We start from the raw sequence: 57,671 nt of genomic DNA, 5'->3' as shown, positions 1-57,671 counted from the left end.
CGAGCGCCCCGGGCCGCCCCGGGGCAGGTTGGGATCGGTGAGAAACTCCAGCCGGATGGCGGTGATCGCGCCGAGCGAGGTGGTTGTCGTCATCTTCGGGGCGAATCGGGTGGGGGCGTAGCCTTGCGCCAGGTAGGAGCCGTCGTCGCGCGGCATACACTTCTGGCCGCCGGCGGAGGAGTCGTCGAACTCCAGCGCGAGCACTTCCCACGCCGGTTCCGGCGTCGCCCGCGCCCCCTCGGCCCAGGCCTCCAGCTCCGCGCGCCAGCCCGGCCGATCGCGCTGAATTCCCGACTCAATCTCGCCGATAAGGCCCAGGATCCGCTCGCGCTGCGTTTCTTCCTCGCCGGAATACACCGTCATGCAGGCTTCTTCGCTGTTGTTCAGGAAGGCCATCATCTGGAAGTATTCCGTGTGGGTCAGCGGGTCGTACTTGTGGCTGTGGCACTGCGCGCACGCGACCGTCAGCCCGAGCATCGCGCGCCCCACCAGGTCCATGCGGTTGAACATCGCCTCCATCCGGAACTGCTCCGGGTCGATGCCGCCCTCCTCGTTGATCATGCTGTTGCGCAAGAACCCCGTCGCCACGCGCTGCTGCTGCGTGGCCCCGGGAAGCAGGTCGCCCGCGATCTGTTCCTTCAGAAACGCGTCGTAGGGCTTGTCCTCGTTAAACGCGCGGATGACGTAGTCGCGCCAAGTCCACACCTGCCGCGGCTTGTCCTTTTCGAAGCCGTCGGAATCGGCATACTGCGCGGCGTCCAGCCAGTGCCGCGCCCAGTGTTCGCCGAAATGCGGTGAATCCAGCAGGCGGTCAACCGCCTTCTCATACCAGTCCGGCGAGGTATCCGCCTGAACCCGCGCGACCTCGTCCAGCGACGGCGGCAGCCCCGTCACATCCAGGCTGAGCCGCCGCAGCAGCGTCACCCGGTCCGCCTCCGGCGAAGCCGAAAGTCCCGATGCGTCGACGCCGGCCAGCACGAAATGGTCAATCGGGTTGAGCGGCCACGCCGGGTCGCTCGTTTCGGGGACGGGCGGGCGCGACGGGCGCGCGAAGGCCCAGTGCTCCGTGCGCGGGGCCCCCTGCGCAATCCACGCCCGGATCAGCGCGACCTCCTCCGCCGTCAGCGCTTCGCCCGCGTCCGGCGGCGGCATCCGGTCGGCCGGGTCCGCGCTGGTTACGCGCTGAAGCACCGCGCTGGCGTCCGGATCGCCCGGCACAATCGCCCCCGCGTGATCGGGACCCGGATCCGCCACGTCCAGGCGCAGCCCTGCCTTCCGCGTTGATTCGTCGTTGCCGTGGCACTGAAAACAAGACCCGCTCAGCAGCGGGCGAATGTCCCGGTCATACGAAATCGCGTCCGCCGCCAGCGCGCCGGAAACCGGCGCCACCACAGCCAACACCCACGGGATCAAAGGGCTCTTCACGGGCATAAACACCTCTCCGCGCAATTTACCGCTGCGCCGATTCATAAGTGTAACGAAGCTTCGGGAACGCTGCAAACATGGCTCCCCCCCGTGGCACAGCTCCCAGCGCCCGAGTGCTGCGCCGATATCCATAGACACACTGAATGTGCCACGATCTCATGACAGTATAGTTCGTATCGCCATAGATCGTTTCGCCGCCCGCGAACGTCGGGAGCGAATTCCCGGCTTGCAGTTCACATACGAAGCCTTGGCCAGATACTTGTTCCGGTATTGGCCTGAACTAATCATATTGCTCTGTTATTCCACATACATGACTATGCGTTATTCTTCGGGTTTCGCGCACCGCATCACACACTGCTCGGAAAGCGCCGGGCCCAATTTCGCCGCTGTATTTGCACACAAACGGACGGTAAATAGGGCTCGATTACTATCTCGGGCGCGGCATAGTCCAGTTAGCGGGCTGTCCGCATCATCCTTGAATCGGCGCTGGCGCCTGTTGATATAAAGAGCGAGGAAGTTATTGACAGATCCATTCGTTCATGATAGTATCGCCAATGGGAGTGACGATTGTTTGATGTGCTCGAGGGCCTGTTCCTGATGGCTGACAGGCGACCGGAATTTCGGAGGCTCGAGAGTTAACTTCAAATCGGGAGGGGTGAGAGCGAAATGATAGCGTGAGGCTGTATTGTGGAATCTTGGCCTACTGGCCGTTGTTTTTCTGGGCAGTGGCGCTATTGCCAGGTTGCCCGCCGGATGGTTTCGTGGACGGCGGGGGAGTGCCCGATCTCTCGGGATTGACGCGGGCGGACGCGGAGGAGCAACTGGAGTCTAGCGGCTTTACGATAGGTTCCATCACGGAGGTGTCCAGCGATGCGCCCCTGGGCGAAGTGGTTGGGCAGTCTCCGGCGCCCGGCGCCGTTGAGCCGGAAGGTACGCCTGTCGATCTCGTAATTAGCATGGGACTTCCGGCGCCGGTGCCGCATCTCATCGGCCTGCAACGCGCCGCCGCGGAAACCGCCATTGCCGAGGCCCAATTCACGCTTGGGCGGGTAACCGAGCGGTCATCCACCGCGACCGCCGGGGAAGTCATTGACCAGACGCCGGCGCCCGGCGCGGCTGCGGCTCCGCGCACCCCCGTGAACCTGGTGGTCAGTTCGGGCATTCAGCAGGTCAATGTGCCCAATGTCGTCGGACGGCAGGCGGCGGAAGCTGGCGCCATGATTGCCAGTACGGGGCTTACTTTGGGCGCGATCACCATGGAGGAGGATAGCGCGCCGGCGGGCCAAGTGCTCTCCCAGAGCCCTTCCGCCGGTGCGGCGGTTATGCCTGGGGCAATGGTCGATATCAGCATTAGTGCCGGTGAGGGGCGCCAGTCCGCCGTGGTGCCCAACGTGACGGGTGGCACGCGGGCTGCCTCGGAATCGGCGGTAACGGAAGCGGGCCTGGTTCTGGGCGGCGTTACCGATGTGTTTAGCGACGCGCCGCCCGGCGAGGTGGTCGCCCAGAGCCCACCCGCGGGCGCCATTGTTCCATTGGAATCTCCGGTCTCGATCCAGGTGAGCGCCGGGGTGGAGCCGATCTCCGTTCCCGATGTTGTGGGGCTTCGGTCGCCCGACGCCGGCGCCAGCATTGCCGGCGCGGGGCTCAGCTTGGGCGCGATTACGGAAATCGAGAGCACCGCGCCGCCGGGCGAAGTGCTTTCTCAGATCCCGCCGTCTGGCGAAATAGTCCCGCGGGGTTCGGCTGTCGACATTACGGTGAGCGAATCTGCCGGCGCCGCTGTAGTCCCTGAACTTGCCGGTAGCACCGAGACTTCCGCTGTAGATGTACTTCAGGGCGTGGGATTGGCATTGGGGGCGGTAACGAATGTCTTCAGCGACCGTCCCGTGGGGGAAGTAATCGGGCAACACCCGCTCGCTGGCACACTGATACTACTCGGTTCGGCGGTGGATATCGAGATTAGCGGCGGGCTCGCTTTCGTGGCTGTGCCCGCTGTGACGGGGATGCATTCCGCGACTGCGGGCGCGGCCATCGCTGGTGCGGGGCTGCGTGTTGGAACAGTCGCCCGGGTGGAGAGCAACAATCCGGCGGGTGAGGTGCTTTCGCAGAGCCCCGCGGCCGGTGCTATCGTATCCGCCAATTCCGCGGTAGATTTAACGGTTAGCGAAGGCGCGGCTACGGTCGAGGTTCCGGATATCACGGGCGGCTCGGAAGCGGAGGCGAGCCTTGCTCTCGAAACGGCCGGGTTGGTTTTGGGTGCGGCGGAAGACGTATTCAGCGCCCAACCCGTGGGACGGGTGATCGGCCAATCGCCATCGCCGGGATCCGTGGCGCTGCGTGGAACCGCGGTCATGATCTTGGTGAGCGCGGGCGCCGAACTTATCACGGTGCCCGATCTCCTGGGCCTTCCGCAGGCCCAGGCGGGTGCGCTGATCGCGACAGCGCGCCTGAGCCTCGGCACAGTGACCGAAGTGCTCAGCCCGGAACCAGGCGGGCAAGTGGTCGCGCAGGACCCGGCGGCGGGTAGCAGCGTTGCGCCAGACACACCCGTGGCGCTTGAGGTAAGTTCGTTCGAGGCGATTGTGAGCGTACCCGATTTGTCCTCCATCACTTTGGAGATTGCCCAGTTTCGCCTGGCGCTCGCGGGGCTGCGATTGGGTGAGGTATTGGCGCAGCCCCAGGTGACCGTTCCCGCGGTCATGGTTATCGATCAGGATCCAGGCGCGGGCATGATGATTGCCGAAGGTTCCGATGTTTCGCTGACGATTTCTGTCCCGCCGGATCCCGGCGCATTCCTTACGCTGGTGAACACGCCAGTGCATGAAGATGATATCACGGCAGAGGCCTATTACGCGGCGATTGATCCCTTTGGCGAGAAGACGACGCTCTCGGACTGGTACGCCGCCAACGGTTTTGGGGAGCCGGGCGGAATGGAGGCATCGGCCTATTACTTTAACGAGGCGGATCTCGGGTTCGGCCGGCAGGTGCATATGCGTTCCAATGGCAGCCCGACGGTCTTCGGGACGCCGGCGGACCGGATCGCTTTTGCTACCCTGAACCATCCTACGGTGGACGATACCTGGCAGAATCCTGATGAGCCCATTGCCACTGTCTGCATGGACATGCTGCCGGCGCCGGAAGGCGGCGAGCCCTATATCCGCTTCTATGTCTACGGTTCGGACGGAAACCGGCTCAACAAGATCGATTTGGATGGCCGGGGGGACAAATACGTTCCCGGGATGTGCACGGTTTGCCACGGCGGGCAACCCAGGGCACTCGTAAATGGCGTCTATCCGGATTTCGGAAATATCAATACGCGATTCATACCGTTTGACCTGGAGTCATTCCTCTACTCGGAAACCAACCCGGAATTCAACCGGGCATCGCAGGAGGGGGCGTTCTATGCGATGAACAAGGCCGTCCTGGATTCCTACGCCGCCATTCCGCAGAAACACATTTTTACATACAATGGGCCGAGCATTCCGATTCCCGATTCGCCGGGAGGACCGGTATCCGCGGATCTTGTGGTGTCTGGCCTCAGCGGGGGGATAGTCGATGTGAAATTGGTGATAGGGGGTACGGGGCTCTGTTCGACGGATGTCGGCGACGGTAACAACGGCATTGACCATACCTGGGTTGGCGATCTCCTGATAAACCTCGTTTCACCGTCCGGAATTGTCTGCAACATCATGGCGCGGCGCGGCTCCAGCGGCAACAACATCTGCGGGGCGGTGTTTGATGACGCCGCGGCCGCGTCCGTCGCCACGCTCAGTTTCTCGGACGCGCCATTTACCGGCATTTGGATGCCCGAGGAGGCGCTCAGCAAGTTCGTCGGCAGCGAACCGAATGGCGCTTGGCGTCTATTCGTGGAAGACGAAGCGGGCGCCGACACCGGCAACTTGAACCACTGGTCGCTGCAAATCACCACGGATGCGCCCGATAAGCGGGCGGCCGAGGAGCTGATTGAAGGGTGGTACGGCGGGCCGGCTCTCCCCTTTCCGTTCGATGGCGGTTTTGTTCCGGAAGGGTGGTCGCCGCCTGCGGCGCCGCCGGAGGCCGCGGAGCTATACTCGGCCGTTGTGGCGCGCTCTTGCCGGCTCTGCCACGTGCAGCAGAGCGAACGGTTGCCCTCGCTCGATTTTGACACGTTCGCGGAGTTCGAACTCGCGAAGGACCGGATCCGCCAACTGGTCTTCCAAGACGGAACCATGCCGGCCGCACTACCTACCTATGACCAATTTTGGTTGAGTTCCTTCCCGTATGCCGCGGGCCTCCTCGCAAATTTCGTGGGGCATGGCACATCTGGGCCCGGCAGGCCAGTGGCGAATGCTGGGACCAATCGGACGGCCGCAATCGGTGAAACCGTGGTGCTCAATGGAATTATGAGCAACTTCGCTGACTCCTATACGTGGAGCTTTGTCTCCGTTCCCAGCGGAAGCGCGTCGGCATTGACTGGCGCCGACACGGCCATGCCGTCGTTTCAGCCGGATCTGGCAGGCGCGTACACCATCCAACTGATTGTGACCTCAGGGAGTATTTCGAGTGCTTCCGACGAGGTAACGGTCACCGCAGTGACGGTATCCAGCGGGCCCAGCTTCAGTATGGACGTGCTTCCCATTCTGACGGACCCCGCGCGCTGCGTGTCGTGCCACCAGAGTGGCGGCGTAGCGGCCCCCAGCGGCTTCTTCCTCGACAGCGCCGATTCTAATGTCTTGTACAACGAGGTCGTTACGGAATTCAGCACCGCCGAACCATCGAACACCCGTGTAAACACGGCCTCGCCCGCAATGAGCCTGATATTGAGAAAAGCGTCCAATTCCGACGGCAACCACGGTGGCGGAATGCAGCCCGGATTCAATCTCGGTGGGGATAGAAGCAACTACGATGTTATTCTGGAGTGGATCGATGCTTCCGGCGCAGCGAACAACTGATCCTATACGGATGGCGCTGCAGCGGATGCGAAATTCGATGCGAATCAGGCGTGTCCGGCGCAGGCTCGCCGGTTGCCTCTCCCTACTACTACTACTGCTGTTGCTGCTTTTTTCGCACGGCGACGCCAGGGCGCAGTGCGAAGACGCGACACTGGATTCGGATGGCGACGGCCTCACCGACTGCATGGAAATCGAATTGGGCACGGATCCGAACGTGGTGGATACCGACAACGACGGGATGCCGGATGGTTTCGAAGTCATTCACGGGTTTGACCCCACTGGCCGATCGGAATCCGGACTGGACGCCGATGGGGACGCATTGACCAACCTGGAGGAGTTTCTGCTTAACAGCGATCCGCGCGACCCCAACAGCCCGGCGCCTACCTATTTTGTGTCACCTTCGGGATCTGATAGTGTGGCGGGTGGGGACGAGAGCCGTCCGCTCCGGACGATTGATTTTGCCCAGTCGCTCATCACCGGCTCTGGCGCAACGGCGGCGCGCATCGTCTTGGCGGAGGGGCGCTATACCGAAAGCCTCATCCTCCGCCGCGGGGTAACCATCACGGGCAGGCCGGGCCAGCGCCCCACCATTGTCGGGCGGCAGACCGGCGCCAACGATGCAACCCTCGCCCGTCTCGAACTCCTGACCGAGACGGGCGGCGTCGTGTTGCTCTCGCTACCGAATACGGCCACCACGGTCCGCGACGTGTACTTTACGGACACCTCCAGCGCGGGCGGGACAACGGGCATTCGCGCTTCCGGCCCCAATGCGGCGGATGCCATCATCGAAGACTGCGATTTCACCGGACTAATGACGGGCGTGGAAATTGTTGGTGGCGTACCCATAATTCGCCGCTCAATGTTCGTCGACCAGCGTTACGCGGGTATTCATGTGCTCAATACCGCGGTGCTGGAGCCTGGTGTGGGCCTGAGCACGTCCATCGATTCCGCACGCGGCTTCAATACCATTCTGTACCGCAGCGATATTCCCGATCCGGTCGATCTGCCACTGGGAATAGTCAGTGACACCCCAGAGCTCCTGCTGTGCGAAAATATTGATTGGAGCACCGACGACTTCGATGAAATTCGTACCCTGTTTCAGGGAAACTGCGACTGGCAGCCAATTCTCGCCAAGGGGTCCGCAATCCTGGCCGCCACCCTTGTTTGTACCGTTTGGGCCGCCGCCGATCAGGAATCCTTGTCGAACGCCACCATGTCCCTCTTGGGCAGCGGATTTGCTCCCCTCAAGGGAGGCGTTGACGGCGTGTATACTTTTCCGTCGGTTCCCGCGGGCGAGTACAAACTCGTGTGTGTAGTTGATGGCTATGAGGTGGAATCGCTGGATTTGGGCATCGCGCCTGGCGAGATTAAATCGATTACGATTCCCATGGCTTTGAAGAGTAGCAGTACGAACGGGGGAGATGGTTGTTCCATGGAAACCGGCATGGAACCAGCGGCGAAACGCGGCAATGTTGCGGCATACGCATTCTTGGTGTTCGCCTTTGGCTTTTCCAGATGCCGCGGCGGCGGCGCTCGGCCAGCGCAGGGACTTCCCCGGTGATGGGGCGCTCAGAATGCGTGGTTGTCCCGATCTTGACGCGGATTTCCCTGTGAGTTTCTGGTAAAGGCCAGAATCACATGCTGCGCCCGTGGGCAAGCCTCGGCGCCGCGCTGTCAGGGGTTGAGGCAGGGCTTCGAGTTGTCGGGGAATACCTACTCCGCGCTCACCGCGAGGACATAGTTCTCCATCCGGTCGTAGAAGTCGGCCATGATGGCCTTCCGGTCGAAGTTCTCCCACAGGACCACCTCGCGCGCGTTGCCGGGGCGCTCCACCCACTTGCGATCGGCGAGTGTGGGGGCGGGAATGCGCCGCGACTCCGCCCAGCCGGGGTTCTTGACGATGGCGACGGCCGCCATATCGAAGAGCGCCCGCGAGGGCGGATCCCCATGGAGCCGGATGTTCTCGAAGAGGTTGAGCGCGTAGTCGCCGAAGGTCGCGAACTCGCCGCCGTGACGCCCCGTGATGGGCGTGTCGATCCGGGGCCCCTTGCCGGGCATGATCTCCCGGACCTCCTGGAGTGTAGCCCGCACGGCGTCCGTACCCGACGGCTCGCCGTAACGGACCGTGACGATCTCGAAGGGGACGTCGGCGTCGAGCAGGTAGTTCATGGCGCCCTCGTCGTTGTTCTGGTTGTATTCGCCGGGCTTCGGGTAGTTGGAGCCGAGCCATACGATGCGCACCTTCGCGGCGATGGCGGGCTCCTTTTCGAGGGCGAGCGCGATGTTCGTGAGCTTGCCGATGGGCAACAGCACCAGCGGCCGGTCGTCGGCGGCCAGGGCGCGCTCGATAATCCGGTCCACCGCCTCATGGCCGTCGAAATCGGGCTGATTCAACGCACCCCGGATTTCTTCAAACGACTTCTCCGCTCCGAGATAGACGCTCACCTTGCCATCCAGCCCGCAGAGCTTCACGACCCGCTCGGCCTCGGCGAAATGCTGATGCACGTCGCCCCCGCCGGACGTCCGGTTCACCGTGATGCCCTCGACCTCGAACACATCGCCGTTGAACAGCAGGTAGGCGATCGCATGCTGGTCGTCCAACTCGTTGTTGGCGTCCGTGTCCAGAAGTACACGGATCTTGCCCTCGGCGGCCGACGCGGGTACGCTGAGACACGCGGCCGAAAAGAGAAGGGCGCCAGCGATCATTGCCACTATCAGGGATACGTTTCTCATCATCAGTTTCCTAGTCAGCTGAAAGGTGCGCGGCCCAATTCGGTCCCATGCAACGTCGCCCGCGCGCGGCGGAAGGCCCATTGAAGCGCGCTCCCGCGCAGCCGAAGCGGATGGGCCATGTCGACGCAGGTCCGCCCGCCGCGCCGATTTGTCGTGGGGCCGGTTCACCAGTGTAACGAAGCTTCGCGAAGGCTGCAAATCCGGGGATGGTTACCGGTTGGGTTAGTTGTCGCTCAAGGCACATGAGCGCGTCTCGTGGCGCTGGTGGCGGACGGGGGCGATGGGCAGCTACCATGGCGTCAGGTTTTGGCCCGGTTCCGGGCGAACGCGCGATCGGCGCACGATAAGGCAGACGGCCATGTTCAGAATGTTGCTACTTCTTTCCGTTTCCGCGTCCGTTGCCGCGTTGGAGCTTCCGGAGCAAGGCGGCCTGGCGGCGCACCGCATGGAACCGGCGGCGTTCGAGGAGGGCCCGGCGGCGCACGCCGTGGATCACTTTGTTGGGCGGCTGCGGCACTGGTCGGAAGAGGCCGGCACGGATGCCCCGTTGCGGATTCTGGTGGGGCGTCTGGACGCGGACGAGCGCCTGGCGCGGCATTTCACGCCGGAGAAGCGCGCGGCGCTAACGCGGGACCTCAAGCCCTTCCAGCGCGAACAGGCCTACGCCATCGCGCGGGTGCGCGAGGGCGAGCGCGACGTGATTCTGGCGGGTGGGCTGACGGAGCGGGGTGTGGCGTACGCCGTGTCCGAACTGGAGACGCGCCTCCGCGTTCGCGCGAATGGCGCGGTCTATCTCGACTTTCCGGAATGGGATGGCGACGGGCCGACAGAGCTTTTTGAATACCCGGCGATTGAAGAACGCGGCGAGTACATCAATATCGGGTACAACATACCGGGGATCACGCCCCATGAATGGAACGTGGCGCGGTGGCGCGATTATATTGACCAGCTCGCCCTGGCGCGGCTGAACCGGCTCTATTTTTATATCTGGGTTGACGCCTACAGCATGAATCCGGCCTCGAAGCTGTCGGAGAAGCCGCTGAACAAGACGCTGCACGAAAACGTTCGGGCGATGATCCCCTATGCCCGAAGCCGGGGGCTGGAGGTGGCGTACATGTTCTGCCCGACGTTCTTCCCACGCGACCTGTGGGACGCGAACCCGGACATCCACGCGGAAATCACTTACGTAGACCACGGTTTTCCGGCCGTCTGCGCCAATGCGCCGGGCGCCTGGGATCTCATGCTGGCCAACGCGCGGAGCGAGATGGAATGGTTCCGCGAGGCGGACGCGATCCAGATCTGGTTTTACGACCCGGGCGGCTGCTGGTGCGAGAAGAACGGCTGCGCCGCCGATCAGCCGGGATCCATCGCCCGCCAGCTCCAGGCCTTCGGCGCGCTCTTCCGGGAGTACAACCCCGAGGCGAAACTGGAGTTTAACCTGTGGCCGGTGTGGGTGTGGGAGGACATAAAAAAGCTGGAATACCGCGACGAAATCGGCGCGCGAATCAAGGCGGATTTCCCGGGCCATTTCAGTTCGATTGCCGCGGTGGGCGGCGATCACCCGCAGTTTTCCTTCCCCATTCGCGAGAAGGCGCTCGGGTTTCGCGCATCCAGTTTTCTGTTTGGCACGAACCCGGAAAGCGGTTACGCCTTTCTCATTCCCAGCCTGCGCTGGACGCCGGAACTTGTCCGCGCGGCCCACGCCGCCGGGCTTGACGGCGCCTTCGGCCACCGCCTGGAGGCGTGGACCCGCCTGCCGGCCACGTGGTTCCTGGGGGCCTTTCTCTGGGACCCCGAGATGCCGCCGGGCGACGCGGTCCGCCGCTGGGCCGGCTGGCAGTGCGGCCGTCCGGAGGCGATCGAAGGGATGGCGGGGATCATTGAAGATCTCGAACGCTACACGGACGGTGGCCCCACCGTGGAGCTCGGCAACGCGATGGGTGCGGCCATTGAGCGGATCTGGCCGGGGCTGCCGCCGGCGGCCCGGGCGGACCTCGAATATTTTCCCGCGATGCTGGAGGGGTTGCGGATTATTGGCGAATCATTGGCGACTGAGGACCCGGCGCGCCTGGCGGAACTGGGTGCGGCGTTTGTGAGCGCGCTGGGAGAATCCTCGGCGCTGGCTCCGCTGGCGGCTCAAGGGACTTCGCTGTTTGATCGCTACCGCGGCCTGCTCAAGCCGGGGTGGAGGCAGGCGCCTTTTTGAGGGACGGGGTGGACGGAGTGGACTGGGTGGACAGAGTGGACGGAGTGGACAGAGTGGACGGAGTGGACGGAGTGGACAGAGTGGACAGAGTGGACGGGGTGGGGTGGTGGCGGGTACAGGCACCCGCGAATTTTGGGTTGTATTGGGCGCTTTCGCGGCTGGGGTGGCGTGTGTCGCGGGAGCCAGTCCCCTTGGTGGCGGGTACAGGCACCCGCGAATTTTGGGTTGTATTGGGCGCTTTCGCGGCTGGGGTTGTATTTGTCGCGGTTGCCAGTCCCCCTGGGGCGTTGGGGCCATGGCAAATGGCGGTGGAAATAGCGTAAACTACGGGGATGATCCGGGGCGTGGCCCGCGCTTGGATCCTGTTCCGCACTTGCGCCGATCCGGCGTGTATTTCCGCGTCGGGGAACCTTGCTTACACTTGGGAAAACCATGAGCAGCGTCGTCTACATCTGCTTTACGATCGGGAACCTGCTGGCCCTCGGCAGCGCGGGCGTGGCGCTTGTTTACCTGCGGGAGAACGCGAACCAGCGCCTGCTGACGGCGGCGTACTGGCTGGCGTGCGGCGCGTTTGTGTCGCTGGCGCTGATGCTTGCCTTGCGGTCGGTCCAGTGGGGGCTGGTGCCGCTGACGACGGCCACGGATTCGATATCGCTGATGACGGTGCTGGCGCTGGGGATTCTCGTGATCCAGATGGGGGTAGACCCGATGCAGCGGGGGCTGCTGTGTTTTCATCTTCCGCTGCTGGGGGTGATCAGCGGGCTGAATCTGGCGACGGGCTTACCGGCGCTGGGCGAGGCTCCGCGCCCGCTGAGTTCGATGCTCCTGATTGTGCATGTGGGCCTGGTGTTCCTGGCGTATGCGCTGCTGGCGCTTGCGGGGGTGAACAGCGTGGCGTATGCGCGGCAGGCCCAGCTGTTGAAGCACCGCAAGACGACGGGACTGTTTCAGAAGTTGCCTTCCCTGGAGCTGCTTGACAAGAACCTTTTCCAGCTTATTCGCATTGGCTATCCGACGTATGTGTTTACGCTGATAGCGGGGGGCTTCTGGGTCTGGTACGAGGGCGACACGCTGAGCCCGACGTGGTGGTTTTCGCCGAAGGTGGGCATGGCGCTGGCGATGCTGTTGTTTTACGCGTTTGCGTACCACGCGCGTTCGGCGGGCCGTTTGCGCGGGCCGAAGCTGGCGCATATTGTGTGTTATGGTACCGCGACCCTGATTGCGCTGTATCTTGTTCTCGCCCTGGCCGGCGTCCTGAACTACAATTTCTATGGAGCGGCGGGATGACGATCGCACTCACCGGACTCAGCCACCATACCTGCCCGGTGGAATTGCGCGAGCGTCTGGCCTTTCCCGAGGAGCAGGTTCCGGAGGCGCTCCGGCGGTTGAAACAGGATCTGGCCGAGGGCGGGGCGGTAATTCTCAACACCTGTAACCGCGTCGAAGTCTACGCCCGGGGAGATGCGCCGCCGGAAAGGATCCACGCGAGAATACGCGAATTCATCGCCGAGTCGCGCGGCGTTCCGGTTTCGGAATTCGCCCCGCACCTCTACGAGCACCACAACCGGGCTGCCGTCGCGCACCTTTTCAAGGTCACGTCGAGCCTCGACAGCCTCGTGGTGGGCGAGGACCAGATCCTGGCGCAGGTGCACGACGCGTATCTGGCGTCGCAGTCCGAAGGGGCGACCGACAAGATCCTGCACGCGCTTTTTCAGCGGGCGTTCAAGGTCGCGAAGGAAATTCGCACCAAGACCAATATCAATGTGGGAAAGGTCTCGGTGTCGTCGGTTGCGGTGGAGCTGGCGGCGTCGATCTTCGGGGATCTCACGAGCAAGAGCGTCATGGTGATCGGTTCAGGGGAGATGGGCCAGCTTGCGTTGAAGTGCCTGGTGGAAAAGGGCGTCGGCAGGGTACTGGTCGCCAACCGGACGCTGGCCACGGCGGAGAGCTTGGCGGAGAACTACCGCGGGGAGCCCATCGCGCTCTCCCACCTGGACGCGCACCTGCACCGGGCCGATATCGTGATTACCTCCACGTCCGCCGAGACGCCGGTCCTCGGCGTGAAGGATTTCGAGCACGCGCTGAAGCTGCGCAACAACGCGCCGATGTTCGTGATCGATATTGCCGTGCCGCGGGACGTGGACCGCGCGGTCACCACGTTGGACAACGTCTACTGCTACGATATGGATGATCTGGAGTCGGTGGCGGCGCAGAACCTCGAATCCCGGCGCGCGGAGCTTTCCAAGTGCCTGGAGATGGTCGAGCGGCAGGTGGACCGCTTCATCGACTGGCGCCAGAGCCTGTACGCCGAGCCGACGATTAAATCAATGACGCAGGAGCTGCACGCGATCCGCGAGCGGGAACTGGCCAAGACGCTGGGGAGCCTGCCGGACCTGACCGATCAGGAGCGGGATGAGATCGAGTACCTGACAAAACGGATTGTAAACAACATATTGCAGCGCCCGATGACGCAGATAAAGCAGGAGGTGGTGCACGAAGACCCGCACCGCGTCCTGCACCTGGTCAAGCGCTTGTTCGGATTGGAGGAACGCACGGGATGACCCGCGTCGTAATTGGATCGCGCGGCAGCGATCTTGCTCTGAATCAGGCCCACCACGTCGCCGCGCTGTTGCGCGCGGCCGAGCCGGAGGTGGAGGTGGCCGTCGAAATCATCTCGACGAAGGGGGACCGCATCACCGATGTTCCCCTGTCCCAGGTGGGCGGCAAGGGCATTTTCACCAAGGAACTCGAAGTCGCGCTGCTCGACAAGTCGATCGATCTGGCCGTGCACAGCCTGAAGGACCTGCCGACCGAATTGCCCGGCGGCCTCATGCTCGCGGCAATCACCGAACGCGAGGACCCCGCCGACGCCTTCATCAGCGCGAGCGGGTGCGCCCTGCTGGACTTGCCCCGGGGCGCGAAAGTAGGCACATCGAGCACGCGCCGCCAGGTCCAGCTCAAGGCGCTGCGCCCCGACCTGGATCTCGTGGATTTGCGCGGGAACGTGCCCACGCGCCTGAAGAAGCTCCATGACGAGGGGCTGGACGCGATCATTCTGGCCGCGGCGGGGCTCAATCGCCTCGGGCTGTCCGAGCACATCACAGCGACGATCCCGCCCGAACACATGCTTTCGGCCGTGGGCCAGGGCGCGCTGGGCATCGAAATTCGTGAGGACGATGCACCGTTGCGGGCCTTGCTCGAGCGCATCCACCATCCGGAGACGGCGGCGGCGGCCACGGCGGAGCGGGCATTGCTCGCGGCCATCGGCGGCGGTTGCCAGGTTCCCCTGGGGGCCCTGGCCACGGTGCGGGACAAGATGCTTCACCTTCAGGCTTGCGCGTGCAGCCCCGACGGCAGCCAGGTGGTGCGCGCGGCGCAATCCGGGCCGGTGGGCGATCCCGAGGGCCTGGGCCGCGCGGTCGCGGGGGCTCTGATTGAAGCGGGAGCCTCGGCCTTCGTCAAGCAGGTCGCGCTCGACGCGTGGAAACCGCGCCAGCCCCTGGCGGGGATGTCCATCGCGGTAACGCGCGCGTCGAACCAGGCGAGTGTGCTTTCGGACGAACTGACGGCGCTCGGCGCGCGGGTGATTGACTTTCCGACGATCGAAATCCGCGGGTGTGTTCCGGAAGCGCCGATTGAGGGCGAGGGCGCCTGGGACTGGATCATTTTCACGAGCGCGAACGCCGTGGAGCATTTCGTGGCCGCGCTCGAACGCGAAGGCCGGCGCCTGGCCGAATTCCGCGCCGCCGCCTTCTGCGCGATTGGCCCGGCGACCGCCGCCGCACTTCGGGCGCACCAGGTTCCCATCACGCTCACACCCGAGCAGTACATCGCCGAGTCCATTCTGGAGGGCCTCAAGCGCCTGGAGAACGGCCTGGCGGGCAAGCGTTTCCTGATGCCGCGCGGCAACCTGGCGCGGCCCATGCTGCCGGACGCCCTGCGCGAGGCCGGCGCGGAAGTGGCCGAAGTGGTGGTCTACGAAACGCTGATGCCCGAAATACCCGCCGGGGCCGCCGACACGCTGTTGGAAGCGCGCCCGGACTGGGTCGTGTTCACCAGCTCGTCGACCGCGCGCAATTTCTCGAAGGCCCTGGGGCCGGATCGGGTCGCGGCGCTGTCCGCGCATGCCCGCTTTGCCTCCATAGGGCCGATGACCACCGCCGCCGCCGAAGAATGCGGCATGCCCGTTTCGGTGGAGCCGGAGCGCCATGAAATCCCCGGGCTTATCCATGCCCTGATCGATGCAACGGCGGCGAGCGCCCACTGAGAAGCCCCGCCAGGAGACAACCATGTTCCCGATGACCCGCATGCGCCGGCTCCGCCGCAACGAGACCTTCCGCCGGATGGTTCGCGAGACCGAGCTTAGCGTTTCCGACTTGATTCTGCCGCTCTTCGTCCGCCCCGGAAGCGGCGTGCGCAACCCGATCGCCTCCATGCCCGGTCAGCACCAGCTTTCGGTCGATACCCTCGTGGAGGAGGCGAAGGCAATCCGTGATCTGGGAATTCCCGCGATTATTCTCTTTGGCATTCCCAAGCTGAAGGATGCGCTGGGATCCCAGGCCTACGCGAGCGACGCCATCGTGTGCCGCGCGGTAGAGGCGGTGAAGAAGGCGTGTCCCGAGCTGTGCGTCATTACGGATGTCTGCATGTGCGAGTACACCGATCACGGCCACTGCGGGGCTATCCAGGAGAATCGCGACGGCAAGCCCGACGTGGACAACGACCAGACCCTGGAGCTGCTCGTGCGCGAGGCCCTGGCCCACGCCGAGGCCGGCGCGGACATGGTCGCGCCGTCCGACATGATGGACGGGCGCGTCGGCGAAATTCGGATGGCGTTGGACGACGAAGGCTTTAACGACATCCCCGTGATGGCCTACAGCGCCAAATTCGCCTCGGCCTTCTACGGGCCGTTCCGGGACGCCGCGGAATCGCCGCCCAGCTTCGGCGATCGGCGGTCGTACCAGATGGACCCGGCGAACCTGAACGAGGCGATGCGCGAGATCGAACTGGACATCGACGAGGGCGCGGACATCGTGATGGTAAAGCCCGCGCTGCCCTACCTGGACGTGATCCGCTGGGCCGCCGACAATTTCGACCTCCCGATTGCGGCGTACAACGTCTCCGGCGAATACGCGATGATCAAGGCGGCCGGAGCGAACGGCTGGATCGACGAGAAGAAGGCCGCGATGGAGTCGTTGCTGGCGATCAAGCGCGCGGGCGCCAAGCTCATCCTCACGTATTGGGCGCGGGACGCCGCGCGCTGGCTCGCGGAAGGCTGAGCGGCTACGCGATGAGCGCCGCCTGCAGCCGGTTGCTCACCTCGCGCCGGATACGTGTCGATTCCGCCGCGTCCTTCAGCTTGGCGGTCATAAGGAACACGAACGCGAGATCCCGGGCCGGATCGCCGACGCCGAACACCGTGTCGACGCCCGCGTGCCCGAAGAGGGTCGGGGACGTTCCGTCGCCGAAGCCGAACCAGGGTCCGCCGTCGCAGCGGGGGGCTGTTCCGCGAACGAGCCATCCGATGCCCCACGGTTCGTGGGCGGGCGCCTGGCCGGCGGCGACGGCCTCTGCAATCTGATCGGCGTACTGCACAGTAAGCAGTTCCCCGCACGTTTCCGGCTGGAGCAGCACGCGGCCGTTCCAGGTCCCGCCCTGCACGATCATTTGCAGGAGGCGCAGCATGTCCTCGGGCGTCCCGAACACGCCGCCGGCGGGATGCGCGCCGATCCCGTTTTTGCCGGGCGCGATGGACTCAAAGTAGCCGGGCGCCACGGCCACCGGGCCGCGGTCCGGGTCGGGCGCGAAGGTGAAGCGCGCGCCGATGGGATCGAAGAGGCGCTCCCGGCAGATCGTCTCCCAGGGTCGGCGATCCGAAACGCGCCGGATGATCTCGGCGACAAGGAACATGCCGGAAAGGCCGTGGTAGCCGGTGCGTTCGCCGGGCTTCCAGATGGCCTCCGCCACGCAGAGTTGGGCCAGGTAGGCGTTCCACTGTTCCTCCGTCTCCACCGGGCCGTGGCTCTCGCCGGGGATGCCCGCCGCGTGGGTCAGCAGATGCCGCACCGTCGTCCCGTCCTTCCCGCCGCCGGTGTACTCGGGAATGTACCGGGACACGGGCGCGTCGAAATCGATCAGGCCGTCCTGCTTCACCAGGGCCGCGACCGTGCCGGCGATGCCCTTGGAAAAGGAGAACAGCGGGTGCGCCGCCGCGGCCGAGACCGGGTTGTCCGCGCCATTGGCGTCCCGGTACGTACCGGCATAATGTTCGGCGAAGATCCCGCCGTGGCGCGCCGCGACCAGTATGGCGCCCGGCATGGATCCCGCCGCGATTTCGGCGTCGATAAAGGCCAGGAGGGCCGCGATCTTCTCGGGATCGACTCCCTCGTCCGCCGGATCGACGCGCGGAAAGGCCGACTCGGCGCCCCGGGCGGGCAGGGCTGCGGCGATTGCGGCGAGCGATAGTGATTTCAGGGCGTGTCTGCGGGTAAGTTGGGACATGGGGGATCTCCTCGCGCCATCCGCGGCGAAGGGGCATCATAGCAGACGGGGCGGGGGCCGTTTGACATGTTCCCCGGCGGGGGGCGAATATATCGCAAGCTTCGACAGGGGGGCCGCCGGTTGGAAGCGGCCCTTCCCGATCTTCGCTTTGTCACCCGCACAGGCGCCTTGCCGCGCCTTTCCCGATAGGAGTGTAACCCCCCATGGTACACGCGTTCCGCCTCTTTCATGTTCTTATCGCTATTGCCGCCCTGCTGGCGGTTTCGCCGGTCGCGGCCCAGGGGCCCGAGGTCAAGTACAGCTTCGCGCCCGAAACGACCGAGGCCGCGCCGGGGTCCACGTTCCGGGCCGCGATCCAGTTCACCCTGAACGAGGGCTTCCACGTCAATTCCCACACGCCGCTGGAGTCGTTCTACATTCCGACCGTGGTGGAGATCGCCGCCGAGAACGGGTTCTCCGCGCAGCAGGTCGTCTACCCGGAGCACGTGCTGTTTAACCTGGAGGGCGAAGAGCTGGCGGTATATGAGCATGCCTTCAATATCGGGCTTGTGATTGAGGTCGGCGCGGATGTGGCGCCGGGCGAGTACACGTTGAAGGGCACGTTCCGCTACCAGGCCTGCGACGACAAGATGTGCTTCCCGCCCGACACGCTGGAACTGGCGCTGCCGGTTACGGTGGGTCCGGGCGGCGCGCCGCAGCATGCGGACGTCATCGCGTCGATCACGTGGTCCGAGGCGGGGAGCGAATCGGCGGCCCCGGCTTTGGACACCGAGGGCGGTTCGGATGCGGCGGCTCCCGGGCCGGTTGCGGCGTCGGGCGACTGGAAGGCGCTTTCGGATCAATTTGAGGTGGTTGCGGTGGCCGGCTACGAGGGCGTCGGGCCTTTCCTGGCGTTTCTCGACGCGGGCCTGGCGGGTGAGGCCGCGCCCGGGGCGCAGGGCGGCTTCGCGGGCAAGAGCTGGGGCCTGATCCTTTTTCTGATTGTGGCGGGCGGGCTGGCGCTGAACCTGACGCCGTGCGTGTTGCCGTTGATACCGGTGAACGTGGCGATCATCGGCGCGGGCGCGCGTGCGGGATCGCGCAGCCGCGGTTTCGCGCTTGGCGGGGCCTATGGGGCGGGCATCGCGCTGGTGTACGGCCTGCTCGGGCTGGCGGTCATGCTGAGCTTCGCGACCGCCTTCGGGACGATTAACGCCAACCCCTGGTTCAACGGGCTGATCGCCGCGCTGTTTGTGGTTCTCGGCCTGGCGATGTTCGATGTGATCCAGATCGACTTCACCAAGTTCCAGGCGAAACTCGGCGTGCGTAAGAACGAGAACGGCAGCTTCGCGATAGCCATTTTCATGGGATGCGTCTCCGCGCTGCTTGCGGGGGCGTGTGTGGCGCCGGTGGTTATCTCCACGATCCTCTTCGCGCAGGACAGCTACAGCCAGGGGAATACACTGGCGCTCGCGCTCCCGTTTCTGCTGGGGGTGGGCATGGCGCTTCCGTGGCCCTTTGTGGGCGCGGGGCTTTCCGTACTGCCGAAACCGGGCATGTGGATGGTGCGGGTCAAGCAGGCGTTCGGGGTCTTTATCATCGCGTTCGCCATCTATTACGGCTACCAGGCGTGGACGCTCATGCGCGTGCAGGCGCCGGTTGCGGGTGAAGTGAAGGAAGGGTGGCATACGAGCCTCGAAGGCGGGCTGGCCGAAGCGCTGGAAAGCGGCAAGCCGGTGTTTCTCGATTTCTGGGCGACGTGGTGCAAGAACTGCCTGGTGATGGACGACACGACGCTGAAGGATCCGGCGGTGGTGGAGAAGTTGGAGTCGTTCGTGAAGATCAAGTACCAGGCGGAACAGCCGAAGACTTCGCCGACCAAAGAGATCATGGAGTACTACGATGTGATCGGGATGCCGGCGTACCTGGTGCTTCAGCCGAAGGCGCGAAACGCGGGGGGCTGAATTGGGTTGGGGCGGCGTGGACGGAGTGGACCCGCCTTCGGCGGGCAGGCCCGTGGACAGAGTGGACGGAGTGGACGGAGTGGACGGAGTGGACCCGCCTTCGGCGGGCAGGCCCGTGGACAGAGTGGACAGAGCGGACCCGCCTTCGGCGGGCAGGCCCGTGGACAGAGTGGACAGAGCGGACCCGCCTTCGGCGGGCAGGCCCGTGGACAGAGGGGGTAGAGGGGGCGTGTTGTGGGCGCCGCTTTTCCGGGGGAAATCGTCTTTTCGGTGGGCGCACGGGCCAACGTCTTGATTCCAAGACGGTTACGCACTACAATATGCGGGTTGTGCGCATTGAAGTGGATACTGTTGCGGGCGCGTGCAGCGTGGACCCGGCCCGCGCCATCACACGGCCCGGCGCCAGCCGCTCGCTGCAATCCCCAACGTTCCGGGGCGGGCCCGGTTCTCTCACAATCTGGAGGTATGACATGTTAATCGATTTTGGCGGGGTGAAGGAAGACGTCGTAACGCGCAAAGAGTTTACGATGGCCAAGGCCAAGAAGGTCCTGAAGGGCGAGACCATCGCGGTAATCGGCTACGGCGTCCAGGGACCGGCCCAGGCCCTCAACATGCGCGACAACGGCTTCAATGTGATTGTGGGCCTGCGCGAGGGATCGAAGGAGAGCTGGAAGCGCGCGCAGAAAGACGGCTGGAAGAAGGGCGAGAATCTTTTCACGACCGAAGAGGCGCTGGAGCGCGCAACGGTTATCCAGTACCTGGTGTCGGACGCGGCGCAGAAAGCCTACTGGCCCACGCTGAAGAAGCACCTGAAGACGGGCGACGCCCTGTACTTCTCCCACGGCTTCTCGATCACGTACAAAGAGCATACCAAGGTCATCCCGCCGGCGGACGTGGACGTGATCATGGTGGCCCCGAAGGGTTCGGGCACCTCGGTGCGCCGCAACTACCTGGCGGGCGTGGGGATTAATTCCAGCTACGCGGTCTTCCAGGACGCGACCGGGCGCGCGACGGAGCGCTGCCTGGCGCTCGGGATCGCGCTGGGCTCGGGCTACCTGTTCCCGACGACCTTCGAGAGCGAAGTCTACAGCGACCTCACGGGCGAGCGCGGCATCCTGATGGGCGCGCTGGCGGGCGTGATGGAGGCGCAGTATGAAGTGCTCCGAAAGAACGGCCACAGCCCGGCGGAAGCCTTCAACGAGACGGTCGAAGAGCTCACCCAGAGCCTGATCCGCCTGGTGGACGAGAACGGCATGGACTGGATGTTCGCGAACTGCTCGGCGACGGCGCAGCGCGGCGCGCTGGACTGGGCCCCGAAGTTCAAGAAGGCGACGCTGCCGGTGTTCAAGGAACTCTACAAGCGCGTGAAGAACGGCGAGGAGTGCAAGCGGGTTCTTCGCGCGACGGGCGGCAAGGACTACAAGGAAAAGCTGGACCAGGAACTGACCGAACTGCGCAACAGCGAGATGTGGCGCGCCGGCGCGGCGTCGCGTTCGCTTCGCCCGAACGTGCCCGAAGCACAGCGCATCAAGTCGACGGCGGGCGTGGCCGGCCGCGGCAAGAACTGATACGGATCACACCACGCGGGCCGGGCAACCTGGCGGTTGCCCGGCCCCACCTTTTTTGCTTTAATATCGGCAGTTATGCGATGCTGCGGGACGACGCGCAACGCAGACCACGGAGGCTGCCATGGGCACCGAAGTTAGACCGGTTGTACGAGAGCGGGCCGGCGCAGTGTTCGCACCCGCCGCGCATTTCGCCACCACCCGGCAATCCCGGAGGTAGCCGCCCGTTGAACGACTTAATCCCAGGCGCGGTGGCCGGCCCGGCGGACGGAAAGAATTTCGAGGCGTCGTGGTTCGGCGGCTATCTTCAGGCCCAGATGCTGACGGATGTGGGCCTGAAGCGCCAGAAGAACGAGGACTCGTGCCTTATCTGCGCGCCGAAGGACACAGCCCTGTCAGACGCGCGGGGCCTTTTTTTCTCAGTGGCGGACGGGATGGGGGGGGCGAGCGCGGGGGAGTACGCAAGCCGGATGTCGCTTCGCGCGATGCACCACGCGTACTACACTGGACCCGAGGCGGCCATCCCCGAAGCGCTGCGGGACGCGCTTGAGGAAGCGAACCAGCACGTTTTTGAGGAGGCGGAGGTAAACCCGGACTACGCCGGCATGGGGACGACGGTTTCGGCGGTATTGGTGTTCGGGTGCTGGGCGTACATTGCCCAGGTGGGGGACAGCCGGGTCTATCTGCTCCGGGACGGGGCGGGCATCCACCAGATCACGGACGACCACTCGCTGGTTGCGGAGCAGGTTCGCAACGGGGTCATCAGCGAGGAGGAAGCGGAGAACAGTTCCTTCAAGAACCTGATCACCCGCGCGGTGGGGATCAAGCCCGACGTGGAGGTTGATCTTTTTGCGGTTCGGCTCCGCCTGGGGGATACCCTGCTGATCTGTTCCGATGGCCTTTCAAACATGGTTCCCAACCGTGAAATCGCGTCGTGCCTTTCCGATAGCGACCTCAAGCAGGGCACGCGTAACGTGGTCGAATTGGCCCTGGAAAACGGGGGGACCGACAACGTGACCGCGGTGACGATCCGTGTGACGGGCAATCCGCCGCACAGCCCGCTGCAACCCGGCGCGCGCGAGATTACCGTGGCGGGCGGGAGTTTTCTCCAGCGGTTGCTCGCCTGGTTCCGGTAGGCGTCGCGCGTTTCACAAGTGACCCGCTACCGGCTTCGCTTGCGCGGGCCCCTGCGCCGGGCTCCGGGCCGCTTTCCGCGCGATGGATTGCGCCGGCTTTCCCGCCCTTCCCGATGCTCCTCCTGGGCCGCGAGCGCTCTGGGCGCGGGAATGTAGCGCGCGCCCTTGTCCTCCAGCGCGTTGATGGCCCCGCACTGCGGGCACGTGGAGTGGCGGATGGCGTCCTGGTCGAGATAGACGTAGGAGCAGTAGGAGCATCGCCACAGGTACTGCTTTTCGAGCACGAGGTAGGCGCGGCGGGTGGTGATTTCGGTGTACACCCAGATCGCCAGGGCTCCCGCGACGATGGCCGCGCTGTAGATGATCAGGGCGGCGGGCAGGGAGATTTCAATCATTCCCGCGCCTCCTCCCGCGCGCGCTGGATCCGGAGCGTTGCGGTCTGCATTGCGCCTTCCTCGAGGGCGAGCGGTTCGAAGCGGTACTGCAACACGGTGAGCTGGACTTCGTCGATGAGATCCCGGTTGTCCACGTTGGGGCTGAATACGTTGACGACTTTGCCCAGGGCGTTTACCTGCAGGACCACCTCAATCGGTCGCACCAGGGTGGCCGGGTCGACGGACCACAGGGCCTCGACGGGCGGGGCAAAGAGGAGGTCCCGATCGGCGGGTTCACCGGCCCATAGGATGTGGGCCTCGAAGCCCTCGGCGGGCCGGTGGGTCGGGATCCGCTCCTGGCGCGCGCCGATGGCGAGCGTGTCCCGCCCGATGTTGCCGGTTTCACCGGGCCGCCGCAAATCCGAGAGGGTGCGTGAGAGGCCGGAGAGACTCCGGCTGAATCGCGCCCAGCTGTCGACATCGCGCGGCTCGAAGAGATCGTCGAAGCGGGACCATGCCTGAAGGCTTTCCTGGCGGACGCGTAGCCGCTCGAGTTCGGCGAACTCCAGGGTTGGCAGGTCGATGGCGGGCGCCCCGCCGTCGCCCCGAAGCGCGAGTTGCTCAGGCGCCGAGCCGGGCGCGCCTTCGGTGGGTTTCCCCGGCGATTCCGGCGCGTCATACACCGTCACCGGAATAATGGCGAAATCTCGGAATTGGATATCGTTGCGGGGGAAGTGAATGACGATGCTGAAGACGGTCACCATGGAGAGGTGCAGCGCGGTGGAGGCTCCGAGGGCGAGGTAGAAACTGCGGCGGTCCGCCCGCCGGCGAAAGTGTGCGTACCACCTGGGTTTCGGCTCCGCCATGCGCCCTACACGTCGCCCGGCGATTCGGCGGCGACTCCATACTTTTCAATCCCAACACTGTTGGCAATACCGAACACCCTGACGAGGCGACCGGATGGAGTTTGATCGTCTGCGTATATCAGGACCAAGGCATCGGGCTTTCGTTCGGCAATGACAGAAAGAAACTCCGAGAGTTCGGCCCACTCAGAAATCTGAATGTCCTCCTGCAAATCACCACCCCTTACAATGATCTCACCCCCGTTATCGGGGCCGCCAACCCCGGGTCGCAGAAAGATATCGACGTCCTTTACTTCGAGCTTGTTCGCGCCGGGGGCCTTCGGGATTTCGATGGGGATTGAGGTCTGCACGACGAAGGTGGAAGAGAGCATGAAGAAGATCAGCAACTGGAACACGACGTCGATCAGGGGCGTCATTTCCACGTTGGCCACGATGCGCCGCTTGTTGTTCCGTTTGAACTTCATACGTTAAATCTCGCGTTCGCCCTGGTGGCGGGTCAGCAGTTCCACGAGCTCCGCGGAGCTGATTTCCATTTCTACGACCATATTGTCGACGCGGGTGACGAGCCAATTGTAGACCACGAGGATGGGGATGGCGACGGCGAGGCCGGCCGCCGTGGTGACGAGCGCGTTGCCGATGCCCTCGGCGAGGTCGGCGGGATTCACCTGGCCGCGCTTGTTCTGAATTTGGGCGAAGGCCTTGATCATGCCGGAGACGGTGCCGAGCAGGCCGAGGAGCGGCGCGATGTTCGCGCATGTGGCCAGGGCGGAGAGGTGGCGCTCCAGGTGGGGAAGCTCCAGGTTACCGGCGTCTTCGATGGCTTCGCGGATCTCCTCCTTGGGGCGGCTCTTCTTGAGAATGCCGGCCTTCATGATGCGCGCGACCGGCGCGTCCGTGTCGTCGCAGATCTGGATGGCTTCCTGGATGCGGTTCTGGCGGAGGACCTGGCGCATGGTGTCCATGAACTCGCGGGTATCGATGGTGGCGCGCCGCAGGAATCGGAAGCGGTCGATAATGATCGCCAGGGCCACGCAGGAGCAGAACATAATGGGCCACATCAGAATGCCGCCCTGCGAGATCAATTCAAATGGTACGGTCGCTGATTCGGACAACTCCGCATCTCCTGTGTTGTGGGGGCTTGCCGGCCCGGTGTAAAGAGCAATTCGGGCGCCGCGCGAATTGGCGGCCGCCGGAAGAATCGTTAATGGCTTACGAGCGTGCCGAGCCCCTGGCGGGTGAAGATTTCCAGGAGCAGGCTGTGGGAAACGCGCCCGTCTATAATATGCGTCTTGCGGACGCCCGCGGTCAACGCGCCGACGCAGGCCTCGACTTTCGGAATCATGCCGCCGGCGATGATGCCGGAGGCGCGCAGCTCGGGGATCTCGTCCCGCCGCAGCTGGTGAATAAGGGAATCGGGGTTCTTGACATCCCGGAGCAGGCCGGGGGTGTCGGTCATGAAGACGAGTTTCTCGGCGCGGAGGGCGCCGGCCACCTCGCCAGCCGCGGTATCGGCGTTTACGTTCCACACGCCGCCGCGCGCGTCGGTCGCCAGCGGGGCGATAACCGGGACCATGCCGGCGGCCACGAGCGTGTCGATGACCTTGGTGTTCACCTGGATGATCTCGCCGACGTGGCCGATGTCGCCGCCGTCGGGCATCATTTTCTTCTGGGCGTAGAGCAGGTTGCCGTCCTTGCCGGAAAGGCCGACGGCCCCGCCGCCGGCGGTGTTCAGGAGGCTGACGATGTCCTTGTTCACGGAGCCGCACAGGACCATTTCCACGACGGAAATGGTTTCGTCGTCCGTGATGCGGAGGCCGTGGGTATTGAAGCGCGACTCGATGCCCACGCGTTTGAGCATCTGATTGATTGCGGGGCCGCCGCCGTGGACGATGACGGGATTCATCCCGACGTACTTCATCAGCACGATGTCTTCGGCGGTGCTCCGGCGCAATTCCGGGTCGAGCATGGCGGCGCCGCCGTACTTGATCACGACGGTCTTGCCGTTGAAATCGCGGATGTAGGGCAGCGCCTCGATCAGCACCGCCGCTTTTTCTATCAGTTCCTGCATGGTCTCGTCTTCAGGGTATTACCCGGTTTTCGCCGGCGCGCCGCCGCTCAGGTGCGGTAGTCCGCGTTAATGGACACGTAGTCGTGGCTCAGGTCGGAGGTCCAGAAGGTCGCCGCGCCGGGGCCGTCCCCGAGCGATACGGAGACGGTGATCTCGGGCTTGCTCATGACCGCCTTGGCCGCCGCTTCGTCAAACAGCGTGGGCAGGCCATCGTGCACGACGGCGACGTCGCCGATAGAGATCCGGAGGTGTTCGGGCGAGAAATCCGCGCCGGAATAGCCCGCGGCGCACGCGATCCGCCCCCAGTTCGCGTCCTCGCCAAAGAAGGCGGTCTTGCAGAGCTGGGAATGCGCGATGCTGCGCGCCACGGTCTTTGCGTCGTTGTCGTCTTCCGCGCCGGCCACCTGGATCTCGATGAATTTGGTGGCCCCTTCACCGTCCCGGACGAGCGCCTTGGCGAGCGCCACGCAGAGCTGCTCCAAGGCCTCGCCGAAGGCCTCAAAGTCGGGCGTGCCCGGCCGGAGTGGCTCCGCCATGGCGGCCCCGTTGGCGATGCAGAGGGCGGCGTCCGACGTGCTCATGTCGTTGTCCACGCACATGCAGTTGAAGGAACGATCGACGCAGGCGCGGAGGAGCGCCCGCAGGTCGTCGGGTTCGATTCGGGCGTCGGTGGTGATGACGGCGATCATGGTGGCCATGTTGGGCGCGATCATGCCGGAACCCTTCGCCATGGCTCCAAGCCGCACCGGGCCGCCCGAGAGCGGGATCTCCACCGCCATTTCCTTGGGCACGGTGTCCGTGGTCATGATGGCGCGCGCGGCGTTTTCGTGGCCGGCCTCCGAGAGGGCCTGGACGCAGCCGTTCACGCCGCGGACGATGCGATCCATGGGCAGCGGCACGCCGATGACGCCCGTGCTCAGCACGGCCACCTCGGTGATCGGAATTTCGAGGCCGAGGCAGACCTGCTCGGCGGTGCGCTGCGCATCGGCGACGCCCTGCGCGCCGGTGCACGCGTTCGCGTTGCCGCTGTTGATGAGCACCGCCCGCCCGGCCCCGCGAATGCAGACGCCCTCAGTCCACTGGAGCGGCGGCGCCTTCAGCAGGTTGGTGGTAAAGGCGCCGGCCATAACCGCGGGGGCCTGGCTGGCCACCAAGGCGCAGTCGAGCTTGTCCGAGCCCTTGCCCTTGATATCGGCGTTGAATCCCGAGGCCTGGAAGCCCTGCGGGGCGCACACCCCGCCTCCGATAATCTTCATGGGGCGAGCCCTCCCGCCCGGAGGCCGGTCGTTTCTTCCACGCCAAACATCAGGTTCATGCACTGCACCGCCATGCCGGCCGTGCCGCCGACGAGGTTGTCGATGGCGGAAAGGAGCAGGAGGTTGCCGGTGCGCGCGTCGCGCACCCAGCCGAAATCGATGAAATTGGAGCCCTTGACGTATTTCACTTCGGGAAGCACGCCCTCGCCAAGAACGCGGACAAAGGGCTCGCGGTCGTAGCAGGCGTAATATGGCGCCGGGTCGAAATCCCTTTCGGGGCGGAGGACGATGGTCGTGTGAATCCCGCGCGTGATGGAGACCACGTGGGGCGTATATTGCACGGTCCACGTGTGATCCAGCGCCTGCTCGATCTCCGGGATGTGCTGGTGCACGCCGACCTTGTAGGCCTTCAGGTTCTCATTCATCTCCGGGAAATGGAAGGCTTCCGACGGTGATCGTCCCGCGCCGCTCACGCCGGAAACCGCGTTGATCACGATGGACCTCGGGTCAATGGGCGCGCCGAGGAGCGGCCGGAGCGGGGTGAGGATGCTGATCGGGTAGCAACCGGGGACGGCCACCAGGGAGGCCCCGGGCAGCGCGTCGCGGCTCATGGGCACATAGCCGTAGACGGCTTCCGGGAGCAATTCCGGGGCGCCGTGATCGTGCTTGTAGTATTGCTTGAACTTCGCGGTGTCCTTCAGCCGGAAGTCGGGGCCGATGTCGATCACGCGGACGCCCGCGCCGCGCAACGCGCGCACCATGGCCATGGATTCCGCGCCGGGCACGCCGACGAAGACCACGTCGCAGGCGGCGGCCAGGGCATCGGGGTCAAACGCGGTCAATTCCAGGTTGGTCAGGGCGCGGAACTGCGGGAGCACCGCGTCCAGCCGCTGCCCAGCCGCACTCGAGGAAACCGCCGCGACCACATCCACTTCCGGATGGGGATGGAGCAGCCGGAAGAGCTCCCGCCCGCCGTATCCCGTTACGCCAACTATGCCAGCACGAATCATTCAACTCACCTTGGTTAAAGCCGCTCATTATACGGTTTGGGCGGGATTTGGCGCAAAAACCGTTACCCGTGCCGCGCGCATGCATACCCGGGCGGCTACCAGGCGGTCCAGCCGCCATCCACCACGATTTTCGTGCCTGTTACATAGCTGGCCGCGTCCGAACACAGAAAAACCACCGCCCCGGCGATCTCCTCCGGATGGCCCACGCGACCGGTGGGGCATTTGGCCTTGAGGAGGGCCATGAAATCGGGATCCGCGCCCTGCGTATCCGGGTTGGGGAAGGGGCCCGGGACCACCGCGTTGACCCGGACGCCGTGCGGGGCCAGGAATACCGCCTGGTAGCGCACCAGCTGGAGCAGGCCCGCCTTGGCCACGCCATAGTCCACCGGGTTGGGCGTCTGGCTTGGCGGATACATGCGCGGATCGGGGCTCACGAGCCCATACATGCTGCTGAAGTGCACGATGCTGCCGCCGCCCCCGGCCTGCATGGCGCGGCCCGCCTCGCGCGTGGCCAGGAAGGCCCCCGTCAGCGACACGCGCATCCCCGCCTCCCACTGGGCCGCCGTCATGGTCTCGAGGCGCGCCTTGGTGTAGAAATAGGTCAGGTTCACGAGGATATCCAGCCGCCCGCGGGCCGCCATGATCGCGTCGACCGCCGCCGTCACCCCCGCCTCGTCGCCGATGTCCAGCGCGCACCCCTCCGCCGAGAGGCCATCGCGCGCGAGGGCTGACGCGGCCGCTTCCGCCGCCTCGGCACGGATATCGGCGATGATCACGTGGGCGCCGTGCTCCGCCAGCGCACGGCTCACCCGAGCGCCAAGCAGCCCCGCGCCGCCGGGAACCCAGGCCGTCTTGCCGGTGAGATCGAAACGGGCGGTGGCATTGGGGTGGGCGGACATGGCGATTCCTTTCCGGATGGGCCTTGGAAAACGATGGGATGGGGCATTTAATCAGAGCGATTACCGGGATGCAAGGCGCCGGATTACATCGCCGTTGCGTTTCCGGCGGGAGATTCGCTTAAATGGCGCGTAGTATTCGCCGCGCGGCGGCGAACGGATTCCATCGCCTGAAACAGTCCGGTACCCCATCCCATGCCATCCCGACCCACGAATGCGCCCTGGTTTGTATCCCTGCACGGCGGCCATTCCGGCACCTACTGCGACCATGCCGAGGACACCCTGGAGGCGCTTGTCGAACGCGCTCACGCCCTCGGGATGCCGGTTTATGGCCTGACCGAGCACGCGCCGCGGGTCGAGCCGGAGCACGTGTATGACGAGGAAAAATCCCTGGGCTGGGACACGGCCCACCTGGCGCGCCTCTTCGCGGACTACGCCCGCGAGGCGCGGCGCCTGCGCGACGCCTGGGCCGGCCGCATCACGCTGCTGGCGGGATTCGAGGCGGAAGTGGTTCCAGAAGGGCGCTACGTCCAGGTCATGCGGGACCTTCGCGAAACCCACCAGCTCGACTACCTGGTCGGCTCGGTGCACTGGGTGGACGGCGTCATCATCGACTACACCCGCGCACGGTTTGATCACGCTGTGGAAGCCTGCGGCGGACGCGAGCGCTTCGCCCTCCGCTACTACGACATCGTCGCCGAGATGATTGCCGGGCTGCGCCCCGAGGTCGTGGGCCATCTGGATCTCGTGCGCCGGCACGGCGGCGACGATCCCGCATTCGCCACGCCCCGCGTCCGGGAGCGGGTCCGGGGGGTGCTCGCGCTGATGAAGGAGCAGGAGGCGATTCTCGACATCAACACCGCGGCGCTTCGCAAGGGGATTGGGGGGCCGTACCCCGCGCCCTGGATCGTGGAAATCGCGCGGGACCTCGGTGTGGCGTGCTGTTTCGGCGACGACGCCCACCGGGTGAGCGAAGTGGGGGCGGGTATCCCCGAATCGCGCGACTACCTGCTTGCCCATGGGCTCCGCGAGGTGACCGTGCTGGTCCGGGAGGCGGGTGGTCTGGGCCGCCGGGAGGTTTCGCTTGCGGGGTAGTTTGGGGCGCGCTTGTGCGCCTGGCGGCGGGGTGGACCCGCCTTCGGCGGGCAGGCGCGTGGACGGAGTGGACGGAGTGGACGGAGTGGACGGAGTGGACGGGGTGGACGGGGTGGACGGGGTGGACGGGGTGGACAGAGTGGACGGGGTGGACCCGCCTTCGGCGGGCAGGCCCGTGGACGGGGTGGACGGGATGGACGGGATGGACGGGATGGACGGGATGGACGGGGTGGACAGAGTGGACGGGGTGGACAGAGTGGACGGGGTGGACGGGGTGGACAGAGTGGACGGGGTGGACAGAGTGGATGGGGTGGATGGGGTGGATGGGGTCGGCCGTCCTTCGGCGGGCAGGCGCGTGGACAGAGTGAATTGGGTGGGGCGAATGGATGGGCTGGACTATGGGCCGGCGCGCCTGGGCGCATTTGTGTGTGTTCCGTTGCCATGTTTGTGGGGGCTGTGCTAGGATTTTGCGGTGGGAAGCGCACTTCCCCGGCGCGCCGCCGCCCGCTTCGCGCGCCCGGCGGCGCCCCCGTTCCCGGGTACCCCTTGATGACGGCGCCACCGCCGCATGCGCGCACCGGGTGGCCCGGATTCGTAACCCCCATGAGACCCCTGTAGTATGAGCAAGAGACCAATCGGCGCGGTTACCTTCGATCTGTGGGACTGCCTTTTTGCGGATGATTCGGACGAACCGAAGCGCGCCGCGGCGGGCCGCCCGCCGAAGCCGGTGGAGCGGCGCGCGCTGATGCACGCGTACCTGAGCCGCCACGGCGCCATTGAGCGGTCGGCGGTGGATCTCGCGTATGACGTGGCCGACGCGGCGTACCGAAAGGTCTGGCACGATCTTCACGTGACGATGTCGGTTGCGGAGCGGCTGGAGATTCTTCTGGACGGGCTGAAGCGCAGCTTGCCGGCGGAGGAATTCGCGGCGCTGGTCCGGCTGCACGAGGACATGGAGCTGGAGTTCCGTCCGGATCCGGCGCCGGGTGCGCTGGAGGCTTTGCGGGCGCTGCACGGAAAGTATCCGCTGGCGATCATCTCCGATACGATTTTCAGTCCGGGCAAGAATCTCCGGAAGCTGCTGGAGGGCGCGGGGATGCTGGGGTGCTTCGATCACTTTGTGTTTTCGGACGAGCTGGGGAATTCCAAGCCGCACCCGCGCGTGTTTGAGTCGGTTGCGGAGGCGTTTTCGATCGATGTGCGGGAAATCGTGCACATTGGCGATCGCCCGCACAACGATATCGGCGGCCCACATGCTGTCGGCGCGCGTGGCGTGCTGTTGACGGCCGTTAAGGATCGCCCGCTCGATGGGCACGCGCCGGATGCGGTTTGCGGGAATTACGACGAATTGCCGGCCATCCTGAAGGGGTTGGACGGATAGTTTAAGGGTCGGGGACCGTTGACGCGGCGTTGGCCGCACCCAATCACCTACCACGAAAGCGATTACAGGAACAGCGAATGTCCAGTCCAAAGCGATTTCTCATCCCCGATGGATACAACCAGGAAAGCCGGGCGAAGTTCGCCGAAGTGCGGATGCGGCTGGCGTGGGAGCTTTACCGCGACCTGCTGGTGAAGTACATGCCGGGCGCGGAATACGAGGTGTGGCTGAGCAGCGACGAGGAATCGCGCGATGGCTACACGGTCGACGAACTGAAGGCGTTTGACGGCATTTTGTGGCCGGGCTGCAACCTGACGGTGTACCACGATGTGCCGGAGGTGAAGCGGCACCTGGAGCTTTGCGAGCGTGCTTTCGAGGCGGGCCTGCCGCAGTTCGGGAGCTGCTGGGCGATCCAGGTGGCGACGGTGGTTTGCGGCGGTTCGGTGGGGCCGTGCGACAAGGGGCGCGAGATGGGTGTGGGCCAGAAGATCCTGCTGACGGAGGAAGGCGTGAAGCACCCGATGTTTGCGGGGAAGCCGCGCGTGTATTCGCACTTCATGAGCCACGACGACGAGGTGAAGGCGCTGCCGGCGGCGGGGGTGCACCTGGCGGGCAATGGCTGGAGCGATGTGCAGGCGGCGGCGTTCACGTATAAGAATGGTGAGATGTGGGCCATTCAGTACCACCCGGAATACGACTTGAACGAGGTGGCGCGTCTGATTGAGGCGCGGGAGGAGAAGCTGACGCGGCTGGGCTTTTTCGGGGACAACCACGGGACGACGATGAAGGATTATGTCACCCGGCTTGATCAGCTGGTTGCGGCGCCGCACCGGAAGGATCTGCGCTGGCAGCTGGGCATCGACGACGATATCCTGGATGATGGCGTTCGGGAGCTGGAGTTCAAGAACTGGATAGAGCATTTCTACGGGTGAGGAGGAGGGACGACAGGGACGGCAGGGACAGCAGGGACGGCAGGGACAACAGACACAACGGCATAAAGCACCAAGGAACACCCCATGCAGAACGCTTCCTACAATTACCCCACGCGCATGATCTTTGGTCCGGGCACGCGCGCCCAGTTGGGCGAGTTGCTTAAGGCCCGGGGCAAGCGGCGCCCACTCATTGTGACGGATCGCGGCATTGCGAACCTGCCTTTCCTGGCGGAGATCGCTGGCATTTTGAAGGACGCCGGCCTGACGCCCGCGGTGTACAGCGATATCCACGGGAATCCGGACAAGCCGCAGGTTACCGGCGGCGTGGACGCGTACCGGGCGCACGACGCGGATTCTTTCATTCTGCTGGGCGGCGGGGCGGCGCTGGACGTGGGCAAGGTCATCGCACTGATGATTAACCACCCGGGCGATGTGTTCGATTACGAGGACGGAAACCCGAACATGCCGCCGGTGGACCAGGACATTCCGTTCAACATCGCCGTTCCGACGACCGCGGGAACGGGTAGCGAAGTGGGCCGGAGCAGCGTGATTTCGGACGAGCAGCACATCAAGCGGATCATCTTCGATCCGCGGATGCTCCCGCCGCTGGTCGTGGCGGATCCGGAGCTGACGGTGGGCCTGCCGGCGGGGGTTACGGCGGCGACGGGGGTGGACGCGCTTTCGCACAACGTGGAGGCCTTCCTTGCGAAGGGATACCACCCGATGGCGGACGGTATTGCGCTGGAGGGCGTGCGGCTGGTCATGGAGAATCTGGAGACGGCGGTCCGGGCGCCGGAGAACATCGTGGCGCGCGGGAATATGCTAATGGCGTCGTCGATGGGCGCGACGGCGTTCCAGAAGGGTCTCGGGGTGACGCATTCGTGCGCGCACGCGCTCTCGGCGGTGTGCGACCTGCACCACGGCCTGGCGATCGCGATCATGCTGCCCGCGTGCATGCGCTTTAACGCGGAAGCGCTGCCGGACCGGATGGCGCGCCTCCAGGCGGCGGCGGGCACGGACCTGAGTTTTGACCGCTGGCTTGAGGAGCTGAACCAGCGCATTGGTCTGCCGCTTCGGTTGAGCGAGGCCGGGGTGAAGCCCGAGCACGTGCCGCAGCTTGTCGCCATCGCGATCAACGATGTGTGCCACGGCTGCAACGTGCGGGAAGTCAGCCGCGACGATTTTGAGATGCTCTTCAAGAGCATGCTGTAGGCTTTGGCGGAACATGCGACTGGCGCGGCCCCGCATGCCGGGGCCGCGCCCCGCCGGCTTCAGAAGATGCCGTAGGGATCGAGGTCGACCTTGAGCAGCACCTTGCGGCCCTTGTGCTGTTCGAGGAACTGATCGCGGCTGTGGCGGGTGAGCGCGTTGAGTTTTTTCGCGCTGCGGGACAGCACGCCCAGATGCCAGCGGTAGTGTTTCTTAACTTTTTTCACGGCGGCCGGGGCGGGGCCCATGACTTCCATGCCCTGGAAGCCGCCGGAGCGGATGAGTTCGCGGACGATGCGCCCCAGGGCGAACATGCCGCGCTCGGCCAGCTCCTGGTCTTCGCTTTCGACGGCGAAGTTCACGAGGCGGCGGAATGGCGGGTATTGCGCGCCCTCCCGGTGGGCGATTTCCTGCGCGAAGAAGGCGTGGTAGTCGTGATCCGCCGCGGCGCGAACGGCGTAGTGGTTGGGGCGGAAACTTTGTATGATCACCTCGCCCGGCTGATCGCCGCGCCCGGCGCGCCCCGCGACCTGGGTGAGCAGCTGGAAGGCCTGCTCGGCGGCGCGGAAGTCGGGCATGCAGAGTCCGGTGTCCGCGTTGATGACGCCGACGAGGGTGACGCCGGGGAAATCGTGGCCTTTCGCGAGCATCTGGGTTCCGATGAGGATATCGATCTCGCCACTCGCAAAGCGCCCCAGAATTTTGGCGTGCCCGCCCTTACCGGAGGTCGTATCGGCGTCCATGCGCGCGACCCGGGCCTTTGGAAAGGCGTGCATGAGGTAATCCTCGACTTTCTGCGTGCCCGCGCCAAGGTAGATCAGCGGGTTGAAGTAACACTTGTCGCAGATTTCGGGCTTGGGCCGGGTCGCGTTGCAGTAGTGGCAGCGGAGCAGGGCCCCGGCGCTGTGGTAGGTCATGCTGACGTTGCAGTCCGCGCACTCGGCCACCCATCCGCACTGGGGGCAGAGGACGAAGGGGGCGAAGCCCCGCCGGTTCAGCAGGAGGATGACCTGTTCCCGCGCATCGACGCGCGCGTTTACGGCGTCCTCCAGCGTGCGCGAGAGCATGACCTGGCCGGCGTTTTCTTTGGCTTCGATCCGCATGTCGAGCACCTTGACCGACGGCAGGGCCGCGTTCGTGGCGCGTTTTGTGAGGTCGAGGCGGATGGATTTGCCGATCTCCGCGTTGTGATAGGACTCGATCGCGGGGGTGGCGGAACCGAGGACGCACACGGCGTGGTTGTTGTGGGCGCGCATGATGGCGACGTCGCGCGCGTGGTAGCGGGGCGACTCGCCCTGCTTGTAGGAGCTGTCGTGCTCCTCGTCCACGATGATCATGCCCAGGTTGGGCAGGGGCGCGAACACGGCGGAGCGCGCGCCGACCACGATGCGGACTTCGCCGCGCTGCGCGCGCCGCCACTCGTCGTAGCGTTCGCCGAGGCTCAGGCCGCTGTGGAGCACGGCGATGTCCTGCTTGAAGCGGGCGACGAATCGCCCGACGGTCTGTGGGGTGAGGGAGATTTCGGGCACGAGCACGATGGCGTCCCGCCCGAGCTCCAGCGTGCGCTCGATGGCCTGGAGATAGACTTCGGTTTTTCCGGAGCCGGTGATGCCGCGGAGGAGGTAGGTTTGGAAGGTGCGGGCTTCGAGCGAGGCGGCGATCGCTTCGTAGGCGGCCTGCTGTTCCTCGTTCAGCGGGAACTTTTCCGCCGCGTGCCCGGGCGCGCCGGTGTCGGGGCGGCGGAAGAGCTCGCGTTCGGCGAGCCGCACGAGGCCCTTTTGCGCCAGGGAACGGGCGGTCGCCAGCGTGGTCTGGTGTTTTTCGCTCAGCGCGGAAACGGCCAGGGCGCCGCCCGTGTGGAGGAGGTCGAGGTAGATCGCGGCCTGTTTCGGCGCGCGCCGCTGGAGCTGGGCCAGGGCGTCGTTGTCGAGCAGGGCGGCGGTATTCAGTTCCGCGTACCACTCGGTGCGGATGGAGACGCCGGCGTCCTGCAGGACCGGCTCGGCGACCACGACGCCGCGGCGGATGAGGGCGTTGAGGGTGTTGCTGAGCGCCTGGCGTCCGGCGTCGCCCGCGAGCTGTCCCTCGGTGAGGGGGCCGCGCTTGTAGAGTGCGGCGATCACGGCGCGCTGGCGATCGGTGAAGCGTCCGGCGTCGAGCATTTCGGGGACGAGCCGGTAGCGCATGCGCGTGCCGATTTTGAGTCCGCGCGGGACAGCGCATTGGAGGGCTTCGCCCCAGGAACAGCAATAGTAATCGGCGATCCATCGGCACAGGGCGAGCATTTCCCGGGAGAAGACGGGGGTCTCGTCCGGGAGGTCGATGATACTCTTGACCTTTTCCACGGCGGGCGTGGGGCTGATCGCCACGATGAAGCCGGTGTCGATGCGGTTCAGCACGGGCACGACGGCGCGCATGCCGGGGGCGACCCGATCACGCAGGGACGGGGGCACCGCGTAGCAGAAGGTGCGGTCCAGCGGGATCGGGAGGACGACCTCGGCAAAGAGATCAGTCTGGGACGGCTGTGTGGGTATCGCAGGGGGCATGGGGAGGCGTTCTCGCGCCCCAAGTATAGCGTGGCGCGCGCGGGCGCGCCAAGGCGGCGATCAGCGCGCGACGTCGGTCACCCAGCAGGAGGTGTCGACGAAACGCTGCCAGCTGTGCAGCTCTTGCTTGCGCACGGAGATGCCGAAGCGCGGTAGCCAGCGCGGCGCGGCGGGCTGTTTGAGCAGGCGCATGTTGGCCTCCTCTGGCGTGCGGTTGCTCTTTTTCACGTTGCAGCGCGCGCAGGCGAGGACGAGGTTTTCCCACGAGTCGATACCGCCGCGGGAGCGGGGGATGACGTGATCGAGGGTCAGATCGCTTTTTTCCGGCTGGGCGCCGCAGTACTGGCACTGGTGCTGATCGCGCGTGAAGATGTTGGTGCGGGAGAAGCGGATTTCGTGGCGGATGAAGCCGTTAAAGACGGTCAGTAGGATGACTTCCGGGAGGACGACTGGCTGCTTCGGGGTATGCACGACGTTCGCGTCGGGGTATTTCATGTATTCCCTGCGCGAATGCGTGCACCAGGCCTCGAAGGAGTAGAGGGAATAGTCCCGCGGATGCACAACGCGGGCGTGGCCCTGGTACAACAGCGCCAGGGCACGTCGCGCGGTCGCCACGTTGATGGCGATCCACGACTTGTTCAGGACAAGTACATGTGCATCCAACATAACCGGTCTCCGGAATGGGCTGAACGGTCGGCTGAGTCCGCACCAGTATAAATAGCGGCAGGTGGCAAGTCAACGAAGGGTGACGCGGCGACCGGGCGCGGGGCGATCCGGGGGATCCGCGCCGTTATTGCGCGGGTCCATGCGCACTGGCGGTCAGGCGCGGCTGGCCTGCGCGCGTTCGGCGATGGCCTCGGGATCGAGCGGTTCGCGGTGCCAGGAGAGGCAGAGGCTGGCGCCGATTTTTATGGGCGTTCGGGTTACGTCGGCGTTGTGGAGGTAGAAGCGGCCCTGGGCGAGGCGCGCGACATCGTTGCCGTGTCCGCCTTTGCTCTGGAGGAGTTCGCGGATGGCGTTGATGACCGCCGGGGAGCTGCCTTTGCCGTAGAAGCTGGTCGAGCAGTTCGAGACGACCCCATTGTGGATTTCCTTGGGGGCCTGTGTAGCGATCACGAGGCCGAGGCCGTATTTTCGGGCCTGTGCGGCCAGCCGCATGAAGCTGTCGCGGCAGGCCGATCTGGAGACGGCGGGAATGAAATCCCGGGCCTCGTCGAGCACGAGCAGTCCGCGCAGGGGCGCCTCCCCGGTGGCGGGATGCTTCTTGATCCAGGAGAAGAGCGCCATGAAGAGGCGGTTGAGGAACTGTTGTTGCTGATCGAGGGCGGGGAGGCCGGTGAAATTGATCACGGAGATGCGCGTTCGGGCTCGGCCGCCGTTCAGGCCCAGCAGGGCGACGGGATCGAGCGATTCGCCGCTGCTGCTCAGGAGGGGGTCGAGCTGCATGGCGCTGCGGAGGGCGTCGGCCATTTTTCCGGCGTGCTTTCGCGCGTCGCCGATGCCTCCATCGGCACCGTCGGGCAGATCGTCCAGTAGGGCGACGAAATCCTCCAGCGAGCCGCCGCCGCCGTGCTCGGCGAAGAAGCGGAGGGCGGCGGTGAGGATGCCGAGGCGGTTTCGGGCGGTTTCGCTGCTGGTGGGCGCGACGATCCCCTGGAGGGCTTCTCGCGCCATGGCGATGGCGTCCTCCAGCTCATCCGGATCGTTCGCCATAGCGGCGAGATCGGGGAGGGGTTCCAGGCGGAGCGGGTTGCCGCGTTCGAGGCCGGGGGTCCATAGCACGGTTTCCGTGACATCGAAAAAGCGTTGGGCCTTCTCGACGTCCTCGCTTCCCCAGGCGTCGGGCGGTGCTGGCCACGGATCGCCGAATTGGGCCAGGTCGTTCGCGGTGTCGATGACGATGGCCGGGACGCCCAGGAGCGCGGCCTCTTCGACAATTCGCTTGACGAGGACGGTCTTTCCCGATCCGGCCCCGGCGAAGATCGCGATGTGCTTGCGCAGTTCGCGCAGCGGGAGCGTAACGGCATCGCCCCGGGGCTCGCCACCGATTACGCGGCTCCCGACCGGGAGATCGGCGTCGGCGGATGCGCCTGCGGGAACGGGCGCCGTCGCGGCTTGCTGCGGGGCCGGGGGCGGCGTGTCGAGCACGGGCTCCGGATGGGGGGCGGCAATGGGGGCCGTTGTATCCGCCGGTATTTCGGGATCGGCGGGCGGCGCTGGCTCCTCGGTGAGCGGCAGGGCCTGCTGTTCCGGGGACTGTGCCGCCGGTGGTGCGGGTCGGGGCGTCTCGGAGGCCTCGGGCGCCGCCGACTTCACGAGGCGCGCGTGCTGCATCATGGGGAGCTGGTGGACGGGCTGCCGGGCGGCGAGCCAGGCGTCGAAGCCGTCGGGGCCTTCCGCAGCCAGCTGTTGCAGCGCCCAGAGGGTTGCGATCTCGGCGGGTTTCGGCGCGACCATCACGCCGCCGCGGGCGAGGAAGTCCCGGGTGAGCTGGTCGGTCTTTTCGCCGTGCGGCGCGGGATTTGCGCGAAAAATGACGAGGTGTCGGAAGTCCAGTTTACGGTCGATGCCCGCGCTGGTCATGGCGGCGCGGAGCCGGGCGATGTAGGCGTTCGGGTGCATTTTTTCCAGCGCGCGGATGCAATAGTGGCGCTCCGCGCCGGTGGCCAGTTCGATCTTGCGGATGCGGGCGTGCAGCGGCATGAAGCTGTGCCTTCCCGGGAAATCGCTGTCGACCACGACATCGAAGGCGTCGTCGGCGGGGGACTCCTTCACGAGGCATATTGCGGCGGTCATCATGAGTCCGGCGAGCTGATCGTCCTCCCAGCGCTCATCCATGAGTTTGCGCGTTTTGGCCTGGCTGCGCAAGTCCTCGAAACGGGCGTCGAGGGAACTGGCGGCGGCGGTTGTGACGGCGGGCGCGGCGGCGGCGGCCTCCCCGTTGTAGGAATCGAGTTCGGTGACGGCGCCGCGTTGGAGGCACTGGCGGCAATGCGCGTCGCAGCGTTTGAGGAGTTCGCGCGGGGCGCGGCCTACCGCGCCTTCGAAGAATCCGGGGGCGAAGGGCCAGGTGGGGTAGGGGGGCGCGAAGCCGGCGGCGGCGAATGCGGGATCGAGGCGTCCGCGCACGAGGGCTTCGGCGGTTTCGCGATCCGTGAGGGGGGCCAGCGACTCCTCGGGTTCGAAGCGGTCCATGTTGCTCTGGAGGCCGTATTCTTTGAGTGTTTCCAGGCTGCCTTCGAGGCAGGTGACCACGGGGAGTGCTCGTACGGTTGTGGCGTAGAGGCTTCCGAGCCCGTTGCAGAGGTCATTGAGGATTTTCTTGGCGAGTTCGGCGGATTCATCGTCTTCGCGCGTGCGTTCGGCGCGGGCGGCCTGCCGGTTGTAGGCGACGATGGGGTCGAGCTGGTCGATTGCGATGATGGTCGGGCCGCGAAACGAGGCCAGCCAGGCGAGCCCCAGCACGATGTCGGAGGGTTTCTGGCGGGGGGCGGCAAAGCCGAACTGGCGCCGGGCTTCGTCGTCGATTTCGAGGCCCTGAAGCCACGTGGAGCCGATGCTGTTTACCTCGTAGTCCCGGGCGTGGAGGAGCACCGCCGCACGCACCACATCGCTGTGGCGCGCGGTTCCGGTGGGGTCTTTTCGCTGGAGGTTCTTGAGAATGTCCTTGATCGGCGTTTTGAAGGCGTCGACCGGCTGCTTGCCGAGCAGCCGGACATAGTCATCCGCGTCCACCGTGGTGCTGAGTCGCGCGATCACGCTCCGCAGGATGGCGTTCAGTTGCGTATGGCCACCGGCGATGGGCTGCTGGAAGGAAAGCACGAAGCTGAGGAGGATTGTTTCGAAGAAATCGCGAACGTCGGTCAAGTCCGCCATCACGAAATTCATCGATTCCGCGGTTGCGCGCTGCCGGAGGATGGCGAGGAGGTGTGTCTTGCCGATGCCCGCCGGACCGAGCAGCATGCGTCCGAGCGCGGGCCTCGGGCCGTCCATGGATCGCGCGGCTGCAATGATGGCGTCGGAGACGTCCCCGTGCAGTCCGGGCACGTCGGGTACATTGTCGACCCAGACGACTTCCCGGTGCACAACCCAGTTGAAGTCTGCCATACGGAGCGCGTCGAGTTCCCCCATGGTATCAGCCTTTCATGTAGACGAGGTGCCGCGGGTCGCTGCCGAGATAGAGGGCCGCGGCGCGGTCCGCGTCGAAGGTATCCTGCGGGTCATCCAGCCGGTAGAGCACGAGGCGGCCCGCCGTTTGCATCCGCAACAGGGCGTTATCCAGATCGGCGCGCGGGTACGCGGCCAGGCGATCGCGCAGGTCCGCCAGGCGGACGCGGGTGTCCCACCGCCCGCCGGAGAGGGCGAGGTAGGCCTCTCGGATGGCGTCGTCGATGGTGGGGCGGGGTTGCGGTTCCGCTGGGGCTGATGCGGGTATATCGGCGGGGGATGCGGGGGCTTCGGGTTCGACGGCGACCAGTACTTCGGCGAGGGGCGTGCCGGTGGTCTTCAGGTAGTGTTTCAGGCGTTGGAGCAAACCTTTCAGCGCGGGAGTCGCGTTGGCGCGTGGGCTGAACTCCGCGTCAAGATTGTCTTCGGCCCATTGCCAGGCGCGTTCGGTCAGGACGATGTGACTCGCTCGGCCCCGTCTCTCCAGGACAACCAGCCCTGCGTCGAGTAGCGGTATCAGCTTCTTCTTATCCATTTTTGGCTTTGCCTTCGATACCATCGGCTCGTCGCCGGTGAAGAGCAAGTTCCAAATCAAGGAAACCAATACCTGGGAAATCCCATCGCCCATGGTTACACTCTCTCCTTCACTATCGCGCGAACGGCGTCGCGTATTTTCTCCAGTTGCAGCGCCGGATCGTCCAGCACCTCGTCGTGGGGCAGGCGCAGCGTGCGGTAGCCGCCACACAGCAGCCGGTAGTCCCGGTAGCGGTCGGCGGAGAACGCATGGGGACCACTATGCCACGTATAGCCGTCCACCTCAACCGTGAGGCGTCCGGCTGCCCAGAGGAGGTCCACCACGAAGGTCTCGCCATGGGCGGCTTCGACCGGCTGGTTGAAGGTGAAGAGCGGCCTCAATTCGTCGTCCCGCGCGATGAATTGCGCCAGCAACTGCTCGCCCGGGCTGGCGGGATGGGGGCGACCGATGATCGGCGGGCGCACGAGGCGCAGGGGCTCGTCGTGGCGCCGCCTCCGGGATCGCGCGGCGCGTGGGGCCAGGCTCGCAGGTTCCCGGGCCGCTCCTTTTTCGGGGGGAGGGGTTCCTGGCGCGATTGTACTTGTGCGCGGCGATTGGTTGCGTGAATGCGGATCCGCGGCGCCGTCCAGGTACACCGCGCCGTAGGTGATGGCGTCGAGTGCGGCGTCTTCTCGGCAGGCCGCGGGCACAAAGGCGGCGACGCGCGCGCCCGATTCGCCGGCGAACCATGCGGCCACGCGTGCGAAGCACAACAGGCTGGCCGGCGGGGTGTCTGGATCGTCGAGCGCGAGCATGAGCACGAGATCGGGTTCGCCGAGCGCCCGCATAAGCTGCCGTACCTGTACGGCGTGCGGCAGGCCGACGACGACCGGCCGTTCTCCGCTCCGGCAATGTCGGATGGCGCGCCGGACCCAGACGGGGTTGAGATCGGGGATGATCGCGCCGAGCCGTTCGATTGCGCGCGCGTCCTCATCGGGGGTCGTTGCACTTGGGAAAGGGGCGTCTTCGCGATACCAGGATGGCCAGCGCGCGAGGGCGAGTCCCGCGAGTGCGCGGGTGATGTGGGCGATGGCGCGGTCGGTGTCGGAGGCATGCGGCCAGGAGACCGCCAGCAGGGGCGGATCGGCTCCGGGCGCGGTCGGGCATTCGAGGCGCGCGAGGGCGTCGACCACATCGCTGGCGAACCACGCGCGGACCTGGCCTGGCGGGATGTCCTGGAGTTGGACTTGGGGGTGGTCCATAGGTTGGTTCGCGGGCCTGCGGGCCCCTCCTTACTCGATACGCGTGTACGTTACGGGTAGAGTGTAACAAACGGCGCCGATCCGGGCGAGGTGTTGCGCGGTTTGGACGGATTGTTCATACTGGGCTTCGGGATCCAGGGTGATCCGTTTATGCGCGGAATGAGCAAGGAGAGCGGAAGATGAACCGGCGAGATTTTCTTCAGCGCGCGGCGTTTGGCGCGAGCGCGATGGCGGCGGCGGGGAGCGGGGCGGCGCAGCGGGTGGCCGGACGACCCAATGTGCTGTGGATTATCGCGGAGGATGCGTCGCCGCACCTTGGGTGCTATGGGGAGGCCGCGGTAAAGACGCCGCATCTCGATGCGCTTGCGGGGGAGGGCGTGCGTTTTGACAGCGCGATCATATCGTGTCCCGTGTGTTCTCCGGCGCGATCCGCGCTGGCCACCGGGATGTATCAGACCACGATCGGCAGCCATAATCACCGGAGCCAGAACGAGGGCGATAAGGCTGGGGGCAATCCGGATTACTACCCGAGCTATGCGTTGCCCGAGGCGACGCCGCTGGTGAGTGATCTGTTTCGCGCGGCGGGTTACTACACGTGCAACGGCGCGGGTCCGGAAGCGGATAAACCGGGGAAGACCGACTACAATTTCATTACGTCCGGTGCGCCCTACGATGGGGCGGACTGGCGCGATGCGCCGGCGGGCGCGCCTTTCTTTGCGCAGATCCAGCTCAGCGGCGGCAAGTGGCGGGGCGGCAAGATTGAACATAATGATTTCACGTTGCCGCCGTATTATCCCGACGATCCGCTGATGCGGGAGGACTGGGCGGCGTACCTGGCGAGCTGGGAACGCGTTGACCGGGAAGTGGGGGCGGTTGTGCAGTCGTTGAAGGATGCGGGCGTTTACGAGAATACGCTTATCGTTTTCATCACGGACCATGGCATATCGCATGCGCGTGGCAAGCAATTTCTGTACGAAGACGGCCTGCGTATTCCGATGATCGTCCGGTTTCCGGATGGGCGTCTGGCGGGGACCGTACGGCGGGACCTCGCGCTGCACATCGACCTGGTACCGCTGTCGCTTGCGGTTGCGGGCATCCCCGCGCCGGGGCATCTGCAGGGCGCAGATCTTTTTGCGCCGGACTATGCGGAGCGACCGTATCTGGTGAGCGCGCGCGACCGCTGCGACGAGACCATCGACTGTATCCGGTCTGTGCGCACCGCTCGCTACAAGTATATTCGCAACTTTCACGCGCACCGGCCGCATTTGCAGCGCAGCCAGTACAAGGACGGGAAGGCCATTCTTCAGCGCTTGCGTGAACTGCACGCGCTGGAGGCGCTCACGCCCCTGCAGGACGCCATCTTCGCGCCGCGCCGCGCGCCCGAGGAGCTCTACGATCTCGAGGCGGACCCCCACGAGACAAGCAACCTGGCCGGCGATCCCGGCCATGCGCCGGTTCTCGCCGAGCAACGCGAGCGGCTTTACCGGTGGATGGTGGAGACCCGTGACGGCGGGCTGCTACCCGAGCCGATACTGGAGGACCTGGGGCGGGAGTATGGGAGCAAGTACGCTGCGATGCGGCAGCCGGGGATGGCGGAACGTATTCCGGGCATCATTGCGGCGATAGAGGCGGGTGAGCGGAATGACCGGCCGGCCCTGCGCGCTGCGTTGTCCGATGCGGATCCGGCGGTTCGCTATTACGCCGCCACCTGGATGGGTAGCCTGCGCGCCGTTGAGCACGCCGACGCCCTGCATGCGCTGGCGGAAGACGCCGTGCCGGCGGTTCAGGTGGCGGGGCATCTCGCGCTGTGCCAGGCGGGGGAGGCTGCCGAGCACCTACCGCGCCTTGCGGCGCTGGTGGACAATCCCAACCGAATTACCGGCATGTACGCGATGAACGCGATCGAGCAGACCGGGATCCTGAACGACACGGTCGAGGCGGCGGCCCGGCGGGCGGTTGAGAACCCGTACGACGGCACGCAGCGGTATGGCCGTCGGCTGCTGGCGAAGTGTGAGGCGCTCCGGGGGCTTGGATAGTGTGGCGTTGGTGGTGACAAATTAACCACCCAGTGGTTGATTTGTCACCACTGGGTGGCCGATTTGGCGCCAACTTTACTCATTCCAGAGGCAGTTCAGGGGCAGGGCGTGCATCCGGTCGCCGAATTTCACGGGGCTGTCGCCGAGGTAGAGGACCACCCCGATCTGGAAGCGATCGCCGAGCTGATCCTGAAGGAAGTTCAGGTGCTTGAAGTCGTGGGCGCCGACGGTGCTGGACGCCTTGACTTCAATGCCCGCGATCTGGCCCCGGGGCGTCTCCAGTACGAAATCCACCTCTTTCCCCGTGCGCTCGCGGAAGTGGAAGAGCTCCATGCGGGAGGTATGCCAGCTCAGTTGCTTCCGGAGCTCCATGGCCACATAGTTTTCCACGAGCGCGCCGAGCGCCATATCGGGAATCGCGCCGGCGCCGTCGATGCCGAGGAGGTAGGCCATGAGTCCGGTGTCGCACAGGACGAGCTTGGGCGATTTGACCAGGCGCTTGCCGAGGTTTTGCGACCACGGCGGCACGAACTGGACCAGATAGGTCATCTCCAGCAGCGTCATGTAGCGCTTCAGCGTGGACTGAGGCATTTTTAAGGCGCGCGCAATCTCCGAGTAATTCGCGAGGCTTGTGGCGCGCGCCGCCAGTAGCTGAAGGAGGCGCGGCAGGCTCGCCAATTGCTCGATGTTCGCCAGATCGCGCACGTCGCGCTGGAGAATGGTCGTGATGTAGGCCCCGTACCACGCATCGCGTCGGCGCGCCGAAGCACGGGCGACCGCCTCCGGGTAGCCACCGTCGATCACCCGTTGCAGGAGCGCGGCGCGTCCGGGTGTCTCCTGGACGGCGAACTTGGGGGCGGGGTCCATGAGGGTCTTTAGAAAACCCTCGGTTTGGCCCGCCCGCTCGCCCGCGGAAAAGGGCCACAGCGTCAGCACCTCCATCCGTCCCGCCAGCGACTCGCTCACGCGGGGGAGCATCAACACATTCGCCGAGCCCGTGAGCACAAAGCGTCCGGGCCGCCGGTCGCGGTCGACCGAGAGCTTAATGGCGGGGAAGAGATCGGGCGCGCGCTGGATCTCGTCCAGCACGACGGTACCCGAAAAGCCCGAAAGGAAGCCCGCCGGGTCCTTTTGGGCCGCCGCGAGCACGGTGGCGTCGTCGAGGGTTTGATACGAGGCGCCGTTCAGGTCCTGGATACAGGCCTGTACGAGGGTGCTCTTGCCGGTTTGGCGCGCTCCGTTGACGAGGATGACGGGTGTATCGGTCATAGCCTCGCGGATGCTATGGATTAAATTCCGCTGAATCATGGTGTAATTTTAACCAGTTGGTGGTTGATTTGTCAATTTATAAATGCGAATAATACGAGTCAAGATGTGACAAATTAACCACTCAGTGGTTAATTTGTCACCAGTAGATGGGAAAAACGTGCCTCCTCAAGCGCCCCGGAGGAACGCCAGACAGCGCAGAAAACGGCCCCCAGACCGGCGCCCAAAGAGCGCAAGAGTACCGATAATTGACCCATGCCACCGCCCACTTGCAGGCCCCAAGCCGCCCCGCTACAATCAACCCATGGAATCCCCACGCCGATACGGCCTTCTGGCCGCCATGCTCACCGCCGGATTGGTCCTGCCGGGTTGCGACGCCATCCAGCGGAACGCGGTCGACCCCAGCATCACCGCGCCGGTGGAAATGGCGGTTTTCGAAGGGGGCTACGGCATTCACTGGCACCAGAAGATCGCGCGGCAGTTCAACGCGGAGCGGGCGGATTCGGGAATCCGGGTGGATCTCTGGGGGGATCCGCGGGTGATCGAGAAGGTGAAGCCGCGCCTGCTGCGGGGGGACCCGCCCGATTTGATGCTCATGAATTTCCTCCCGATCTGGCGGCTGGTGGCGGCGGACAAGCTGTACGTGCTGAACGAGGCGCTCGACACGCCCCTGCCGGGCCGGGATCGCCCGTGGCGGGAGGAATTTATCCCCGGCACGCTGGACGCCTACACGAGCAACGGCCAGGTGTACGCCATTCCCTCGGCGTTCGGGGCCTATGCGTGCTGGTACGATGCACGGCTTTTCCGCGAGCATGGCTGGGAACCGCCGGAGACCTGGGCGGAATTCGAGGCGCTGTGCGAGGCGATCAAGGCGAAGGGCATCGCGCCGTTTGCGTTTCAGGGGAAATACCCGATCTACGCCTGGTGGACCTTCCAGAGCCTGGTCCACCGCACCGGCGGGCTGGCGGCCATCAACCGGATCAACGCGCTGGAGCCCGGCGCTTTCCAACACCCGGATGTTGTACGCGCGGCGGGGCTCTTGCAGAAGCTGGGGACGGCGTACTTCCAGAAGGGCTCCCAGGCGATGACGCACACGGAGAGCCAGCTCCAGTTTATCAACAACAACGCCGCGATGATCTTCTGCGGGCTCTGGCTTTCGAACGAGATGAAAGAAAGCACGCCGCCGAGCTTCGAGATGCGCTGTTTCAACATTCCGCCGGTCGAGGGGGGCAAAGGGAATCCGGCGCTGTTTAACGGGGCGGGCTGGGAATACATCTACATGGCGAAGAGCGCGCGGCATCCGGAGGCGACGCTGGAATTCCTTCGCTACATGGTCTCGCCCGAGCGCGCGCCGGACATGGGCCGATCGATCGGCGTTATCACCGCCATGAAGGGCGCCACCCCGCGCGAGGCCGTTACGCCGCCGCTGCAATCGGCGCTGGACATGATCGAAAGCGCGGAGGGTATCTTCCGCATCCGCTTGGAGGATTTGCTGCTCACCTGGCGCGTGCAGGTGATGGAGCCGGGCACTTCGAAATTGCTGAGCGGCGAGATTACGCCCGAGGAGTACTGCGCGATGCTCGACGAGGGCGTGGCGGCGGCGAAGGCGGATCCGGACGCGATCATACCGCCGGCGGTGCTTTACGACCCGGCCGCGTTTGGGGAACCCTCATGAGCCTGCGCAAGAAGGAAGAGCGGCGGTTCATTCTCGTGTTTCTCGCGCCGGCGTTCCTGCTCTTCACCGGCCTCGTTTTCCTGCCGGCCATCCGCGCGTTGCTCTACAGCCTCCAGAAGTGGGACGGCCTGGGCACGCCGGAGTGGGTGGGCCTGCGGAACTTTGCGCGGCTGCTCCGCGACGACGACATCTTCCTGGTCGCGCTCGGGCACAACCTGATCCTGTTCGCGATAGCCGGCGGCTGCACCATCGCGCTGGCGCTGTTCTTTGCGTCGATACTGAGCCAGAAAATCCGGGGGGCGTCGATATTTCGCGTGGCCTTCTTTTTTCCCAACGTCATCGCGCTCGTGGCGGTGGCGCTGCTCTGGATCCTGCTCTACAGCACGACCAACTTCGGGGTAATCAACGCGATGCTGGCGCAGGTTCAGGGCGCGGCGGCGGCGGCGGGCCTGCCGTTCCCCGAGATCGACTTGCCTTTCCCGTTTCTCCAGTCGCGCTACCTCATCTCCTCGATCATCCCGATGATTGTGTGGAGCGCGACCGGGTTTTACATGGTGCTTTTTCTGGCGGCGATTGGCGGCATCCCGCAGAGCTACTATGAGGCGGCGCGCCTGGAAGGGGCCAGCCATTTCCAGCAGTTCATCCACATCACGCTGCCGCTGCTGCGCGAGATTCTCGTGGTGGCCGCCGTGTTCATGATTATTACCCTGATGAAGTTCTTTGATCCGATCTGGGTGATGGAGAATGAAGTGCCGAACCGCGATTCCCACGTGCTGGCGACGCTGCTCTACCAGAAGGTGTTCACGGAATACGACATGGGGTATGCCTCCGCCGTGGCCGTGTTGCTTTTTCTGATTGTGCTTGCGGCGTCGGCCTTCAGCCTGACCTGGTCGCGGAAAGAGCGTATTGAGTATTGATGGCTGCGAAAGAACTCAAGAGATGAATAGCCACAGAGAGCACAAAGAACACAAAGGATGGAGCGCGCTTTCGATTTCAGGCGTTTTCACAAATCAATTTCTTTGTGCTCTTTGTGTTCTCTTGTGGCTGAATCACTTCAATGGCCTGTCGGCCTCAGCAATCGCCGGGACGAGCCACCATGGATAAGGTCCGGACCATTCTCGCGTATACGGTCCTCATCGGCTGGCTCCTAGCGGTGGTTTTGCCGATGGTCTGGGTGCTGGTGAACTCGCTTCGCAGCTCGAAGGAGTTTGTGCAGAATCCGTTCGGGATGCCGTGGTTGGTGACGGGTGTGCCGGCGGACGGGCTGCTGGAGCTTTCCGAGATCGAGGCGGCCCGGGCGCGCGCGTCCGCCGGGGAGGACGCGGGCCTGGCGCTGGAGCGTCTCGACCAGCTGGCGCGGGACTTCGCCAAACTCGACTCCGAGAATAACGGGGCGCTGGAGGCGGGGGTGGTGTACGGCGATCCGGCGGAGACGCTTTCCGGGGAGGAGGTTGCCGCGGTGGAACGGGCCGCAGGCCGCTCGCTGGCCATCTCCGCGGCCATATCGAATTACCGCAAGGCGTGGGTGGAGTCTAACTTCAGCCGTTTCTTTTTCAACAGCTTGTGGGTGACGGGCTGGTCGTTGTTCGGCACGCTGGCGCTGGCGTCGATGGCGGCCTATGTCCTGGCGCGGTTTGAGTTCCGCGGCAACCGCTGGCTCTTCCTGTTTTTCATCAGCGGGATGATGATCCCGGCGCAGCTGCTGCTTATTCCGGTGTTTTTCGAGTTCAGCTGGCTTTCCGACGTGGGCACGCGGTTTCTGGAGCCGTTCGGGCTGCGATTTCAGCTGTACGACTCGCATTTCGGGCTGATCCTGCTCTACATCGCGCTGAGCCTGCCGTTTACGATCCTGGTGCTCAGCGGCTTCTTCAAGTCATTGCCGGGGGCCTTGCGCGAGGCGGCCATCATGGATGGTTGCGGCGAATACCGCACGTTCTGGCACGTCATGCTGCCGCTGGCGAAACCCGGACTGATCACCGCGGCGATCTTCAACTTCCTGGGCATCTGGAACGAGTACATCTTCGCGCTGGTTTTCGTGAATACGCCCGAGAAGAAGACGCTGCCGCTTGGCCTGGCGAGCGTCAGCATTCAGGCGCAGTACAAGACGGACTTCGGGCTGATGTTCGCGGGGCTCGTGATCGTCGTCGTGCCCACGCTGCTGGTCTACGTGCTCCTACAGCGCCAGCTCACCCAGGGCATTACCACCGGCGCGATCAAGGGCTGAAGCTGGCGCGTCAGCCGCCCGCCAGCACCGACCGCAGGACGTCCGGGCGGTTCGTGATGATCGCGTTCACGCCCCAGCCGATGTAGCGGCGCATGTCGTCCTCCTTGTCAACCGTCCAGACGGCCACGCTCTTGCCCGCGTTGTGGAAGAAGGCCAGGCGCTCTGGGTTGATCGAATGGTGACTGACGTTGAAGCCCTCGACGCCGATGAGCATGCCCCATTCGATGAAGCGATCCCAGGCTTCCGGCTTCTCCGCGTCGTAGCTGCCGAGGTACTCGGTGCGGATATCCGGCGCCTCGGCGCGCGCCACCAGACAGATGACCGGCGAGAAGGACTGAATCACCACCTGGGGCTCCATCCGGGCCGCGCGGATATCCGCGATGGCCTGCCGTGCCAGCATCAGGTTGCGGCTGCCGTTTTCTTCCACCAGGCGGATCAGCTGTCCGGCGAGCGCATCATCCATTGTCTCCTGCCCGCGCGCCGCCTCCCAGAGCTGGCCCATCAACGGGCCGTCGTCCGCCGCGCTTTTAATCTCCACATACACGCCGATCCGGTTCTTCGCCATCGCCAGCGACTCCGCCAGCGTGGGCATGGGTTCGCCCGCGAATTTCGGGTCAAACCAGCTCCCGGCGTCCAGGGTCTTCAGTTGGTCCAGCGTTTTCTCCGCCACGGCGCCCTCGCCGTTCGTGCAGCGGTCGAGCGTACCGTCGTGGGTCACGATAACGTGGTTGTCGAGCGTCAGCAGGCAGTCCAGTTCGTACCAGTCCGCGTGCATGGCGACGGCCAGCTCGAACGCGGCCAGGGTGTTCTCGGGCGCATAGGCGCTGGCTCCGCGGTGGGCGATCACGGCGACAGCATCTTTCGGCTGGATCATGGGGGTTCCTGTCGTGGCGCAGCCGGCCATCAGGGCCGCGGCGAATAGGGATAGAAAACGCATATCAAACTCCGGTTCTGCGGGGGATTGGGGCAGTATGCCAGCCGGGGCGCCGGATATCAAAAGCGGGTACAGATCGCTGCGGCTTGCAGCCCGACGCCGGAAACCCCATTGACGCATTTCCGGGGCCGGCCTATAATGAAGCGTAGTAGCCTGGCGGGTTCTCCGCGTTCAACAGGCTGAAAGGGGGGCGCATGTCGTACGCGACGCGCCCGGACACACTTCTGTTCGCTTCGGGGGGGCGGGACCCGTTCCGGGTTCCCGCAGGGGTGTCCCCCGTACTTTGCGGGCCCGAACCGGCCCACTATCTGCTCCCGCCCGACGTCGTATCCGCGCCATTCCCGTTCCCGGCTTCCGGGAAATCTCCCCGCCCGCATGATGGGCGCTTTCGCACACTCCGCACCCCATAGAAAGGAGCTTGCCGCCATGACTATGCCTTCTCGCCATTCCTGCTCCTGCTGCGCGTTTTCCCGCCGGTGTTTTCTGGGCGTTGCCGCGGTTTCTCTTGCACTGCCGATGGGCGCGGGCGCCCGGCCAAGGCATGCACCGCCCTCCAGTGGCGAGTACATTGACCTGGCGGGTTTTCGTCCGTACCCGCGTGTCGATTTGAAGGTGGCGGTTGTGCGCAAGGCTCCACCGTACTGGCTTGGCTGGCCGGGGACGTCGTACGACGTGGAAGGGGCTCGCGAGCACTACCTGCACGCGTGCAGTGACGCCGCGCGCGCCGTGGGCGCGGATATCCGGCAGTACGCCGACCCGATCGAATCCCCGGAGGCCGCGGCGGGCCTGGCCGCCGCGCTGGCGGCGGAGCGTCCGGACGGGATCCTGCTCGTGCTGCAACACCTGGATGTCTGGCCGTGGGTGAAGGCCATCGCGGAGGCGGGCGTGCCGACCATCGTGTTTGCGCCGGTCGGCACGGCGTTTACACAGCATGTGCTTCAGATCTCCCGGCAGCCGGGCGTGCATGTGATTTCCTCGCTCGAGGAGGACGCGATTGCGCGGGCGATGAGGATGATCCGGGCGCGGAAGCAGCTCGCCGAGAGCACCCTGCTGGTCCTGGCCGGCGCCGAGCGCAAAGAGGAGACCATCGAGCACCTGGGAATTCGGGTGAAGCGTATACCACGGGATACCCTGCACGAGCTGTTCGCCCGGATGCCGGAAAACGAAGAGACGTATGAGGTGGCGCGGGCCATGCGGCGGGGGGCTGAGAAGATCGTGGAGCCCACAAAGCAGGACACGATGAACGCGGCGCGATCCTATCAGACTGCCAAGAAGCTCCTGGAGTTGGAGGGGGCGAACGCGATCACCAGCGACTGCCTGGGCATGGTTTCCGCCCGGGACGTGCCCACACCGCCGTGCATGGCGGCCGCGCTGTTCCAGGACGCGGGGATCACGTACGGCTGCGAGGCCGACGTGTACGGCGCGGTCTCGCTGATGCTCTCCAGCTACCTCTTCGACAAGCCCGGGTTCATGAACGATCCGGTCCCGGAGACGGTGAAAAACGTGCTGATTGCCGCGCACTGCACCGCCGGGACGCGGCTCAATGGGTTTGGCGAGGAACCGGAGCCGTATGTGCTGCGCAGCCACTCGGAATCCGCCCTGGGCGTGGCGATGCAGGTTATCTGGCGCGAAGCGCAGCCGGTGACCCTGGTGCGCTTCACCGGGCCACGGGAGCTCATCGTGGACACCGGCACGGTGATCGCGAATGTGCAGACGCCGCCCGCGGGCGGATGCCGGACCAACTTCGAGATCGCCATGAACGATGTTGAGGACTGCCGCGATGTGAAGGGTTTCCACCAGGTCGTCTTCTACGGCGATCACAAGCGCGATGTCGAGGCGTTTTGCCAGCTGCACGGTATTCGCGCCATCCACTCGCCTCGTTACGCGCCGGAGGCCTAGCCCGTCTCGGCTGGGGCGTGATCGCGAAACCGCAAACGCATTCTGAAAGGCGCGGCGAAGCACGGCGCGCCCGCGAGAAAGGAAATGTCATGAGCCACGTACACACCGGTTGTTGCGGCTGCCACGCCCCGGGCATCGGGCGGCGGAGTTTCTTCGCGGCGGTGGGCGGCACGGCGCTGGGAACCGCCCTGGCCGCACACGCTGGCGAGTCGGGCGCGGGGGCGGCTGGAAAACGGCCGCGCCCCGCGGTATCCAAGCGTCCGCTGGTGGTTCAGCCCGTGTTGTTGTACCACCTGTCTGAGCCGCGCGAGGCCACAAGCTGGCGCCCGTGGGGCGGTCTTGGTTCGCGTGCGGACGTGGCGGAGGAGGGGGGCCGTATCAACGCGGAACTGGACGCGTTGCGTGGCAAGGCGGAGTTTCCGTTGACGATTCTGCCGCTGCTCGGGGTGACCAACGCGGAGGAGGCGTCCCGTATCCGGGCGGTCGATTGTGATGTGGTGATCACGTACGCGGCGTCGGGGGGCGGGGATGCGCTGGAGACTATTCTCGCCTCGGGCCGGCGAAATCTGGTGTTTGTTCGCCACCGCAGCGGCCCGGCCTATTTGTGGTACGAAATCCTGCACCCGCGCCTGCTCCGGAAGACGGTCGACGAATACGGGGAGCCGAACCTGACCACCGATGACATCGTTGTCGATGAGATGGGGGATGTGATCGCGCGTCTGCGCGCGCTTTACGCCCTGAAGAACACGGTGGGTTCGCGCATCGTGGCGATTGGCGGAGCTTCCGGCTGGGGGCAGGGCGGCCAGGCGGCGCCGGCCCTTGCGCGGGAGCAGTGGAACCTGGATATTGTGGACGTTTCCTACGACGAACTCGGCAAGCGCATCGCCGCGATGCAGGCCGACGCCGCCGGCATGGCGCGGTACGCGCGGGAGGCCGCAGAGTATCTGAATCTGCCGGCCACGCTGCTGGAGACGCGGGGCGATTTTGTCACCGGGGCCTTCCTGCTCGACGACCTTTTCCGCCAGTTGATGGACGAAGCGTGCGCCACCGCCATCACGGTGAATGAATGCATGACGACCATCATCCCGATGGCGCGGACAACGGCCTGCCTGACCCTGACCCTGATCAACGACGACGGGATGCTGGCGTTCTGCGAGTCCGATTTTGTGGTTATCCCGTCCGGCATCCTGTTGCACCATATCGCATCGCTGCCGGTGTTCCTGCAGGATCCCACGTACCCGCACCATGGGGTGGTGACGCTGGCGCACTGCACGGCGCCGCGGCGTATGGACGGGGTTCATCTTGAGCCGGCGCGGATCCAGACCCATTTCGAATCCGACTATGGCGCGGCGCCGAAGGTCGATATGCGGATCGGGCAGGTGGTGACCGTGCTGGATCCCGATTTCGCCAGCAACCGCTGGCTCGGATTCCGGGGGCATATCCAGGACAATCCGGAGATGGCCATTTGCCGTTCACAGATTGATGTTGGGATTGACGGCGACTGCGGGAAACTTGCGGAGGAGATGCGCGGATTCCACTGGATGCTGGCTTACGGCGATCACCTGGCAGAAACCGGCTACGCGCTCAGGAAACAGGGGGTTGGCTGGTACAACCTCAGCCCGCCCGCCACCTCGGTGGCCTGAAACTTCGCGCCGGCATCGGGAGCCTGTCATCCCGTTGCCGGCGTTTTGGGCCAGGGCAATCGCATTTAAACTCGATCTCGGTATATGGGCGTAAACCTGAGTCGAATTGGAACCTTGAATCAACGATAGTGAGCGTTTTGGAGCGCCGGCATCTGTGCCGGCAAGGTCAGGGATTCGCCGCAGGCGAAATGCCAGCGCTCCAACACGCGCCCTTTATACCTTTGAAGGTGGTTCATGTGGCGCTCGGCTCGAGTTGGAAGTCTAAATGCGATTGCCCTGCGTTTTGGGCTTGTTCGATGCGGCGCCCCTGCCGTACACTGAAGGGGAATGTGTGGAGGGAACCGCATGAACACCATTCTTGACGATTTGAAGGTTCGGGGAACGCTGATTTCGGACGGGGGCTGGGGAACGCTCCTGATGGCGGCGGGCCTGAAGCCCGGGGAATGCCCGGAACGCTGGAACATCGACCATCCCGACATTGTCCGTGGCATTGCGGAGCACTATGTCGCGGCGGGGTCCGAGATTATTACGACGAACAGTTTCGGTGGATCGCGCATCAAGCTGGCCGCCTACGGCCTTGAAGGCCAGGTGGGGGAACTTAACCGCGCCGCGGCGCGCCTTTCGCGCGAGGCGGCGGGGGATGTGGTCCACGTGGCGGCATCGATCGGTCCGACCGGGAAGATCCTGATGATGGGCGACATCACCGAGGACGAGCTTTACGACGTCTTTCGCGAGCAGGCGGAAGCGCTTGAAGAAGGCGGCGCCGACGCCTGCTGCATCGAGACCATGTCCGCGATTGACGAGGCGGTGATCGCCACGCGCGCGGTCCGGGAGAACACGGACCTCGAGATCATCTGCTCGTTCACGTACCAGGGCAACGCGGGCGGCATGTACCGCACGATGATGGGCGCCTCGCCCGCGGAGATGGCCGCCGCACTGCTGGAGGCGGGCGCTGATATCCTGGGCACAAATTGCAGCCAGGGATCGGAGCAGATGGTGGGCATTGTTCGCGCGATTCGCGAGGCCGCGCCGGATACGCCGGTTCTTGTGCACCCCAACGCCGGCATGCCCATCCTGACCGATGCCGGGGAGACCTACCCGGAGACGCCTGAATTCATGGCGGGCTGCGTGCCGGCCCTGCTCGAGGCCGGCGCCAGTATTATCGGGGGCTGCTGCGGCACCTCGCCGGACCATATCCGCGCCATTCGCGCGCGCGCGCGGGGGAACTGAGACCCGGCCACCGGGAGACCGCCTATGAACAGTCGAGAGCGGGTTATCGCGTCGATCCGGCGCGCCACGCCGGATCGGGTACCCATTTTCATGTGGTTCCACCCCGCCACCGCGCGGCATCTGGCCTCCTTGCTGGAGATACCGCCCCGTTATCTGGGCGAAGTGATGGGGGACGACATCAAACAGACCTGGGTGAACAACAACTACGCCATGGAGGGTATTGTCCACAAGCAGGACGGCGAGTCGCACGTGGACTGGTGGGGCGTGACCTGGGTCATGCGGGACGGCTTTAACCAGCCGACGGTCTTTCCACTCGCCGGGGCCTCGCCGGAAGCCATCGCCGCCTATTCCTTCCCCTGGGACCGCGAGGAGGAGCTCCTCAACCTGATGCAGCCGGTTGTCGACGCGCGCGGCGACTGCTTTCTTGGAATCGACGTTTCCCCGTGCGCCTTCGAAATGTACTGGCGCCTTCGCGGGATGGAAGCCGCCATGCTCGACCTGGCCGCGCAACCCGACGTGGCGTTCGAACTGCTCGGCCGCTGCGCCGATTTCGCCGTGTCGCTGTCGGAGAAGGGTTGCGAGCGCTTTCCAGTCGACTGGCTCTGGACGGGGGACGACGTGGCGGGGCAGCACAGCATGCTCATGAGCCCGGCCATGTGGCGCGACCTGATCAAGCCCCATCTCCAGCGCGTGGTGGACGTGGGGCGCGCCCGGGGCCTTCCCGTGGCGTACCATTGCTGCGGCGCGCTGCGGCCCATCATCGGCGATCTGATCGAAATGGGTATCGAGATTCTGAATCCCGTCCAGTGCGGCTGTCCGGGGATGGACGCGCTGGAACTGAAACGGGAATATGGCGCGCACCTGACCTTCATGGGCGGCGTGGATACGCAGCACCTGCTGGTGAACGGCAGCGCGGACGAAGTGCGCCGCGCGACCGCGCGCCTTATCGACGGCATGATGGCGGGCGGCGGTGGCTACATTCTGGCGGCGTCGCACACCATCCCGCCGGAAACACCCGACGACAACATCTTCGCGATGTATGCGGAGGCGGGGGTCAGCCGGGAGATGATCTTCGATCGGGCGGCCGATCGGCGCCGCGCGCTTACCGAGGAGAGGTTCGTAGAATGACTACCCTTACCAAGACGCCCCGCCGCACCGCGGGCCAGTTGCGCAGTTATATCGCGCCGGCCGCGCCGGCCACCCGAGCCCCCTGCGACGGCACGGAATCCGATCTGCGGATCGAATTTGGATTCACGCCGAAATGGTACCGCGAGCGCTGCGGGATCGATTTCTCCGAGACGTGGCACCTGAATCCTGTCTACCGCCGCGAGACCCTCGTGGCGATGCGGGGGGCCCTCAACCGCCACTTCCCCGAACTCCGTCTCGGCGGGGACGACCCGGAAAGCGCGCCCGGCACACTGGATGGCGTACACGGCGCGCTTACGATGTCCCGCATTTTTGGCGTGGGGGCGAACTACTATCCGGACAACTGGCCGGCGGCGCGGCACGAGTACCTCTCCGACGCGCAGTCCGCTCAACTGGCCGTACCCGATCTCTCGGCGAATCCCGTATTCAGCCAGATTATGGAACAGGCCGAGACGCTGGCGCGGGAGTATGGTCGGATTGAAGGCTACATCAACTGGCAGGGCGTGTTGAACAATGCGTTCCGCCTGCGCGGCGACCAGATCTTCATGGACATGATGATCAATCCCGAGCTCGCGCACCACCTCTTCGACGTCATCAGCGAAACCATGATCGAGGGAATGCGGATTCTGTATGCGCGGCAGAAGGAATCCGGGGTGGTCGTACGGCACGCCACGGTCAGCAACTGCGTGGTGAATATGGTATCGCCCGACCAGTACCGGGAGTTTTTGTTTCCGTACGATCGACGGATCGCCGAGGCCTTCGAGCATTTCGGGATCCACAACTGCGCGTGGAACGTTGACCCGTACATTGCGGACTACGCGCGCATCGAGAAACTCGGGTATGTCGATATGGGGCTGGATTCCGATCTGGAACAGGCGCGCCGCCTGTGCCCGCAGGCCCGCCGTGCGCTCATGTATACGCCGACGGACCTGGTTTCCAAGGGTTTAACCGAGCTTCGCGGCGATCTCGAGCGGATCTACCGCGAGCTGGGTCCCTGCGACGTGGTCATGGCCGACATCGAACACGACACCCCCGACCAGCGGGTGATCGACCTGGCCCGGATCGCGCGGGAAATTGCCGGGGCGTGAGCGTGGCGTCCGGGCGGGCCTGGCGGGCCTGGCGGGACGCGGGAAGGCCGTTGGTGGATCGCGTTGCGGGGTTGCAAGCGGTCGGATTCTTATGTTAGTATTCTGGGTGTGCTTCGGCACCACTTTGCGTACCCGTAGCTCAATTGGATAGAGCGTCTGACTACGGATCAGAAGGTTAGGGGTTCAATTCCTCTCGGGTACGCCATTTTTGTATTTACGCCATGCCCCCGTCGCGGACGGGGGCTTTTTTTGTGCCGGGCGGTGTGCGGCGTATCCCGCGGGCGAACCACGAAGGGCGCGGGGCAGCCTTGGGCCTCGACCGAGGAAATGATCACCACGGATTACACAGTGCGACCGATGGCCGCAACCAAACTATTGAACCACGAATGCACACGAATTGACACGAATAAGAAAAATCCGTGTTATCGGTGTAATCCGTGGTCAAAAAAAGACGGACCATGGAACCCTTTGGGCAGCCGACGACCGCCAAGAAGATTGTCACCACGAAGGGCACAAAGGG

42 protein-coding genes and 1 tRNA gene (1 of these 43 running past the window's edge) are annotated in these 57,671 nt (G+C 65.0%); 25 read left to right on the top strand and 18 right to left on the bottom strand.

The annotated features are described in order from the left end of the window. Positions 1 to 1,470, bottom strand: partial view of a PSD1 domain-containing protein gene (locus tag KF886_23815; GenBank protein ID MBX3180388.1) — the 5' portion only. It extends 1,659 nt beyond the left edge of the window; 1,470 of the gene's 3,129 nt are visible here — the first part of the coding sequence; the start codon lies at positions 1,468 to 1,470; the stop codon falls past the left edge of the window. A 716-nt stretch (positions 1,471 to 2,186) separates the two neighbouring features. On the opposite strand from KF886_23815, the gene KF886_23810 reads away from it, so the two are divergent. Both KF886_23810 and KF886_23805 read left to right on the top strand, forming a co-directional pair. Then, positions 2,187 to 6,356, top strand: coding sequence for a PASTA domain-containing protein (locus tag KF886_23810; protein ID MBX3180387.1), 4,170 nt, complete (start codon positions 2,187 to 2,189; stop codon positions 6,354 to 6,356). Continuing rightward, positions 6,331 to 7,917 carry a hypothetical protein gene (locus KF886_23805; GenBank protein ID MBX3180386.1) on the top strand — a complete coding sequence of 529 codons (1,587 nt, stop codon included), beginning with the start codon at positions 6,331 to 6,333 and terminating at the stop codon, positions 7,915 to 7,917. The genes KF886_23810 and KF886_23805 overlap by 26 nt, the downstream gene beginning before the upstream one ends. A 152-nt stretch (positions 7,918 to 8,069) precedes the next feature. Here KF886_23805 and KF886_23800 read toward each other — a convergent pair whose 3' ends face one another. Continuing rightward, entirely contained in the window at positions 8,070 to 9,062 is a 993-nt protein-coding gene (locus KF886_23800; protein ID MBX3180385.1) for a nucleoside hydrolase, read from the bottom strand. Positions 9,063 to 9,447: 385 nt separating this feature from the next. On the opposite strand from KF886_23800, the gene KF886_23795 reads away from it, so the two are divergent. From KF886_23795 to hemB, 5 genes are all read left to right on the top strand, one after another. Further along, positions 9,448 to 11,295, top strand: coding sequence for a hypothetical protein (locus tag KF886_23795; protein MBX3180384.1), 1,848 nt, complete (start codon positions 9,448 to 9,450; stop codon positions 11,293 to 11,295). Between the two features lie 432 nt (positions 11,296 to 11,727). After that, a complete protein-coding gene (gene ccsA, locus KF886_23790; protein ID MBX3180383.1) occupies positions 11,728 to 12,582 on the top strand; it encodes a cytochrome c biogenesis protein CcsA in 855 nt (284 codons plus the stop codon). Beyond that, on the top strand, positions 12,579 to 13,856 hold the full coding sequence (hemA, locus tag KF886_23785; protein ID MBX3180382.1) for a glutamyl-tRNA reductase: 1,278 nt from the start codon (positions 12,579 to 12,581) through the stop codon (positions 13,854 to 13,856). The genes ccsA and hemA overlap by 4 nt, the downstream gene beginning before the upstream one ends. After that, positions 13,853 to 15,562 (top strand): hydroxymethylbilane synthase, encoded by a 1,710-nt coding sequence (hemC, locus tag KF886_23780; protein MBX3180381.1) that lies wholly within the window; start codon positions 13,853 to 13,855, stop codon positions 15,560 to 15,562. The genes hemA and hemC overlap by 4 nt, the downstream gene beginning before the upstream one ends. A gap of 22 nt (positions 15,563 to 15,584) precedes the next feature. Then, positions 15,585 to 16,574 carry a porphobilinogen synthase gene (gene hemB, locus KF886_23775; protein ID MBX3180380.1) on the top strand — a complete coding sequence of 330 codons (990 nt, stop codon included), beginning with the start codon at positions 15,585 to 15,587 and terminating at the stop codon, positions 16,572 to 16,574. 4 nt (positions 16,575 to 16,578) lie between these two features. On the opposite strand, the gene KF886_23770 is transcribed toward hemB, so the two are convergent. Continuing rightward, positions 16,579 to 17,796, bottom strand: coding sequence for a beta-lactamase family protein (locus KF886_23770; GenBank protein MBX3180379.1), 1,218 nt, complete (start codon positions 17,794 to 17,796; stop codon positions 16,579 to 16,581). Positions 17,797 to 17,999: 203 nt separating this feature from the next. On the opposite strand from KF886_23770, the gene KF886_23765 reads away from it, so the two are divergent. The 3 genes from KF886_23765 (at position 18,000) to KF886_23755 (ending at position 22,440) form a co-directional block, all read left to right on the top strand. Further along, positions 18,000 to 19,739 carry a thioredoxin family protein gene (locus KF886_23765; protein ID MBX3180378.1) on the top strand — a complete coding sequence of 580 codons (1,740 nt, stop codon included), beginning with the start codon at positions 18,000 to 18,002 and terminating at the stop codon, positions 19,737 to 19,739. A gap of 470 nt (positions 19,740 to 20,209) precedes the next feature. Further along, positions 20,210 to 21,307: a ketol-acid reductoisomerase gene (gene ilvC, locus KF886_23760; GenBank protein ID MBX3180377.1), complete on the top strand. Its 1,098-nt coding sequence runs from the start codon at positions 20,210 to 20,212 to the stop codon at positions 21,305 to 21,307. 224 nt (positions 21,308 to 21,531) lie between these two features. After that, the gene (locus KF886_23755) at positions 21,532 to 22,440 is read left to right on the top strand and encodes a Stp1/IreP family PP2C-type Ser/Thr phosphatase (protein ID MBX3180376.1); all 909 of its coding nucleotides are present in this window, start codon (positions 21,532 to 21,534) and stop codon (positions 22,438 to 22,440) included. A gap of 26 nt (positions 22,441 to 22,466) precedes the next feature. Here KF886_23755 and KF886_23750 read toward each other — a convergent pair whose 3' ends face one another. The 8 genes from KF886_23750 to KF886_23715 form a co-directional block, all read right to left on the bottom strand. Next, entirely contained in the window at positions 22,467 to 22,835 is a 369-nt protein-coding gene (locus KF886_23750) for a hypothetical protein (protein MBX3180375.1), read from the bottom strand. After that, positions 22,832 to 23,680, bottom strand: a complete 849-nt coding sequence (locus KF886_23745) for a hypothetical protein (GenBank protein MBX3180374.1) — start codon at positions 23,678 to 23,680, stop codon at positions 22,832 to 22,834. Before KF886_23745 ends, KF886_23750 begins: the two co-directional genes overlap by 4 nt. Before the next feature lie 5 nt (positions 23,681 to 23,685). After that, positions 23,686 to 24,141, bottom strand: coding sequence for a biopolymer transporter ExbD (locus KF886_23740; protein MBX3180373.1), 456 nt, complete (start codon positions 24,139 to 24,141; stop codon positions 23,686 to 23,688). A 3-nt stretch (positions 24,142 to 24,144) separates the two neighbouring features. Beyond that, a complete protein-coding gene (locus KF886_23735; GenBank protein MBX3180372.1) occupies positions 24,145 to 24,789 on the bottom strand; it encodes a MotA/TolQ/ExbB proton channel family protein in 645 nt (214 codons plus the stop codon). 89 nt (positions 24,790 to 24,878) lie between these two features. Then, positions 24,879 to 25,745: an acetylglutamate kinase gene (argB, locus tag KF886_23730; GenBank protein MBX3180371.1), complete on the bottom strand. Its 867-nt coding sequence runs from the start codon at positions 25,743 to 25,745 to the stop codon at positions 24,879 to 24,881. A 47-nt stretch (positions 25,746 to 25,792) separates the two neighbouring features. Next, complete coding sequence (gene argJ / locus KF886_23725; GenBank protein ID MBX3180370.1) at positions 25,793 to 27,001, bottom strand: bifunctional glutamate N-acetyltransferase/amino-acid acetyltransferase ArgJ; 1,209 nt, start codon at positions 26,999 to 27,001, stop codon at positions 25,793 to 25,795. Next, positions 26,998 to 28,011, bottom strand: coding sequence for an N-acetyl-gamma-glutamyl-phosphate reductase (gene argC, locus KF886_23720; protein MBX3180369.1), 1,014 nt, complete (start codon positions 28,009 to 28,011; stop codon positions 26,998 to 27,000). Before argC ends, argJ begins: the two co-directional genes overlap by 4 nt. A 95-nt stretch (positions 28,012 to 28,106) precedes the next feature. Beyond that, positions 28,107 to 28,910 (bottom strand): SDR family oxidoreductase, encoded by an 804-nt coding sequence (locus KF886_23715; protein ID MBX3180368.1) that lies wholly within the window; start codon positions 28,908 to 28,910, stop codon positions 28,107 to 28,109. 192 nt (positions 28,911 to 29,102) lie between these two features. Between KF886_23715 and KF886_23710 the strand changes: the two genes are divergently transcribed. The 5 genes from KF886_23710 (at position 29,103) to KF886_23690 (ending at position 33,524) form a co-directional block, all read left to right on the top strand. After that, on the top strand, positions 29,103 to 30,002 hold the full coding sequence (locus KF886_23710; GenBank protein MBX3180367.1) for a histidinol-phosphatase: 900 nt from the start codon (positions 29,103 to 29,105) through the stop codon (positions 30,000 to 30,002). Positions 30,003 to 30,078: 76 nt separating this feature from the next. Beyond that, a complete protein-coding gene (locus tag KF886_23705; GenBank protein ID MBX3180366.1) occupies positions 30,079 to 30,465 on the top strand; it encodes a hypothetical protein in 387 nt (128 codons plus the stop codon). 156 nt (positions 30,466 to 30,621) lie between these two features. Next, positions 30,622 to 31,383 carry an HAD family hydrolase gene (locus tag KF886_23700; GenBank protein MBX3180365.1) on the top strand — a complete coding sequence of 254 codons (762 nt, stop codon included), beginning with the start codon at positions 30,622 to 30,624 and terminating at the stop codon, positions 31,381 to 31,383. A gap of 77 nt (positions 31,384 to 31,460) precedes the next feature. After that, complete coding sequence (locus tag KF886_23695) at positions 31,461 to 32,312, top strand: type 1 glutamine amidotransferase (protein ID MBX3180364.1); 852 nt, start codon at positions 31,461 to 31,463, stop codon at positions 32,310 to 32,312. A gap of 84 nt (positions 32,313 to 32,396) precedes the next feature. After that, positions 32,397 to 33,524, top strand: a complete 1,128-nt coding sequence (locus tag KF886_23690; protein ID MBX3180363.1) for an iron-containing alcohol dehydrogenase — start codon at positions 32,397 to 32,399, stop codon at positions 33,522 to 33,524. A gap of 59 nt (positions 33,525 to 33,583) precedes the next feature. Here KF886_23690 and priA read toward each other — a convergent pair whose 3' ends face one another. The 5 genes from priA to KF886_23665 all read right to left on the bottom strand — a co-directional run bounded on the left by priA (position 33,584) and on the right by KF886_23665 (position 42,010). Beyond that, positions 33,584 to 36,067, bottom strand: a complete 2,484-nt coding sequence (gene priA / locus KF886_23685) for a primosomal protein N' (protein ID MBX3180362.1) — start codon at positions 36,065 to 36,067, stop codon at positions 33,584 to 33,586. 60 nt (positions 36,068 to 36,127) lie between these two features. After that, positions 36,128 to 36,733 (bottom strand): HNH endonuclease, encoded by a 606-nt coding sequence (locus KF886_23680; GenBank protein MBX3180361.1) that lies wholly within the window; start codon positions 36,731 to 36,733, stop codon positions 36,128 to 36,130. Between the two features lie 153 nt (positions 36,734 to 36,886). Next, on the bottom strand, positions 36,887 to 40,198 hold the full coding sequence (locus tag KF886_23675) for a DUF87 domain-containing protein (GenBank protein MBX3180360.1): 3,312 nt from the start codon (positions 40,196 to 40,198) through the stop codon (positions 36,887 to 36,889). A gap of 4 nt (positions 40,199 to 40,202) precedes the next feature. Continuing rightward, on the bottom strand, positions 40,203 to 40,862 hold the full coding sequence (locus KF886_23670; GenBank protein MBX3180359.1) for a hypothetical protein: 660 nt from the start codon (positions 40,860 to 40,862) through the stop codon (positions 40,203 to 40,205). A 2-nt stretch (positions 40,863 to 40,864) separates the two neighbouring features. After that, the gene (locus tag KF886_23665) at positions 40,865 to 42,010 is read right to left on the bottom strand and encodes a DUF559 domain-containing protein (protein ID MBX3180358.1); all 1,146 of its coding nucleotides are present in this window, start codon (positions 42,008 to 42,010) and stop codon (positions 40,865 to 40,867) included. A gap of 179 nt (positions 42,011 to 42,189) precedes the next feature. Here KF886_23665 and KF886_23660 point away from each other — a divergent pair, with 179 nt between their 5' ends. Continuing rightward, positions 42,190 to 44,046, top strand: a complete 1,857-nt coding sequence (locus tag KF886_23660; GenBank protein MBX3180357.1) for a sulfatase-like hydrolase/transferase — start codon at positions 42,190 to 42,192, stop codon at positions 44,044 to 44,046. Between the two features lie 75 nt (positions 44,047 to 44,121). On the opposite strand, the gene KF886_23655 is transcribed toward KF886_23660, so the two are convergent. Further along, positions 44,122 to 45,354: an ATP-binding protein gene (locus KF886_23655; GenBank protein ID MBX3180356.1), complete on the bottom strand. Its 1,233-nt coding sequence runs from the start codon at positions 45,352 to 45,354 to the stop codon at positions 44,122 to 44,124. A gap of 262 nt (positions 45,355 to 45,616) precedes the next feature. On the opposite strand from KF886_23655, the gene KF886_23650 reads away from it, so the two are divergent. From KF886_23650 to KF886_23640, 3 genes are all read left to right on the top strand, one after another. Continuing rightward, positions 45,617 to 46,987, top strand: a complete 1,371-nt coding sequence (locus tag KF886_23650) for an extracellular solute-binding protein (GenBank protein MBX3180355.1) — start codon at positions 45,617 to 45,619, stop codon at positions 46,985 to 46,987. After that, entirely contained in the window at positions 46,984 to 47,904 is a 921-nt protein-coding gene (locus KF886_23645) for a sugar ABC transporter permease (protein MBX3180354.1), read from the top strand. The genes KF886_23650 and KF886_23645 overlap by 4 nt, the downstream gene beginning before the upstream one ends. A gap of 179 nt (positions 47,905 to 48,083) precedes the next feature. Beyond that, positions 48,084 to 49,211, top strand: a complete 1,128-nt coding sequence (locus KF886_23640) for a carbohydrate ABC transporter permease (protein ID MBX3180353.1) — start codon at positions 48,084 to 48,086, stop codon at positions 49,209 to 49,211. Positions 49,212 to 49,221: 10 nt separating this feature from the next. Here the strand turns inward: KF886_23640 and KF886_23635 are convergent, their stop codons facing one another. Beyond that, positions 49,222 to 50,148, bottom strand: coding sequence for a hypothetical protein (locus KF886_23635; GenBank protein MBX3180352.1), 927 nt, complete (start codon positions 50,146 to 50,148; stop codon positions 49,222 to 49,224). 618 nt (positions 50,149 to 50,766) lie between these two features. On the opposite strand from KF886_23635, the gene KF886_23630 reads away from it, so the two are divergent. The 6 genes from KF886_23630 (at position 50,767) to KF886_23605 (ending at position 57,356) form a co-directional block, all read left to right on the top strand. Beyond that, complete coding sequence (locus tag KF886_23630) at positions 50,767 to 52,044, top strand: hypothetical protein (protein MBX3180351.1); 1,278 nt, start codon at positions 50,767 to 50,769, stop codon at positions 52,042 to 52,044. An 89-nt stretch (positions 52,045 to 52,133) separates the two neighbouring features. Continuing rightward, entirely contained in the window at positions 52,134 to 53,687 is a 1,554-nt protein-coding gene (locus tag KF886_23625; protein ID MBX3180350.1) for a sugar isomerase, read from the top strand. Positions 53,688 to 54,032: 345 nt separating this feature from the next. Beyond that, positions 54,033 to 54,917, top strand: a complete 885-nt coding sequence (locus tag KF886_23620) for a homocysteine S-methyltransferase family protein (protein MBX3180349.1) — start codon at positions 54,033 to 54,035, stop codon at positions 54,915 to 54,917. 24 nt (positions 54,918 to 54,941) lie between these two features. Further along, positions 54,942 to 56,045, top strand: a complete 1,104-nt coding sequence (locus KF886_23615; protein MBX3180348.1) for a hypothetical protein — start codon at positions 54,942 to 54,944, stop codon at positions 56,043 to 56,045. Further along, the gene (locus tag KF886_23610; protein ID MBX3180347.1) at positions 56,042 to 57,151 is read left to right on the top strand and encodes a hypothetical protein; all 1,110 of its coding nucleotides are present in this window, start codon (positions 56,042 to 56,044) and stop codon (positions 57,149 to 57,151) included. Before KF886_23615 ends, KF886_23610 begins: the two co-directional genes overlap by 4 nt. Before the next feature lie 128 nt (positions 57,152 to 57,279). After that, positions 57,280 to 57,356: transfer RNA gene (locus tag KF886_23605), tRNA-Arg, on the top strand. Positions 57,357 to 57,671 lie beyond the last annotated feature (315 nt).

The organism is Candidatus Hydrogenedentota bacterium (assembly GCA_019637335.1).
Taxonomy (GTDB): Bacteria; Hydrogenedentota; Hydrogenedentia; order Hydrogenedentales; family JAEUWI01; genus JAEUWI01.
The sequence above is the reverse complement of the archived record's forward strand: the minus strand, read 5'-3'. Positions and strand labels throughout refer to the sequence as shown.

What these genes read in the sequence shown, in the direction of transcription:
- KF886_23770 (MBX3180379.1), bottom strand. Translation starts at nt 17,796, where the DNA reads ATGTCCCAACTTACCCGCAGACACGCCCTGAAATCACTATCGCTCGCC.
- KF886_23745 (MBX3180374.1), bottom strand. Translation starts at nt 23,680, where the DNA reads ATGGCGGAGCCGAAACCCAGGTGGTACGCACACTTTCGCCGGCGGGCG.
- KF886_23655 (MBX3180356.1), bottom strand. Translation starts at nt 45,354, where the DNA reads ATGATTCAGCGGAATTTAATCCATAGCATCCGCGAGGCTATGACCGAT.
- hemA (MBX3180382.1), top strand. Translation starts at nt 12,579, where the DNA reads ATGACGATCGCACTCACCGGACTCAGCCACCATACCTGCCCGGTGGAA.
- KF886_23665 (MBX3180358.1), bottom strand. Translation starts at nt 42,010, where the DNA reads ATGGACCACCCCCAAGTCCAACTCCAGGACATCCCGCCAGGCCAGGTC.
- KF886_23715 (MBX3180368.1), bottom strand. Translation starts at nt 28,910, where the DNA reads ATGTCCGCCCACCCCAATGCCACCGCCCGTTTCGATCTCACCGGCAAG.
- argJ (MBX3180370.1), bottom strand. Translation starts at nt 27,001, where the DNA reads ATGAAGATTATCGGAGGCGGGGTGTGCGCCCCGCAGGGCTTCCAGGCC.
- priA (MBX3180362.1), bottom strand. Translation starts at nt 36,067, where the DNA reads ATGCCCCCTGCGATACCCACACAGCCGTCCCAGACTGATCTCTTTGCC.
- KF886_23740 (MBX3180373.1), bottom strand. Translation starts at nt 24,141, where the DNA reads ATGAAGTTCAAACGGAACAACAAGCGGCGCATCGTGGCCAACGTGGAA.
- KF886_23635 (MBX3180352.1), bottom strand. Translation starts at nt 50,148, where the DNA reads ATGCGTTTTCTATCCCTATTCGCCGCGGCCCTGATGGCCGGCTGCGCC.
- KF886_23675 (MBX3180360.1), bottom strand. Translation starts at nt 40,198, where the DNA reads ATGGGGGAACTCGACGCGCTCCGTATGGCAGACTTCAACTGGGTTGTG.
- hemB (MBX3180380.1), top strand. Translation starts at nt 15,585, where the DNA reads ATGTTCCCGATGACCCGCATGCGCCGGCTCCGCCGCAACGAGACCTTC.
- KF886_23750 (MBX3180375.1), bottom strand. Translation starts at nt 22,835, where the DNA reads ATGATTGAAATCTCCCTGCCCGCCGCCCTGATCATCTACAGCGCGGCC.
- KF886_23800 (MBX3180385.1), bottom strand. Translation starts at nt 9,062, where the DNA reads ATGATCGCTGGCGCCCTTCTCTTTTCGGCCGCGTGTCTCAGCGTACCC.
- KF886_23610 (MBX3180347.1), top strand. Translation starts at nt 56,042, where the DNA reads ATGACTACCCTTACCAAGACGCCCCGCCGCACCGCGGGCCAGTTGCGC.
- argB (MBX3180371.1), bottom strand. Translation starts at nt 25,745, where the DNA reads ATGCAGGAACTGATAGAAAAAGCGGCGGTGCTGATCGAGGCGCTGCCC.
- KF886_23640 (MBX3180353.1), top strand. Translation starts at nt 48,084, where the DNA reads ATGGATAAGGTCCGGACCATTCTCGCGTATACGGTCCTCATCGGCTGG.
- KF886_23680 (MBX3180361.1), bottom strand. Translation starts at nt 36,733, where the DNA reads ATGTTGGATGCACATGTACTTGTCCTGAACAAGTCGTGGATCGCCATC.
- KF886_23660 (MBX3180357.1), top strand. Translation starts at nt 42,190, where the DNA reads ATGAACCGGCGAGATTTTCTTCAGCGCGCGGCGTTTGGCGCGAGCGCG.
- ilvC (MBX3180377.1), top strand. Translation starts at nt 20,210, where the DNA reads ATGTTAATCGATTTTGGCGGGGTGAAGGAAGACGTCGTAACGCGCAAA.
- KF886_23805 (MBX3180386.1), top strand. Translation starts at nt 6,331, where the DNA reads ATGCTTCCGGCGCAGCGAACAACTGATCCTATACGGATGGCGCTGCAG.
- KF886_23710 (MBX3180367.1), top strand. Translation starts at nt 29,103, where the DNA reads ATGCCATCCCGACCCACGAATGCGCCCTGGTTTGTATCCCTGCACGGC.
- KF886_23615 (MBX3180348.1), top strand. Translation starts at nt 54,942, where the DNA reads ATGAACAGTCGAGAGCGGGTTATCGCGTCGATCCGGCGCGCCACGCCG.
- KF886_23695 (MBX3180364.1), top strand. Translation starts at nt 31,461, where the DNA reads ATGTCCAGTCCAAAGCGATTTCTCATCCCCGATGGATACAACCAGGAA.
- KF886_23795 (MBX3180384.1), top strand. Translation starts at nt 9,448, where the DNA reads ATGTTCAGAATGTTGCTACTTCTTTCCGTTTCCGCGTCCGTTGCCGCG.
- KF886_23625 (MBX3180350.1), top strand. Translation starts at nt 52,134, where the DNA reads ATGAGCCACGTACACACCGGTTGTTGCGGCTGCCACGCCCCGGGCATC.
- KF886_23700 (MBX3180365.1), top strand. Translation starts at nt 30,622, where the DNA reads ATGAGCAAGAGACCAATCGGCGCGGTTACCTTCGATCTGTGGGACTGC.
- KF886_23765 (MBX3180378.1), top strand. Translation starts at nt 18,000, where the DNA reads ATGGTACACGCGTTCCGCCTCTTTCATGTTCTTATCGCTATTGCCGCC.
- KF886_23620 (MBX3180349.1), top strand. Translation starts at nt 54,033, where the DNA reads ATGAACACCATTCTTGACGATTTGAAGGTTCGGGGAACGCTGATTTCG.
- argC (MBX3180369.1), bottom strand. Translation starts at nt 28,011, where the DNA reads ATGATTCGTGCTGGCATAGTTGGCGTAACGGGATACGGCGGGCGGGAG.
- hemC (MBX3180381.1), top strand. Translation starts at nt 13,853, where the DNA reads ATGACCCGCGTCGTAATTGGATCGCGCGGCAGCGATCTTGCTCTGAAT.
- ccsA (MBX3180383.1), top strand. Translation starts at nt 11,728, where the DNA reads ATGAGCAGCGTCGTCTACATCTGCTTTACGATCGGGAACCTGCTGGCC.
- KF886_23690 (MBX3180363.1), top strand. Translation starts at nt 32,397, where the DNA reads ATGCAGAACGCTTCCTACAATTACCCCACGCGCATGATCTTTGGTCCG.
- KF886_23650 (MBX3180355.1), top strand. Translation starts at nt 45,617, where the DNA reads ATGGAATCCCCACGCCGATACGGCCTTCTGGCCGCCATGCTCACCGCC.
- KF886_23645 (MBX3180354.1), top strand. Translation starts at nt 46,984, where the DNA reads ATGAGCCTGCGCAAGAAGGAAGAGCGGCGGTTCATTCTCGTGTTTCTC.
- KF886_23670 (MBX3180359.1), bottom strand. Translation starts at nt 40,862, where the DNA reads ATGGGCGATGGGATTTCCCAGGTATTGGTTTCCTTGATTTGGAACTTG.